The organism is Terrihabitans aquatilis, from assembly GCF_052542005.1.
In genome coordinates this window covers 446,785-503,368 of sequence record NZ_JBOCUO010000001.1, presented here as the reverse complement: position 1 = coordinate 503,368, position 56,584 = coordinate 446,785, and the positions used below count along the sequence as shown (strand labels likewise).

The window sequence follows — 56,584 nt, the reverse complement described above, 5'->3', positions numbered from 1 at the left end:
CAAGGCGGTGTCGATCACCGACGAAATGAAGAAGAGCTATCTCGATTACGCGATGAGCGTGATCGTGAGCCGCGCTCTTCCGGACGTGCGCGACGGCTTGAAGCCGGTCCATCGCCGCATTTTGTTCTCCATGAGCGAGAACGGCTACACGCCGGACAAAGCCTATCGCAAATCCGCCCGCGTGGTGGGCGATGTCATCGGTAAATACCACCCCCACGGCGACCAGTCGGTCTATGACGCGCTCGTGCGCATGGCGCAGGATTTCTCCATGCGCGTCATGCTGGTCGACGGGCAGGGCAATTTCGGCTCGGTCGATGGCGATCCGCCGGCGGCCATGCGCTACACCGAGGTTCGGCTTGCCCGTCCGTCGCTTTCGCTGCTGGCCGACATCGACGAAGACACGGTCGATTTCCAGGACAATTACGACAATTCCGAGCGTGAGCCGAAGGTTCTCCCCGCGCGCTTTCCGAACCTGCTGGTCAACGGCGCGGGCGGCATCGCGGTCGGCATGGCCACCAATATCCCGCCCCACAATATGGGCGAGATCATCGATGCCACCCTGGCGCTCATCGACAATCCGGAACTCGATGTCGAAGCGCTTAACGAGATCGTCCCCGGGCCCGATTTCCCGACCGGCGCCCTGATCCTTGGCCGCAGCGGCATCCGCTCGGCCTACACCACGGGTCGTGGCTCCATCACCATGCGCGGTCGCGCAACGGTGGAGGAGGTGCGTAAGGATCGCGAAGCGATCATCGTCACCGAAATTCCCTACCAGGTGAACAAGGCCACCCTCGTCGAGAAGATCGCGGAGCTCGTGCGCGACAAACGCGTCGAAGGCATCTCCGACATCCGCGATGAATCCGACCGCAAGGGCATGCGCATCGTGGTCGAGCTGAAGCGCGACGCGGTGGGCGAGGTGGTGCTGAACCAGCTTTATCGCTTTACCGCTTTGCAATCGACGTTCGGCGTCAACATGGTGGCCCTGAACGGCGGCCGCCCCGAGACCATGAATCTCAAGGACGTGCTGCAGGCGTTCCTGTCCTTCCGTGAGGAAGTGATCAGCCGCCGCACACGTTTCCGCCTCGGCAAGGCACGCGACCGTGCCCATGTGTTGGTGGGCTTGGCCATCGCTGTCGCCAACATCGACGAAGTCATCAAGCTGATCCGTGAAGCGCCGGACCCGGCCACCGCGCGCGAGCAATTGATGTCGCGCCATTGGCCGGCCGAGGACGTGGCCCCGCTGATCCGCCTGATCGACGATCCGCGTCATCGCGTGTCGGAGGAGGGCACCTACCGCCTGTCCGCCGAGCAGGCCCGCGCCATTCTCGATCTGCGCCTGCAGCGGCTCACCGCGCTCGGCCGTGATGAGATCGCCGACGAGCTCGACAAGCTTGGCCGCGAGATCGCGGATTATCTGGATATCCTGCGCTCACGTGCGCGCATCCTGACTATTATCACCAACGAGCTTCAGGAAGTTCGCGCCGCGCACACCACGCCGCGCAAGACCGAAATCCTAGAAGCCGACGGCGACATGGACGACGAGGACCTCATCCAGCGTGAGGATATGGTCGTCACCGTCAGCCACGGCGGCTATGTGAAACGCGTCCCGCTCGCCACCTATCGCGCGCAGCGCCGCGGCGGCAAGGGCCGCTCGGGCATGAGCACGAAGGAAGAGGATTTCGTCACCCGCCTGTTCGTGGCTTCAACGCATGCCGAGGTGCTTTTCTTCTCGTCGGCCGGTCAGGTCTACAAGATGAAGGTGTGGCGCCTGCCGCTGGCGGCTCCGCAATCGCGCGGCAAGGCGTTCGTCAACCTTCTGCCGCTCGACGCCGACGAGCGCATCACCTCGATCATCGTGCTGCCCGAGGACATGTCGTCCTGGGAGCGCAACGAGATCATGTTCGCCACCACGGGCGGCACCGTGCGCCGCAACGCGCTCGCCGATTTCCTCAACGTCAACCGCAACGGCAAGATCGCCATGAAGCTGGAAGAGGGCGAGCATATCGCCGACGTCCAGCTCTGCGGACCTCAGGACGACGTGCTGCTCACCACGCAGAACGGCAATTGCATCCGCTTCCCGGTCGAGGATGTGCGCGTTTTCAAAGGTCGCGATTCCGTCGGCGTGCGCGGCATCCGCCTGGAGAGTGACGACCGCGTCATCTCCATGGCGATCATCCTCCACATGGCCGCTACCGCCGATGAGCGTGTCGCCTTCCTCAAGGCCTCCACACAGGTCCGTCGCGGCCTGAGCGGTGAAGCTGAGGAGACGGTGATGGATGCCGAGGAAATTGGCGCGGCCGTCGAGCTGAGCCAGGAGCGTTACGCCCAGATGGGCGCGGCTGAGCAGTTCATTCTCACGGTCTCCGAGAACGGCTACGGCAAGCGATCCTCGTCGTTCGAGTACCGGATCACCGGGCGTGGCGGCAAAGGCATCGTCGCCATGGCGGTCAATGCCCGCAACGGCAAGCTCGTGGCATCCTTCCCCGTGGAGGAGGCCGACCAGCTCATGCTCATCACCAATGGCGGGCAGACCATCCGCGTGCCGGTGGATGGCATCCGCATCACCGGTCGCGGCACGCAGGGCGTGACGGTGTTCAACACAGCTGAGGGCGAGAAAGTCGTCTCGGTCGAGCGGATCAGTGAAGACGAGAGCGAAGAGAACGGCGAAGCCTGACTCCTACGTTCTCCTTGAAAAAGAAAAAAGCGCCCTTCAGGGGCGCTTTTTTTATATGTCCGAAGACGGTTCGGCGGGAACTTAATCGTTCAGCGGAACGCGGGTCAGGATCGTCTCATTTCCTGCGCCAGCCTTCGCCACCGTCAGAAACTTGGTGTTGTCGTTCTTCGACTTGGTCAGCAGATGCGCCTCGACAATGCGGTTGATCGCACCATCATTATCGACGCTCGCGGCGCTGCTGAACTTCACATCAGCCTTGAGCTGGTCGCCCTTGGCCGCAAGGTTCGAGTTCGTCGTGACCGACGTCGCGGCGGGAGTGATATCGGCAACCGGGGTCGCGCGCGCCATGCGCGTCTGGTCGGCATAGGTCCAGGAGACCAGCGTAATCGCCGAAACAATACCCAGGGTAGTCAGGAAACCGCGAAGCATCGTTCGCTCCATCATCTAAAATCTGAATGTACAATGCGGCGGTGCCAAAAAAGTTTCATCTCTGTCCCATATTGGCACTTTTCATTAAGTTTTATCGACTTCGCGCCCCTTGCCGCCACTCGACCCGCAGGCTAAAGCGGCGCATGACCATCGCGCTCTACGCCGGTTCGTTCGACCCGATCACCAATGGCCATCTCCATGTGGTGGAGGCGGCTGCCGGGATGTTCGATCAACTCGTGCTGGCGGTCGGAATTCATCATTCCAAGGCGCCGATGCTCTCGGTCGAGGAGCGCCTCGCTCTGGTTGAGAATGTGTGTGGTCCGGTTGCCTCCGAAAAGGGGTGCAGCCTCCAGGTTGTGACCTTTGACGACCTTGTGATCGATGCCGCCTGCCGCGCAGGTGCCCAGGTGCTCGTTCGCGGTCTGCGCAGCGGCACCGATTTCGACTACGAAATGCAGATGGCCGGCATGAACGCCTCGATGGCGCCAGGCGTGCAGAGCGTATTCATTCCAGCCTCGGCCGACACCCGCCCCATCACTGCCACGCTTGTGCGCCAGATCGCCTCCATGGGCGGCGACATCTCGCCGTTCGTGCCCCGGGCGGTCGCCGAGACCCTGGCCGCGCGTTTTCCCCGCTCCTCGAAAGGATAGTCCCGGTGAAGCAGATCGTTTTCGCGTTTCTGATGATGTTCGGCCTGGCGCTGCCGGCCTCCGCACAGACATCGTCCCAGAACCTCGTCCTTGAAACCACGAAGGGCCCGGTCACCATCCGGCTTCGGGCCGACCTTGCGCCCGAGCACGCCAAGCGCCTGGCGCAGCTCGCGGGCGAAGGCTTCTATAATAATGTGCCGTTCCACCGGGTGATCCCGGGCTTCATGGCCCAGACGGGCGATCCGACGGGAACCGGCACCGGCGGCTCGAATTATCCTGATCTGAAAGCAGAATTCACCAAGACGCCGTTCGTGCGTGGCACCGTCGGCATGGCTCGGGCCGCCAGCCCGAACAGCGCCAACAGCCAGTTCTTCATCTGCGTCGGCGATGCGTCCTTCCTCAACGGCCAGTACACGGTCGTCGGCGAGGTCGTGTCGGGCATGGAGAACGTCGACAAGATCAAAACCGGCGAGCCGGTCCGCAATCCCGACCGCATCGTCAAAGCCAGCGTGCAATAATCAGCACGCGCAAGGAGGAGCCTATGGCTGAAGCTGAAGACATTCTTGTGCTCGAGACGAGCAAGGGTCCCGTCGAGATCGCTTTCCGTCCGGATCTCGCGCCCGGCCACGTCGCGCGTATCAAGGAACTTGCCCGTGAGGGATTTTATGACGGCGTGCCGTTCCATCGCGTCATCGAGGGCTTCATGGCCCAGACGGGCGATCCGACCGGCACCGGCATGGGCGGCTCGGGCAAGAAGCTGAAGGCCGAGTTCAATTCCGGCAAGCACGTGCGCGGCACGGTCTCGATGGCGCGCGCCCAGCACCCGGATTCCGGCGACAGCCAGTTCTTCATCTGCTTCGAAGACGCCAGCTTCCTCAACGGTCAATACACGATCTGGGGCGAAGTGATCTCGGGCATGGAGAACGTCGACAAGATCAAGCGTGGCGAGCCCGTGCGTGAGCCCGACACCATCCTCTCGGCCAAGATCAAGGCCGACATCTGAGGATCTGACGCACGATGCTGGCCAAGGTCCTGTATTCAAGCGCAGCGCTTTTGGCCGGCATCGGCTTCGCCTTTCAAGGCGGCATCAACGCCGGGCTGGCACGCCATATCGGCTCCTCATTGCTGGCCGCCACCATCTCGTTCAGCGTCGGTCTCATCGCCCTGACGGGACTTGCGGCCTTTCTCGGCCATCTCCCCATGTCTGGTGGCAGCCTCAGATCCGTTCCGGTGTGGATGTGGATGAGCGGCGGCCTGCTCGGCGCCAGTGTCGTCTACAGCAGCGTCGTTCTGGTGCCGAAGCTCGGCGTGGCGGCCGTCGCCTCGCTCATCATTGCGGGCCAGCTGCTGGCAGCGGCCATCATCGATCATTACGGCCTGTTCGGCGTCCCGGTCCATGAGATCGGCCCCGCGCGCATTGCGGGTCTGTTTCTGCTTCTGTCCGGCGCCGTTATCGTCCGGATGACTTGACCTTCGGCGTCCGCCGGTCGCATCACCGCCCGCATGGATGTGTCTCTCTTCGATTTCGATCTGCCGGACGCGCGCATCGCCTTGCGCCCGGTGGAACCGCGTGAAGCCGCGCGCCTGCTCGTGGTGACGCCTGGCCAGGCGCCGGAATTCGACGATCGAAATGTCGGCGACCTTCCGTCCTGCCTGCGGCCCGGCGATGCGCTCGTCGTCAACGACACGCGCGTCATCCCGGCCCAGCTTGCGGGCCGCCGCACAGGGCGCGGCGAGGGCGAGCCCCGCATCGATGTCACTCTGCACAAGCGGGTCGATGCCCGCACCTGGCTGGCCTTCGCCAAACCGGGGCGCAAGCTCGCGGTCGGCGACAATGTGCTGTTCGGCGAGCACGCCCCTTTGTCGGCGCGCGTTCTCGAAAAGCGCGAGGGCGGCGATATCGCGTTCGAATTCGATGCTTCGGGACCCGCGCTCGATGCCGCCATCGCCGGGCTCGGCGCGATGCCGCTGCCGCCTTACATTGCCGGAAAGCGTCCGGCCGACGAGCAGGACAGGCGCGATTACCAGACCACGTTCGCCGAAAAGGAAGGGGCGGTCGCAGCACCCACGGCCGGCCTGCATTTCACGCCCGGCCTCCTCTCATCTTTGGAAGAACGGGGCGTCGCCCTCCATCGCCTCACGCTTCATGTCGGCGCGGGCACGTTCCTGCCCATGAAGGCCGAGGACACGCGCGACCACAAGATGCACGCCGAATGGGGCGAGATCAGTCCCGAGGCCGCGCACGCGCTGAACGAGGTCCGGGCGCGGGGAGGGCGCATCATCGCCGTCGGCACCACCGCTCTGCGCCTCCTTGAAACCGCTGCGACCGAGGATCGCGTGATCCGTCCCTTCGCGGGCGACACCGACATTTTCATCACGCCAGGATACCGCTTCCGTGCCGTGGACGGGCTGATGACCAATTTCCACCTGCCGCGTTCCACCCTGTTCATGCTGGTCTCGGCACTGGCCGGGCTCGAGCGGATGCAGCGCGCCTATGCGCATGCGATCGCGAGCGGCTATCGCTTCTATTCCTATGGCGATTCCAGCCTCCTCTTTCCGGAAACCCGATGACGCAGCCCTTTTCCTTCACGCTCCACGCCGTGGACGGCACGGCGCGCACCGGCACCATCCGCACCGCGCATGGCGAGGTTGCCACGCCGGCCTTCATGGCCGTGGGCACGGCGGGCACCGTCAAGGCCATGCAGATGCGCGACGTGCGCGCCACGGGCACCGATGTCGTTCTGGGCAACACCTATCATCTGATGCTGCGGCCGGGCGCCGAGCAGGTGGCGAAGCTGGGTGGCCTGCATGCCTTCTCAGGCTGGCCGCACACCATGCTCACCGATTCCGGCGGCTTCCAGGTCATGTCGCTGTCGAAGCTGCGCAAGGTCACGGAGCAGGGCGTGGCCTTCCAGTCCCACATCGACGGCTCCAAGCATATGCTGACGCCGGAACGCAGCATGGAGATTCAGGGTCTGCTCGGTTCGGACATCCAGATGCAGTTCGACGAATGCGTCTCGCTGCCAAACAGCCGCGACGAGATCGATCGTGCCATGCGGCTGTCGCTCCGCTGGGCCGAGCGTTCGAAGACCGCGTTTCGCGGCGGGGAGGGGCAGGCCGTTTTTGCCATCGTGCAGGGCGGAGACCAGCCCGATCTCCGCCGTGAATCGGCGACTGCACTCGTCGGCCTAGATTTTCCCGGTTACGCCGTCGGCGGCCTCGCGGTGGGCGAACCTCAGCACGTCATGCTGCGCATTCTGGAAGAGACGCTGCCCGTCCTCCCCACCGATCGGCCGCGCTATCTGATGGGCGTCGGCACACCCGACGACATTCTCCACAGCATCGCGCGCGGCATCGATATGTTCGATTGCGTCATGCCCACGCGCGCCGGCCGCCACGGTCAGGCCTATACCCGGTTCGGGCGGCTCAACCTCAAGAATGCCCGCCATGCCGACGATCCACGTCCGCTCGATCCCGAGAGCGATTGCCCAGCGGCGCGCGATCATTCCCGCGCCTATCTGCATCATCTCGTCCGCTCGGGCGAAATCCTCGGCATGACGCTGCTGACGTGGGCCAACCTCGCTTATTACCAGCAGCTCGTCGCCGGAGCCCGCACCGCTATCGGCGAAGGCCGCTTCGAGGTCTATTGCGAGGAAACGCGTGCCGGGTGGGAACGTGGCGATATCGTGAAATCCTGACGGTTTTCGCCTTGACCCCGCGCGGGCAGGTCCATAGGTTCCGCACACCGCAGGGGCCGGTAGCTCAGTGGTAGAGCACGTGACTTTTAATCATGTGGTCGCGGGTTCGACCCCCGCCCGGCTCACCAGCGGTTTCAGAACTCATTAGTCTTGCCGTTACGGCCATTGGACGTGCCCTCAACGCCGCATCCAGAATGCGCCGCCGAAAGCGGCTCTTTCCGGCACGCAATCCCTCAGGGATGAGCATTCCGATTCGAGCACACCTGCCGTCTCCAAATGGGCCACGGGCAGCACCACCTTGCCTCCGTCAGCTCCTCCCAGGAGAAACATCATCAGAAGATATTGCTCGTTGTAAAAGCGCTCTTTCCAATGCTCCGGGTAATCGGAGGGTAGGAATATGTCGTGGATACAAAAAAGCAGTCCGGGGTTCAGAGCTGGAAGGATCTCGGTGAAGAAAACCGTGACATCGGATCCCTGAAAACTCCTGTGGCTGTTGTCGATCAACAGGATGTCGTTTTCTGAGGGTTTCAGCCTCCGAAAGATCGATTGATCGACATCTTCGCAGCGCATTCGGATCACCTCGTCGCAGATTGCGTCGATTTCCGCCCGGGGGGATGGGTCGATCGAGATGATTTTGGTGCGGAGCCCGTGATCGGAAATCGCCCGCCGTGCGAATTTTGTGGAGTTTCCGGAACCCACTTCCACGTAGGTTTCGGGATTATTGGCGGCCAAAAAGCAATAGAGCGATAGAGCGTCGAAGCTTTCGAACCAGCTGTTTGCCCAAAAGGGTTCGGTCGAGGCCGGATCGCCGTCGAAAGGTATTCGCTGCAAATCTGGCTTGAAGCGCTGAAAGCCGTGCAGCAGCGAGATTTGATCTGCTCTGCCGGCATCGAGTACCGCGATCAGCTTGTCGTCCGCAGGGGTTCCGGACCATTTGCGAACGCTGGGTTCATAATCATAGTCAAAGCGCAGAACACCGGGCGGCGGAACCGCCTCAAGTTCCGGCGGGTCGATCAGAACCTCTTCCGGCTCGGGCTTTTCCGAAACCGGCGGATTCTTGACGGGGCGGCCGTGGATGAGACGGCGATAACCCCGCATCGCTTCTCGAGAAACCCGTTCCAGGATCGACCGTTCAGCCATTAGATGTGCTCTCCGGCTCTTGCTCGATGTTATCAGAGACAGAAATGGCGGTCGCTTGCGATCTTGCTTATCTTCGCATTGCTGTGTGTCCAAGCGTAAGTGAGGCGGACGTTCATCTGAGACGACGCAACTCCCGGCCTTGTCGAACGCCACGTAATCCCCTTGAATCACGGATGAATTATCGTTCGCGCGAATCGCTTCCCGTCCGTTGGGCGGGTGAAGCCGCGCCGAGAGGAAGAAGATGCCTGATCGTCACCAGAAGATCGCGAAGCGGGCCTATGAGATCTGGGAGCAGGGCATCCTGCCCAACGGTTCGGAAACCGATCATTGGATCGAGGCGGAACGCCAGATCAATGCCGAGCTCCTGTCGGGCTTGTCGCTCGAGGCCGTGAAAGTTGCCAAGCCGAAAAAGTCCGCGAAGTCGGATGTCCCGAAAGCCCGCAAGACCGCGAAAGCCGCCGGCGAGGCTGAGGTGCCCTCTGCCCCGAAGCCGCGAAAGGCTGCCAAGGCCAAGAGCTCCGACACGGGATCAGAGGAAGCCACGGCAACGAAGCCGGCGAAATCGTCGGGCCGGCGCAAGGCTGCGGCATCCAGCTCGACCTCGCTCCCTGAATGACGATGCCCGGCCGCCAACCCGGCGGGCAGCAGGATATTACGGATTACGACACGGTCATCATCGGGGCAGGGCCGGCGGGGGCATCCTGCGCGCTCTGGCTCAAGCGGCTCGGCTTGAATCCGCTTCTTCTGGAGCGATGCGATCGGCCGGGAGGTCTTCTCAACGACAGTCCGTTCCAGAACGATTGGCTTGTCACGCAGCCGGGCGTCACCGGCATCGAGCTTTCCGCCAATATCGGGCGCTCGCTGGCTGCGGCGGATGTGGCCCTTCGCTGCGATTGCGCCGTCACCGAGATCCAGCAGCGGGAAGGGGGCTTCATAATTTCCTTCGATGAGCGGGGTCGACAGGGCATAGCCCGCGCACCGCATGTCGTTCTCGCTACGGGCGTGCGTGCGATATCGGGAGGATTGACGGGCGGCGAGCGGGTCCTCATCGGGCCGGGTGCCGCCATCATGCAGCGCGACTTCACGGGCCAGCGTGTTGCCATTCTCGGCGGCGGCGACAACGCCTTGGAGAATTACGCCTTCGTCCGCGAAAAGGGCGCGGCCAGCGCCCACATCTTCGCGCGATCCCTCCGCGCCCAGCGGGCAAGAATTCGCGCGGCCGACTCGGCCGATGTCCGTGTTGGCGCCTACGCGGTAGACGACGCGGTCCCGGCCGTGAACGGGCAAGCTTATGATCTGCTGCTCGTGATGTATGGCTGGGAGCCGTCGCCGGTGCCGCTTTCCGGTCTGGCGCCGAAGCGGGACCCGAAAGGTTTCCTCCTGGTCGACCCCGGCTCCTGCGAAACCAGCGAAGCGGGCCTTTATGCCGTCGGCGAACTCACGCGGCACGGCCATCCGTGCATTCCAACCGCGATGGCGGACGGCGTCCAGGCCGCCAAATCGATCCAGAAGATCGTGGAACGCTCCTGAACCGGGCAACCAACCCCCTCCCGAGGCGTTAACAGCGCGAAGCGCGGAACGGTGCAGGCTGCGCCGGGAAAGGCGGGGGTGATGAGCCGACAGGATTTGGAAAAAGCGGATTCGATGTCTCGGCGGGGCGATGCGTCGCGTGCCTTGGGGGTGGCCCTCGGTGCCGTGATCGTGGGCTTCACGCTGTGGCGCAGCCATTCGGATGAGAACGTCGCGAAGGCACGTTCCCGGAAAGATTCGGGAGATGCGGTCGCCAATCCCTCCGAAATTCCGGACAACGATCCCAAGGGCAGGTCAGCCAACAGTCCCACCCAGATCCCGCCGCGCGGCTGGAAGGACATCCTGTTCCGCGTCTACAACGAGATCAACGAAGATCGCGTCATGGCGGTGGCGGCGGGCGTCACCTTTTATGGCCTCCTGGCCATCTTCCCGGCGCTCACGGCCTTCGTTTCCCTCTATGGCCTCGTTGCCGACCGCGCCACCTTGTCGGAGCATCTCAACATGCTCAGCGGCGTTATGCCGGGTGGCGGCATGGAAATCATTTCCGAACAATTGACCCGTCTCACTAGCCAGCCCGAGGGAGCGCTCGGCTTCGGTTTCGTCATCGGTCTGGCGGTGGCGCTGTGGAGCGCGAACGCCGGGGTGAAGGCCGTGTTCGACGCCCTCAACGTGGCCTATGGAGAGAAGGAAAAGCGGGGGTTCTTCGCGCTTAATCTCCTGTCACTGACCTTCACGGCCGGCGCCATCGTTTTCGTCATCATCGGCCTCGTGGCCATCGTCGTCGTGCCGGTCCTGCTCAACTGGTTCGGTCTGGCGGGTGCGACCGAAGGCATCATCGCTTTGCTGCGCTGGCCGCTGATGCTCGTCATTGCGATGATCGCCATCTCTTTGCTGTATCGCTACGGGCCCAGCCGTGAACGGGCGAAATGGCGCTGGGTCACGGCGGGCGGTCTTGTGGCGGCTTTGCTCTGGATCGCCGGTTCGCTCGCATTTTCGTGGTACGTTTCGAACTTCGGTTCCTATAACGAGACCTACGGTTCGCTTGGTGCCGCCATTGGTTTTATGACATGGATGTGGCTATCGACCGTCATCATGCTGGTCGGTGCGGAACTGAACGCCGAAGCGGAACATCAGACCGTGAAAGACAGCACCAGCGGGCCCGCGCGTCCCCTCGGAGAGCGGGGTGCGACAATGGCTGACGAAGTCGCCGCATGATCGACAAGTACAGGGGAAAAAGCCCGACAGCGCTCGTCATAAGCCTGTCATCGAGCGTTTCTACAAGCGCACCGACCGCTGGGGCGAGCCGCCCCGGCGCGTAAGACCTGCCGTGGAAGTCGCGGACGGGCGCAACACAAACGACAGGAGAGGCAAGATGAAGCATTTTGCCAAGAATGCGATCAAGTTCACCGTGGTTGCGGCCGCTGCCCTGGCGGCAGCCTCGACGGTGCAGGCCCAGAACATCACCGGCGCCGGCGCGTCCTTCCCGGCACCCGTTTATGCCGCTTGGGCCGATGCCTACAAGACCGAAGCCGGCGTGTCCCTGAACTACCAGTCGATCGGTTCCGGCGGTGGCGTCAAGCAGATCCAGGCCAAGACCGTCACCTTCGGCGCGTCCGATGCTCCGCTCAAGGCGGAAGACCTCGATAAGGCCGGCCTCATCCAGTTCCCGACCGTGATCGGCGGCGTCGTGCCGGTGATCAACGTCGAAGGCATCGAGAGCGGCAAGCTGACGCTCGACGGCGAGACGCTGGCCAACATCTATCTCGGTGAAGTGAAGACCTGGAACGATCCGGCCATCGCCAAGCTGAACCCCGATGCCAAGCTGCCCAGCACCGCCATCGCGGTCGTTCGCCGCTCGGACGGTTCGGGCACGAACTTCCTGTTCACCGATTACCTCTCCAAGGTGAACGCGAAGTTCAAGGAAGAAGTCGGTGCTGCCACGGCCGTTGAGTGGCCGGTTGGCCTGGGCGCCAAGGGCAATGAGGGTGTTTCCAACACCGTGAAGCAGACGCAGGGCGCCATCGGCTACGTCGAGTATGCCTATGCCAAGCAGAATAAGCTGCCCCACGCCAACATGGTGAACTCTGCCGGCAAGGCCGTGGAGCCCACCGCCGCTGCCTTCGAGGCCGCTGCTGCCAACGCCGATTGGGCCAACGCTCCCGGCAATTACCTCATCCTGACCAACCAGCCGGGCGATGCCAGCTGGCCGATCACGGGTGCGACCTTCATCCTGATGCACAAGCAGCCGCAGGATGCGAAGGCTTCGGCTGACGCGCTGAAGTTCTTCGATTGGGGCTACGGCGCCAAGGGCGACGAAATCGCCGCTGGCCTCGACTACGTCGCTCTCCCCGACCAGGTCGTGGAAGGCATCCGCACCCTGTGGAAGAACGAGATCAAGGCTGACGGCAAGTCGGTCTACGGTCAGTAATCAAGACGAGTGGGGGCCGCCCGGCGGCTCCCACTTTTCTCTTCTTGAAGCAAACGGGGATGATGATGGCGGACATCAGCATATCGGACGCCGGAAGTATCGAGGAACGGCACAAGGTCCTGCGTCGGTTCAACCTTACGGATGCTGTGTTCTACCGCTCGACCCAGTCGGCGGCGATCCTGGTGCTACTCATCCTCGGCGGCGTCATCTTCACGCTGGTCGAAGGCTCGATCCCCGTTTTCCGTGAATTCGGCCTGGGCTTCCTGACCACGCAGAGCTGGAACCCCGTTACCGAGCGTTTCGGTGCTCTGGCCCCGATCTACGGCACGGTCGTCACCTCGCTCATCGCCATGGTCATCGCCGTGCCGCTTGGCATCGGCATCGCCATCTTCTTGACGGAGCTCTGCCCTCCGTTCCTGCGCCGCCCGATCGGCATTGCCATCGAGCTTCTCGCCGGCATCCCCAGCATCATCTATGGCATCTGGGGCTTCTTCGTTTTCGCGCCTTTCCTGCAGCAGACGCTTCAGCCTTGGCTGATCTCGGTCACCGGCAACATCCCGGTGCTGTCGAACCTTTTCGCCGGTCCGCCCTATGGCATCGGCATCCTCACCGCCAGCCTGATCCTCGCCATCATGGTGCTGCCCTTCATCACCTCGATCACGCGTGACGTCTTCGAGACCGTCCCGCCGGTGTTGAAGGAAGCCGCATACGGCGTCGGCTGCACCACCTGGGAAGTCGTCCGCAACGTGGTGCTGCCCTATACGCGGGTCGGCGTCGTCGGCGGCGTCATGCTGGGCCTCGGCCGTGCGCTCGGCGAGACGATGGCCGTGACCTTCGTCATCGGCAACGCCCACCGCATCTCGTCCTCGATCCTGCAGCCCGGCACGACCATTTCGGCCACCATCGCCAACGAGTTCACCGAAGCGATGGGTGACATCTACACCGGCTCGCTGATCGCGCTTGGCCTCATCCTGTTCGTCATCACCTTCACCGTGCTTGCCATCGCGCGGCTCATGCTGATGCGGCTCGACAAGGCTTCGGGAGCTTAATCATGAACGCCTATGCTCGCCGCCGTCTGACCAACACAATCTATATGACGCTGTCCATTCTCGCGGCCGCCATCGGCCTCGGCTGGCTCGTCCTGATCCTTGGTGCGCTGCTCTGGAACGGTTTTGCCGGTCTGAACGTCGCGGTCTTCACCGAAATCACGCCTCCGCCTCCGGGCAATGGCGGCGGTCTTCTCAACGCCATCGTCGGCAGCCTGATCATGACCACCATTGCCGTGCTCGTCGGCACGCCGATCGGCATCCTGGCCGGCACCTACATGGCGGAATATGGCCGTTACTCGAAGCTGACTGTCGTTGTGCGCTTCATCAACGACATCCTGCTGTCGGCGCCATCCATCGTCATCGGACTCTTCATCTACGAGCTGATGGTCGCGCGGATGGGGCATTTCTCGGCGATTGCCGGCGCCACGGCGCTTGCGGTCATCGTGATCCCGGTCGTTGTCCGCACCACCGAGGACATGCTGCTCCTGGTGCCCAACCAGCTTCGGGAAGCCTCGTCGGCTCTTGGCGCACCGCGATGGTTCGTCATCCGCAAGGTGGCCTACAAGGCTGCCAGCGCGGGTATGGTGACCGGCATCCTGCTCGCGGTCGCCCGCGTTTCCGGCGAAACGGCCCCGCTGCTGTTCACCGCCCTGAGCAACCAGTTCTGGAGCGTCAACCTCAACGCTCCGATGGCGAGCTTGCCCGCCACCATCTTCAACTTCGCACTGAGCCCTTATGAAGGCTGGCAGCAGCTGGCCTGGACAGGCGCTCTTCTCATCACCTTCGCAGTTTTGGCGCTCAGCGTCGGCGCACGTATGCTTACTTCTCGGAGCGGGTCATGAACGAGCAGTCTGTTGCAACCCCGGCCGCGCAATCCGCACCGGTTGCGCCGCCCCCGCCATCCAGTCTGCTGTCCCAGACCGGTAGCACGATCAACCGCGCGACCGATCGTCGTGAGAAGGTCTCCATCCGCAATCTGAAGTTCTTCTATGGCGATCATCTGGCCCTGAAGACCATCAACCTGCCGCTCTACGAGAAGACCGTCACGGCCTTCATCGGTCCGTCGGGTTGCGGCAAGTCCACGCTTCTGCGCGTGCTCAACCGCATCTACGAGCTCTATCCGAACCAGCGGGCCGAGGGCGAGGTGCTGCTCGATGGCCGCAACGTGCTGGCGCCGGATCAGGATCTGAATCTCCTGCGCGCCCGCATCGGCATGGTGTTCCAGAAGCCGACCCCGTTCCCGATGACCATCTTCGAGAACATCGCCTTCGGCATCCGCCTCTATGAGAAACTCTCCAAGAGCGAGATGGAGCAGCGCGTTGTGTCTGCTCTGGAGCGCGCCGGCCTGTGGAACGAGGTCAAGGACAAGCTGCACGCCAGCGGCCTCAGCCTGTCGGGCGGCCAGCAGCAGCGTCTGTGCATCGCACGCGGCATTGCGGTTCGCCCGGACGTGATCCTGCTCGACGAGCCGGCCTCCGCGCTCGATCCGATCTCGACCGGCAAGATCGAGGAACTCATCAACGATCTGCGCAACGACTACACCATCTGCATCGTCACCCATAACATGCAGCAGGCGGCGCGCGTCTCCGAGTTCACTGCCTTCATGTATCTCGGCGAAGTGATCGAGTTCGATCGCACGGAGCGGATCTTCACCAATCCGTCCCAGGGCAAGACGCAGGATTACATCACCGGCCGCTTTGGCTGAACCAAGCGCACCGCGAATCCGGAAAGCCCGTCTTCGGACGGGCTTTTTGTTTGCGCGGTCGCACCCGTCCGGGCGGCCTGCCGGTTTGAGATCGACCGCCGTTTCGTGATATGCCGCGCCCATGAGCGAGACGGATTTTCAGCGCGAGATCTTGGATGCGCCCCACGGCGCGAAGAAGGTGCTTCTGCATTCCTGCTGCGCCCCGTGTTCGGGCGAGGTGATGGAAGCGATGCTCGCGTCGGGCATCGATTACACGATCTTCTTCTACAATCCGAACATCCATCCCGAGCGGGAATATCTCCTGCGCAAGGACGAAAACGTCCGTTTCGCCGAAAAACACAACGTGCCGTTCGTCGATGCCGATTACGACAAGGACAATTGGTACGCCCGTGCCCGGGGCATGGAATGGGAGCCCGAGCGCGGCGCCCGCTGCACCATGTGCTTCGATATGCGGTTCGAGCGCACGGCGCTTTACGCCCACGAGCACGGCTTCCCGGTCATCACGTCCTCGCTGGGCATCTCCCGCTGGAAGGACATGAACCAGATCAATGGCTGCGGCCGGCGCGCGGCCGCCCGGTACGATGGGATCACGTACTGGGAATACAATTGGCGCAAGAAGGGCGGCTCTTCGCGCATGATCGAGATCTCGAAGCGCGAGAATTTCTACCAGCAGGAATATTGCGGCTGCGTCTATTCCCTGCGCGACACCAACGTGTCCCGTCGGGAACGCGGCCGCGACCCGATCAAGCTCGGCGTCCTTTATTACGGTAAGGACGATCCGGAGGGCGATGCCGTCTGAGCGGCACCGCCTCCCTTCAGCGAACGATCAGCCCAAAAATTCCAGCACCGTCTTCGTAAAGGCGTCCGGCTGCTCGACATTGATGATGTGCGAGCCCTTGAGGATCACGCCGCGCGCGTCCGGCACCCGGCTCACGATGAACGCGCCCTCGGCCGGGCTGGTGCCCTGATCGTCCGAACCGGCGATCACCAATGTCGGCGCGGAGATGTTCCGCGCGCTCTCGCGCTGGTCCATGTCGCGCATCGCGGCGCAGCTTCCGGCAAAACCATCGACGCTCGTCTGCAGGAACTGGCCACGGATCGCGCCCACCGCGTCCGCGTTCTCTTTGAGGAATTCGGGCGTGAACCAGCGCTGCATGGTCGGTGCGGCTAGGGGTTCCACGCCGCGGTTCTGCGCCGTCTTGATGCGGCCGTTCCACAGTTCCGGCGGGCCCATGAACGTCGCCGCGCTCGAGACGACCAGCTTTTCGACCCGCTCGGGCGCGTTCGCCGCAATCCAGAGACCGATCATGCCGCCCATGGAAAGCCCGAGCCAATGCGCTTTCGTCACACCGGCGGCATCCATCACGGCCAGCGAATCCGCCGCCAATTCCTCGATCGTGTAGGGCGCTTCGGGTGAATCGGATTGCCCGTGGCCGCGCCGGTCGTAGCGCACCACGCGGAAGCGCTGCGCAAAGGCCGCCAGCTGCGGTTGCCACATCTCGTGCGTGGTGCCCATGGAATTGGACAGCACCAGAGGGGGCGCGCCTTCCGGCCCGTCCACGGTGTAAAACAGCTTGATTCCGTTGCGTTCTGCGAAAGCCATCGGGCGCTCCTCAGCGAATATCGGCGGCGTAGGTGTCGAGCGCCGGCACGTTCTTGATCAGGCCGCGCTCCTTCAGGAAGGCGGCGAAGGCTTCGTAGCGACCCTTGTCCAGCATGGCCGGCTGCTTGGAGAAGCGAGTGAGGGTGGCGGCCCAGGCCTCGCGGTTCAGCTCGTCGTCCAGGCTGGGATAGGCCTTGATGAAAGCCTGCCAGCTGTCGTCCGGATGGTTCAGCAGGAAGATCGTCGCGTCCTGCACAGCCGCGAGAAAGCGCTTCAGCCGGGCATCGCCGAGATTGTCCTTGTGCGCGGCGTAGATCAGCTCGTCATAGAGGGGCACGCCGTGCTCCTCAGGGAAGAAGGCCAGGCCTTTGCCGCCGGCCAGCCGGATCTGCGTCAGTTCGAAATTGCGGAACGCGCCCACCACGCCGTCCACCTGGCCGGCCATCAGGGCTTGCGTCAGCGCGAAATTGACGTTCACCATCTCGACGTCGTTCGCCGCAAGTCCGGTCTCCTTCAGCATGGCGCTGAGCAGGGCGTCCTCGAAGCCGGATACCGAATAGCCCACCTTCTTGCCCTTGAGGTCGGCGAGAGTCTTCACCGGCCCGTCCGCCAGAACGACGAGGGAGTTCAAGGGCGTGTCCACCAGCGTGCCGAAGCGCACGATGGGCAGTCCGGCCTCGACCTTCAGATAGAGGCTCGGCTGGTAGGTCACCGCGATGTCGGCCTTCTTCGCGCCCACCAGAAGCGGCGGGGTGTTCGGATCGGCCGGCTCCACCAGATCGACGTCCAGCCCATGCTTCTCGAAGAAGCCGTTCGTCTTGGCGATCACCATCGGCGCATGGTCCGGATTGACGAACCAGTCCAGCAGCACGGTCAGCTTGTCGGCCGCGGCGGCGGGGCTCAAGGTCAAAGCGAGCGCAACGAGCGCTCCGGCAAGACGCTTCATCGGGATATCTCCATCGCGGCCTCAGGCGAGGCGGCGTTCGTCGGACCAGGGCACGAGGCGGGCAAGCGCCGCATCGAGGGTGAACCAGAGAAGGGCCGCGACGAGCCCCAGAATCAGCAGCGCCGCGAACAGCACGTCCGTCTGCGCGCGGGCGTTGGCATTCAGCATCACATAGCCAAGCCCCGCCGATGCGCCAACCCATTCGCCCACCACAGCGCCGATCGGGGCGGCGGCGATCGCAACGCGCAGGCCGGAGACGAGCGCGGGCAGCGCATGCGGCACCTTGATGAGCCACAGCGTGCGCCAGCGCGGCGCACCGGCCAGCCGCGCCAGATCGAGCAGACCGGGATCGGTCCGCCGCAACCCGTCCTGAAACGCCGACGTGATGGGAAAGAAGATGATGATCGTCGTCATCACGATCTTGGATGCGAGGCCGTAACCGAACCACACGACGAGCAGTGGCGCGATGGCGAACACCGGCAGCACCTGCGACAGCACCAGCATGGGCAGCAGCCAGCGCCGGACGGTGCTGGACGAGGCCATGAGAAGCGCCGTCGCGATCCCGAGCACGGTTCCCGCCAGAAGGCCGATCACGATTTCCTTCATCGTCACCAGAGCGTTGGCGACCAGATAATCGTGCTGCCGCACCAGTGCCGAGAACACGCGCTCGGGCCCGGGCAGGATGAACGGAGCCGGCGCGAACACGCGCACCGCGAGCCACCACAGGCCGAGCAGCACCGAAACGGTCACGAGAATGCGGAAGGCCGCACCGCCAATGATCTGAACGCGATCTTTCAATTCGCCGCCCGGCTCAGCGCCTCACCCGCACATCGCACCTCATTAGTGCGGGCTCACCTTCGCCGCAACGTTTGCCCTGTCGATGCTTTCGGCATGACCCAGGGGCGAAAATTTTCTACAGAGGTCCGCCGGCCGAAGAACGCGCCGGGGAAGAAGGTCGTCACATGGCTCAGAGAACCTGCCTCACCCTCGTTCTCGCGGCGGGCGAGGGCACCCGCATGCGTTCCAGCCTGCCCAAGGTGCTGCACAAAGCGGCCGGGCGCTCGCTGCTCGGCCATGCCTTGGCCTCCGCCCGTGGCGCGGGTGCCGAGCGGCTCGCCGTCGTCGTCGGGCCGGGTCGTGATGACGTTGCCGCCGAGGCTCGCGGATGTCATCCCGACGCGGCCATCTTCGTCCAGACCGAGCGCAAAGGCACGGCCCATGCCGTTCTCGCCGCCCGCGACACACTGGCGGAACCGGCCGACGACGTGCTGATCCTTTTTGCCGACACTCCGCTCGTGCGTTCGGAAACCCTGGCGGAGATGCGCAAGGCCCTGGCCGATGGCGCGGACATCGCCGTCCTCGGCTTCCGCGCCGCCGATCCCACAGGCTATGGCCGCCTCCTCGTGCAAGAGGGCGTGCTCACCGCCATCCGCGAGGAAAAGGACGCCAGCGCGGAGGAGCGTCGGGTCGATCTGTGCAATGCCGGCCTCATGGCTCTTTCGGGCCGCCAGGCGCTGGCCTTGCTCGACGCCGTCCGCAACGACAACGCCAAGGGCGAGTTCTACCTCACCGACGTGGTCGAGATCGCCCGCGCCCAGGGGCTCACCTCCGTTGTGCTCGAAGCGGACGAGGCCGACGTGCAGGGCGTCAACACGCGCGCCCAGCTCGCTTCTGTCGAGGCCGTGCTCCAGCAGCGCCTGCGCGCCGCCGCGCTCGAGGCCGGTGTCACCCTCATCGCACCGGAGACCGTCTTCTTCTCGGCCGACACGCGCATCGAGCCGGACGTGCTGGTCGAGCCAAACGTGGTCTTCGGTCCCGGCGTCACCATCGAGTCAGGTGCCGTCATTCATGCCTTCAGCCATCTGGAAGGAGCCCATGTCGGCCCCGGCGCCTCCATCGGTCCGTTCGGCCGCCTGCGCCCCGGCGCCTCTTTGGCCAAGGGCGCGCGCATCGGCAATTTCGTCGAGATCAAGAACGCCGTCCTTGAGGAGGGCGTGAAGGTCAACCACCTCGCTTATGTCGGCGACAGCCATGTCGGCGCGGATGCCAATATCGGCGCGGGCGCCATCACCTGCAATTACGACGGCACGCGCAAGCACCGCACCGAGATCGGGGCAGGGGCCTTCATCGGCGTCAATTCCGCCCTCGTCGCACCTGTCAGCGTCGGCGCCGGAGCGTATGTCGCCACCGGCAGCATCATCACGGACGACGTGCCCGCCGACGCGCTGGCCGTCGCGCGCAGCCGCCAGACGGTCAAGGAGGGTTGGGCCGAGCAGCGCCGCCGCACGCATCCCAAGCCCCGGAAGGATTAGGCAAAGCCGCGATAGGGCCGATTCTCGTCGGTCACATTCGGAGAAACTTTGTTATTTGGTGCAAGGCTGCGCGCGCTTTAGACCCTGCGCAACAGCCGGAGATTGCAGTTCATGTGCGGTATTGTCGGAATTCTGGGCACGAAGCCTGTCGCGCCCCAGATCGTGGATGCGCTGAAGCGGCTCGAATATCGCGGCTATGATTCCGCGGGCGTCGCCACGCTCGATCACGGCGAGCTCGGCCGCCGCCGTGCACCCGGCAAATTGCGCTATCTCGAGGAGAAGCTGGAGAGCGAGCCGCTGGCAGGTTCATCGGGCATCGGCCACACCCGCTGGGCCACGCATGGCGGTCCGAGCGAGAGCAATGCCCATCCCCATGCCACCGATCGCGTGGCCGTGGTCCACAACGGCATCATCGAGAACTACAAGGAATTGAAGGCCGAGCTCGCCGCGCAGGGCATCACCTTCTCCAGCGAGACCGACACCGAGGTCATCGCCCATCTCGTCAATGAGCAGCTCGAAGCCGGCAAGTCTCCGGAAGAGGCTGTTCCCGCCGTGCTGTCACGCCTGCGCGGCGCGTTCGCGCTCGCTTTCCTGTTCCGGGGCGAGGACGATCTGATGATCGGCGCCCGTCGCGGCAGCCCGCTCGCCATCGGCTATGGCAAGGGCGAGATGTTCCTCGGCTCCGACGCCATCGCGCTCGCCCCCTTCACCGACCAGATCTCCTATCTGGACGACGGCGATTGCGCGATCCTGACAAGGCGTGGCGTCATCGTGCGCGATTGCGACGGCTCCGGCGCCGCCGTCACCCGCGCCGTTCAGCGTTCGCTCGCCAGCGCCTCCCAGATCGACAAGGGCAATTACCGGCACTTCATGGCCAAGGAGATCGCCGAGCAGCCGGAGGTCGTCGGCCACACCCTGTCGCATCATCTCGACATGAGCACGATGCGGGCCCGCGTGCCGGAAGGCATCGACTTCGCCAAGACGGAGCGTCTCGCCATCTCGGCCTGCGGCACCGCCTATTACGCCGGTCTCGTGGCCCGCTACTGGTTCGAGAAGTTCGCCCGTATGCCGGTGGACATCGACATCGCCTCCGAGTTCCGCTACCGCGAGCCTCCGCTGAAGGAAGGCGGCCTCGCCATCCTCATCTCGCAATCGGGCGAAACGGCCGACACCCTGGCCACGCTCCGCCATTGCCGCGAGCAGGGCATGCAGATCGCCTCGGTGGTCAACGTCCCGACGTCCACCATCGCCCGCGAATCCGACGCCGTCCTGCCGACGCTCGCCGGGCCCGAGATCGGCGTGGCCTCCACCAAGGCGTTCACCTGCCAGCTCGCAACGCTCGCCAGCCTCGCCATCGCGGCGGGGCGCGCACGCGGCGTTCTGCAGGCCGATGACGAGGCGGAACTCGTCGGCGCGCTGGTCGAGTTGCCGCGCCTCATGGCCGAGGCCCTGAAGTTGGAGCCCCAGATCGAGGAACTCGCCAAGACCTTCTCGAAGGTGCAGGACGCGCTCTATCTCGGTCGCGGCACGTCCTATCCCATCGCCATGGAAGGCGCGCTCAAGCTCAAGGAAATCTCCTACATCCACGCCGAGGGATATGCCGCCGGCGAGCTCAAGCACGGCCCTATCGCGCTGGTCGACGACAAGGTCCCCGTCGTGGTGCTCGCACCCTTCGACGGCCTGTTCGAGAAGACCGTCTCCAACATGCAGGAGGTCGAGGCGCGGGGCGGGCAGGTCATCCTCGTCACCGACAGCGCCGGGGCCGAGCACTTCGCGGACACGCTGAAGACGCTCGTCCTGCCTTCGGCGCATCCCTTCGTCACGCCTATCATCTACGCGCTGCCCATGCAGCTGCTCGCCTATCACACCGCGGTTTTCATGGGCACGGACGTGGATCAGCCGCGCAACCTGGCGAAATCCGTCACCGTGGAGTGATCGGTGGCGAGGGGCGCGTGCCCACGTAGAGGGCCGACAGGCCGATCGCGATGGCCGTGATGAAGAACGCATAGCGCGGCGCGCCCGAATACCAGGTGATGACGAGCGACAGCGCCATGCCGGACAGGGCAAACGTCTTGCCCTTCCGCGAGATCGCGCCGTCGCGCCGCCAATTGACCACGGCCGGTCCGAATCTCGGATGGTTCAGCAGCCAACGCTCGAATCGGGGCGACGAACGGGAAAAACAGGCGGCGGCGAGAATCAGGAAAATCGTTCCCGGCAGAAGCGGCAGGAACACGCCGGCGATGCCCACGCCGAGGAAAACCCATCCAGCCACGAGCAGAAGCAGGCGGAGCGGTTGCGCGCCGCGCGGTATTTGAGGTTCGGACATGGCGCATCATCCGCATTGCGTTGATCCGCCACAAGAGATTGTGGGTTGTTCACTGCAATTTGGGTCTGTCCTGAAGGGGAGGCTCGGTTAGGATAATGCCCATGAACGACGAGCATCCCGGTACCCCACCTCTTCTGTCGGCCGAGCAGGAACCCCACCGGGGCACCCTCGGCGCGCGGCTGCGGGCTTATTTCTTCACGGGCCTGCTGGTGGCCGGGCCGCTCGCGATCACCAGCTACATCACGTGGTGGCTGATCGCGCTGATCGACGGCTGGATGCGTCCGCTGATTCCCACCGCCTACAATCCCGAGACCTATCTCCGGTTTTCGGTGCCGGGCGTCGGCCTGGTCGCGGCCTTCATCATGCTGACTTTGCTGGGCTTCCTCACCGCCAACCTCGTCGGCCGCTCGCTGATCGCCTTCGGCGAACGGCTGCTGGATCGCATGCCGTTCGTGCGCTCGCTCTACAAGGGCGTGAAGCAGATCTTCGAGACGGTGTTCAAGCAGGACGGCACCAGCTTCCGCCGTGTCGGCCTCATCGAATGGCCGGGCGAGGGGTTGTGGTCCATCTGCCTTGTGGCCGACGAAACGCGCGGCCGCCTTGCCGATGCGCTGCCGGGCGAGGGCTATCTCAACGTCTTCGTGCCGTGCACGCCGAACCCGACGACCGGCTATTTCGTCGTCATGCACGAGAGCCGCATCCGCGATCTCGATGTCAGCACCGACGAGGCGTTCAAGATCATCATGTCCATGGGCATCATTCAGCCGGATGCGCGGCCCGTGAACAACCTTCCTCCGCTCGCCAATGGCCAGCCGGCCACGATCAACCAGCCCTGAGAAGCTTGGCCGCGTCGTCGCGCTCGAAGAGATAGAGCAGTGCGCGAAGCGCCTCGCTGCGCGGGCCTTTCAATGACGGGTCCTTGTCGAGGATCAGGATCGCGTCCTTGCGGGCGGCCTCTAGCAATTCGCCGTGGATCTCCACATTGGCGAGCCGCGTCGCCGCCAGCCCGCTCTGCCGCGTGCCCAGCACCTCGCCCTCGCCACGCAATCGCAGATCCTCCTCGGCGATGCGGAAGCCGTCCTCCGTCTCGCGCAGGATCTTCAGCCGCGCTTCGGCGATCTCGCCCAAAGGCGCCTTGTAGATCAGCAGGCACGATGACTTTGCGGAGCCGCGCCCGACACGCCCGCGCAATTGGTGAAGCTGCGACAGCCCGAACCGTTCGGCGTGCTCGATGATCATGATGCTGGCCTCGGGCACGTCGACGCCCACTTCGATCACCGTCGTCGCCACGAGGATCTTGGTCTCGCCGGTCTTGAAGCGGGCCATGGCCTCGTCCTTCTCGGCGCCGCGCATCTTGCCGTGCACGAGCGTCACGAGGCCCGGGAAATGATGGTCGAGGTCGCGGAAGCGCTCTTCCGCCGCCGCGGCATCCACCAGCTCCGATTCCGAAACAAGCGGGCACACCCAATAGACCCGCGCGCCTCCCTCGATCGCCCGGTGCAGGCCGCCCACGACCTCGTCCAGCCGTTCGTTCGAGATCAGCCGCGTGTCGATCGGCTGGCGGCCGGCCGGTTTCTCGTAGAGCGCCGAAATCTCCATGTCGCCGAAATAGGTCAGCACCAGTGTTCGCGGAATGGGCGTTGCCGTCATCACCAGCACGTCGACGGCCTCGCCCTTGGCGGCCAGCGCCAGCCTCTGGTGCACGCCAAAACGATGCTGCTCGTCCACCACGGCGAACGCCAGATCCTTGAACACCACATGATCCTGGAACAGCGCATGTGTGCCGACGAGGATGTCGATCCGCCCCTCCGCCGCATCCGCGAGCAGCGCCTCGCGCTCGCGGCCCTTTTCGCGGCCGGTCAGCAGCGCGATGCGCAGGCCCGAACCATCCGCCAGCCCGCTGATCGTTTTGTGGTGCTGTCGTGCCAGGATTTCCGTCGGCGCCATCAGCGCGCATTGCCGTCCGGCCTCGACCACGGAGGCCATGGCCAGCAAGGCCACCACGGTCTTGCCCGAGCCGACATCGCCCTGCAGCAGGCGCAGCATGCGTTCCGGCTCGGCCAGATCGCCCCGTATCTCCTGCACGGCGCGTGCCTGCGACGGTGTCAGCTCGAACGGCAAAGCAGCTTCCAGCTTGCGCGCCAGATGCCCGTCGCCCGCGGTCGAGCGGCCGTGCTCGCGGCGCATATGCATGCGCACCAGCCCCAGCGCGAGCTGCCCCGACAGAAGCTCGTCATAGGCCAGCCTGTGGCGTGCCGGGCTTTCCGGCGCCGCATCCTCCGGCTGCCGTGGCAGGTGCAGCAGCCGTAGCGCCTCATGGAAGCTCGGCCAGCCGCGCGCGGACACCATGTTCGCGTCGGCCCATTCCGGTAATGACGGCGCATTTGTCATCGCCGCCCGCGCCGCACGTGAAATCAGGCTCTGCGTCACGCCCTCGACCAGCGGATAGACCGGCTCCACCGCAGGCAGCTTCTCCAGTCCCGCTTCGTCGACGATCTTGTCGGGATGCACCATTTGCAGCATCCCGTCATAACTCTCCAGCCGGCCCGAGACCCAGCGCTTCGCGCCCAATGGCAATTGCCGCTCGACGTACACGCGGTTGGAGCTGAAGAAGATCAGCGTCAGCCAGCCGGTCCCGTCGGTCGTCACCACGCGATGCGGCGCCTTCGGCCGGTTGCGGGGCGGGGCCTGATGCTCCTCCACAACGATCTCGACCGTCACCACCTGTCCCGGCTCGGCCTCGCTGAGCTTGGGCCGTAGCCGCCGGTCCACCAGTCCGGACGGCAGGTGGAACAGCACGTCCAGCACGCGCGGCTGCGGGCCGAGCAGGCGGCGAAGCGGAAGCGCGCTTTTCTCGCCGAAGCCCGAAAGGCTCTCGACGGGCGCGAACAGGGGGTTGAGGAGGGCCGGGCGCATGTGAGGGGGCGACGGTGCCCGCAATGTGCCCGCGCATCAAGAGGCAGGGCGCCTTCTCATGCGATGTGAGTGTTGCAGCTTGTGTCTCAACCTCATAAGCGTTGCTGCGTGACCGGAACCACAGCCAACCATCCCGAATTAGACCCCCGCCGCCGCCGCGCATTGTTTCGTGCGTGGCATCGCGGCACGCGGGAAATGGACTTTATCCTGGGCCGCTTCGCAGACGCCAAAATCCACGGCATGAGCGATGCCGATCTCGATAGATTCGAACATCTTCTCGAAGCGCTCGATGCGGATTTGCTCGGCTGGATCTCGGGCGGTCGGGAGGTTCCGGCCGAATACCGCAGCGCTTTGTTCGAGCGGATTCTCGCGTTCCACGGCCTGCCGCGCGGTTGATCTGACGGGTGTGACTTAATGCTGAAGCATGCAGACGTGCTGGCCCGCGGCGGCCAGCTCATTTTCGCCCACACCCCCGATGGCATGGACGCGCTGGTCACCGCCGATCTCGCGAGGGCGCTGGCGCGCGGCAATCGCGATGCACCCGCGGCCATCCTTCACGTCAGCCGCGAGCGCGCCCGCATGGCCGCCATGGAGCGGGCGCTTGCCTTCTTCGCGCCGGACATCGACGTGCTCGGCTTCCCGTCCTGGGATGTTCTGCCTTATGACCGCACCTCACCGAACGCGGCCATCTCCGCCGAGCGCATGACCACTCTGGCCCGCCTCGCCCGCACAAAGCAGGGCGACAGGCCGCGCATCGTGCTCACCACGTCGAACGCCCTCGTTCAGCGCGTCACCAGCCGCGCCGTCATCTCCGCCCAGAGCCTGTCGGTCGCGCCCGGAAACGCGGTCGATTCGAACGGCCTCATCGCCTGGCTGGAAACCAACGGCTTCCTGCGCGCCTCCACGGTGCGCGACACCGGCGAATACGCCGTGCGCGGCGGCATCATCGATCTGTTCCCGCCGGGCCATCCCGCGCCCGTTCGCCTCGATTTCTTCGGCGACACACTGGAATCGATCCGCCCGTTCGATCCCGAGACGCAGCGCTCGACCAGCCAGATGCGCGCGCTCGATCTGGTCCCGGTCAGCGAGGTCCTGCTGACGCAGGATACGATGCGCCGTTTCCGGCAATCCTACGTGGCCGAATTCGGCGCGCCCCAGCGGGGGGATGCGCTTTACGAAGCCATCAGCGAGGGCCGCCGCTATCCGGGCGTCGAGCATTGGCTGCCGCTGTTCAACGACGGCATGGAGACGCTGCTCGACCATCTTCCCGGCGCGGCCGTCGTGCTCGATCACCTGGCCGAGGATGCGATCAACCAGCGGCTCAATCAGGTCGCGGATTATTACGAATCGCGGCAGCACGGCCTGGAGGAGAAAAGCGGCGGCTCGCTCTATCGCCCGCTCAAGCCCGAGCGGCTCTACCTCGCCTCGGACGAGCTGAAAAACCGCCTGTCGGAAGCGGGCGTGGCGCGGCTGTTTCCGTTCGAGGCGGAAGCCCCGAAAGGGGCGAAGCTCATCGACGCCGGCGGCCGTCCCGCGCGTTCCTTCGCGCCGGAACGTGCGGATGAAAACGCCAACGTGTTCGAAGCCGCCACTCGCCATATCCGCGAGCTTCAGGACAGCGGCAAGAAGGTCGTCGTCGCCGCGTGGTCGGACGGTGCGCGCGAGCGTCTTTCCCACGTTCTGGGCGATCACGGCCTCGAAGACATCCGCGACGTGTCACGCTGGCCCGATGTGCAGGCGCTCAAGGGCAAGACGGCCGGCATGGCCATATTGGGCCTTGAGGCCGGGTTCGAGACGCCGGACACGGCCATCGTCGCCGAGCAGGACATTCTGGGCGACCGGCTGGTGCGCGGCCGCAAGAAGCCGCGCCGCGCGCAGGATTTCCTCACCGAGGTCACCGGCCTGTCGGCGGGCGATCTCGTGGTCCATGTCGATCACGGCATCGGCCGCTTCGTCGATCTCAAGGCCATCGAGGCGCTGGGCGCGCCGCACGATTGCCTCGAGATCGTCTATGCCGGCGAGACCAAGCTCTACCTCCCGGTCGAGAACATCGAGCTCCTGTCGCGCTACGGCTCGGAGGACACCGAGGTCCAGCTCGACCGTCTCGGCGGCGCCGGCTGGCAGACCCGCAAGGCCAAGCTCAAGCAGCGCATCCGCGAAATGGCGGGCGAGCTCATCAAGGTCGCGGCCCAGCGTCAGACCCGCGAGGCCACACGGCTCCTGCTGGCCGATACGATGTACGAGGAATTCGCCGCCAAGTTCCCGTACGATGAGACGGAAGACCAGCTCAACGCCATTAACGCCGTGCTGGATGATCTGGCCGCCGGGCGTCCCATGGACCGTCTCGTCTGCGGCGATGTCGGCTTCGGCAAGACCGAGGTCGCGCTTCGGGCCGCCTTCGTCACGGCCATGAACGGCAAGCAGGTGGCGGTCGTCGTGCCCACCACGCTGCTCGCACGCCAGCATTATCGCGGCTTCGCCGAGCGCTTCCACGGCTTCCCGCTGAAGGTGGCGCAGGCCTCCCGCTTCGTCACCCAGGCCGACATGAAGAAGACGAAGGAGGGGCTGGCCTCGGGCGAGGTCGATGTCGTCATCGGCACCCATGCGCTGCTCAGCAAGGGCGTGACGTTCAAGGATCTCGGTCTCGTCATCGTCGACGAGGAGCAGCATTTCGGCGTCGCCCACAAGGAGCGGCTAAAGCAGCTCCGCGCCGACGTCCACGTCCTCACGCTTACCGCAACGCCCATTCCGCGCACGCTGCAATTGGCGCTGACCGGCGTTCGCGAACTCTCGATCATCGCAACCCCGCCGGTCGATCGTCTGGCCGTGCGCACCTACGTCTCGCCCTTCGATCCGCTGACCGTGCGTGAGGCCCTGCTGCGCGAGCGCTACCGCGGCGGACAGAGCTTCTACGTGGTGCCGCGCATCGAAGACCTGAAGACGGTCACGGACTTTCTGGCCAATCAGGTGCCCGAGGTGAAGTTCATCGTCGGCCACGGCCAGATGGCGGCCAGCGAGCTCGAGGACGTGATGAGCGCGTTCTACGACGGCAAGTTCGATGTGCTGGTCTCCACCACCATCGTGGAATCAGGCCTCGACATCCCGAACGCCAACACCCTCATCGTGCACCGGGCCGATATGTTCGGCCTGGCCCAGCTCTATCAGCTGCGCGGCCGCGTCGGCCGCGCCAAGACGCGCGCCTACGCCATCCTCACCACGCCTGAGAACAAGACGCTGACGGCCAATGCCGAGAAGCGCCTGAAGGTGCTGCAATCGCTCGACAGCCTGGGCGCGGGCTTCCAGCTCGCAACCCACGATCTCGACATTCGCGGCGCCGGCAATCTCTTGGGCGACGAGCAGTCCGGCCACATCCGCGAGGTCGGCTATGAGCTTTACCAGCAGATGCTCGAAGAGGCCGTTGAAGCCCTGAAGGAGGGCGGTGAGGCGCAGGTCGAGGAGCAATGGTCGCCGCAGATCGCCATCGGCACCCCGGTCCTCATTCCGGAGACCTATATCGAGGATCTGGAGCTCAGGCTCGGGCTCTACCGTCGTCTGTCGTCCCTGTCGGAAGACGACGAGATCAACGGCTTCGGCGCCGAGATGAAGGACCGCTTCGGCCCGCGCCCGCCGGAGGTCGACCATCTCCTCAAGATCGTCCACATCAAGGCTCTGTGCCGCCGCGCCAATGTCGAGAAGATCGATGCCGGCCCGAAGGGCCTCGTTCTGTCCTTCCGCGACAACATGTTCTCAAATCCCGACGGGCTCATCACCTGGCTGGGCAAGGAGAAGGACGTGAAGCTTCGCCCGGATTTCAAGCTCGTCTTCAAACGGGAATGGACATCTCCTGAGCAGCGCCTGAAGGGCACCACAGCTCTGATGCGTGCGCTGGTGAAGATCGCTGATGCGGGAAAAAAAGTAGCGGCCTGAGCTGCTATCGGCCGAGTTCGCGCCACCACGTCTCGGGGATCGGTCCATAGAGCGGTGCTTCCGCCGGATGGCCGATATGGTCCCAGCGTGCGATCCATTTCTTCGGCAGGTGATAGAGCGGCACCACGTAGAAGCCTGAGATGAGCAGCCGGTCGAGCGCGCGCGCCGCCTCCACCAGATCCTCGCGTGACCGGGCCTGCACAATGGCATCGATCATGGCGTCGATCGCCGGCTCGCGAGCCCCCATGTAATTGCGCGTGCCCGGCGCGTCCGCCGCCGACGATCCCCAATAGAAGGTCTGTTCGTTGCCGGGCGAAAGCGAATTGTCCCAGATATAGGCCGTCGCGTCGAAATCGTAGGAGAGCAGGCGGCTCTCGAAGGCGATGTTGTCGGCGATCCGCACATCGGCCTGCACGCCGGCCCGCGCCAGATCGCGCGCATAGGCGAGGGCGATGCGTTCCTGATCGCGGCTGCGCACCAGAAGCTCGAAACGGAAAGGCTCGCCGTCCGCGTTGCGCAGCTTGCCATCGCGCAGCTGCCAGCCCGCTTTCTCGAACAGCCCGAGCGCCGCGCGCAGCTGGCCGCGGTCGCGCCCGCTCCCGTCTGTCTTCATGGGCTGCCACGAGCCGTCGAGCACATCATCGCGCACCCGTTCGGGAAACGCGGCCAGCAGCGCGCGTTCCTTCGCGCTCGCCGGGCGATCGAGGGCCGACAATTCGGAGCCCTCGAAGAAGGAGCCGGTCCGTGCATAGGCCGCGTGGAAAAGATTGGCATTGGCCCATTCGAAGTCGAACAGAACGGAGAGCGCCTCCCGCACCCCGGCATCCCGAAACAGCGGGCGCCGCGTGTTTAAGACGAAGGCGTTCATCGGCTTCGGCGCGCCGCTGTCGAACTCTTCCTTCCTGATGCGCCCATCCCGCAAAGCGGGTCCGTCATAGCCGGAGGCCCAGCGGGCCGGGTCGGTCTCGGGGCGGATATCGATCAATCCCTTGCGAAAGGCGTCGAACAGGGTGTTGGCGTCGCGGTAGAAATCGAACCGCATCTCGCCGAAATTCCCCACGCCGCGCATCGCCGGAACGTTGGTGCCCCAGTAATTCGGATTGCGCACAAGCGTGAAGCTGCGTCCGGCCTGAACGTTCGAGATCACATAGCGCCCGGAGCCGATCAGCGGCTTCAGTCCCTGCAATTCGAAGGCGTTGGGATCGATCGTGTGCCGCGCCAGTACCGGCAGCAGTCCGAGGATCAGCGGCAATTCCCTGTCGGCTTCCGCGGCCAGGTCGAACCGCACCGTGCGCTCGTCGCGGATCTCCGCCTTCGCCACCTTGCTGTAATAGGTGCGGTGATTCGGCCGTCCGTGGTCACGCAGCAATTGCCACGAGAACACCACGTCCTCGGCCGTCACCGGCCGGCCATCCGAAAATCGCGCGGCAGGGTTCAGCCGGAATTCGACGAAGCTCCGGTCCTCGGGCACCGCCACGCTTTCCGCGAGCAGGCCATAGAGCGTGAAGGGCTCGTCGTAGGATCGCGCCATCAGGGGCTCGATCACGTTATTGTTGATGCCGGCCGGCGCTGCGCCCTGCACCACGAACGGGTTCAGGCTGTCGAACGTGCCGAGCACGCCCTGAACCAGCCGTCCGCCCACGGGCGCATCCGGGTTCACATAGGGGAAATGCGCAAATCCGGCGGCCAGGGCGGGCTCGCCGTGCATGGCGATGGCGGGCCTGTGGATGACGTCGGTTTCCGCACGCACGAGGGCCGGTATCGCCGTCAGCCACGCCAACGCGAGCAGGGCGGCCGCCAAGGCAGCTCCCGGCCAAAATCCATCCTGGCGGCACACGAATCGCATCACGATGAGATCAAGCTTATCACGCCCGTTCCGAAGACGATCCGCAGGCGATTATCTGAGGGCGGCTTGTGCCATGTCACGCTGATGCCGTATTTAACCTTGAAACAGCGCACGACTTTGTAGACGCCTTTCGCGACATTTTGCAGGGCCGCGTCTGATCGCACACGGGTTGGGAATATTTTAGACATGAAGCATCTTGGCTCAATGACCTCACGTCTCGTGATGGCGGCAGCGGCAGCTGCATTTGTCCTTCCCGCGTCGCTGGCGTCGGCCCAGGCCCCTTCGCTCGTTCAGCCGCAGGCCCCCAAGCCCGCGCCCGAGCGCCCGGCGGCTCAGCCGCGTCCCGCCGCTCCGAAGCCGGCGGCTCCCAAGCCTGCGGCACAGGCCCCCAAGCCCGCCGCGCCGAACCTGCCGAAGACCACGCCCGCCGCGGCTCCCGCCAATGGCGGCCCGGCGCCGGAATGGCTGAAGGTGTGCGGCAAGGACGAGAAGGCCAAGACCGAGCTTTGCACCGTCACCAGCTACATCACGGCGGATGCCGGCAATGTGGTCGGTGAAATCCGCGTGCTCGACGTCAAGCGCGAGAAGGAAAGCCGCCGCATCATCGAGGCGCTGGTTCCCCCGGGCTTCCTCATCCAGCCGGGCGTGAACCTCGTGATCGACGACGCGAAGACACCGATTCCCGGCCGCTACCGCGTCTGCTTCCCCAATGTCTGCCTTGCCGAAGTGCAGGTCAGCGACGAAAATCTCGCCAGCCTCCGCAAGGGCGCCACGCTCACCTTCTTCGCGGCCAATCCGCAGGGCCAGTGGGTTGGCGCCAAGACCTCGCTCGCCGGCTTTAGCGCGGCTTATGACGGTGCGGCCCTGACGCCGGAAGTCTACCAGGAGCGCCGCAAGGCCTTCGAGACCAGCCAGAACCAGCTCCAGAGCGCGCTCATCAAGCGGGCGCAGGAGCAGCGCGGCAAGATCGACGGCGACGCAGCCCCAGCCGGTCAGCCCGCTCCCGCAGCGGCCCCGGCGGCTCCCGCCGGCCAGTAATCGAGCGCAGCACATTCGAAATAAAAAACGCGCGGTCTTGGCCGCGCGTTTTTTTATCGCCGTTCGTTTGGCGTGAAGGCCAGCCCCTCCCGAACGAGGGCACCGCGCAGCGGCCCGATGCGTGATAGCGCGAACAATCCCGCCGCCCGCGCCAGCTGCATAGGCGCAAGGCCGGGCAGGAGGGAGCGGTTGAGCAGATCCACCGCCAGCGAACGCGGCCCGATATCGCGCCGCCGCAGACTATCGTAACGGCCGAGCAGATCGGCGGACCCGACATCCTCGCGCCTTTTGTGTGCTGTCGCCACGAGGTCCGCGAGCGTTTCGGCATCACGAAGCCCCAGATTGAGCCCCTGCGCGCCGATCGGCGGCAGGATGTGTCCCGATTCGCCGACAAGGGCCACGCGGGCCGCCGCGAAGCGCGAGGCGGTCAGGCTCGCCAGCGGCCTAGAGGCCGGTCGTGCCTCGGGCTCGATGCGGCCCAGCAATCCCTCCGAACGGCGCTCCAGAAAGGCGCCCAGTTCGTCCAGCTCCAACGCAGCCGTTCGCGCCGCTTCGTCCGGCCTCATCACCAGCACCACGCTCGACCGATCGCCGGGCAGCGGCACCAGTGTGAACGGCCCGCCGCGATAATGGAATTCGGTGGAGGTATCGAGGTGAGGGCGGGTGTGGCGAATGTTGAAGGTCAGGGCGGCCTGCGGGAATTCGCGCACCCGCACCGTTAAGCCGGCCGCCTTCCGGCAGATGGAGTTCCGACCGTCCGCACCGACGACCAGCGGTGCCCGCAGGCTCTGCCCGTCTGCCAGGTTCACGGCCACGCCTTCGCTCCCGGGCTCGACGGTCACCGCCGGCGCATCGTGGATGCGAATGTTCGGCCGCGCCTCGGCCATCTCCCGCAGCGCACCGACGAGAGCGCGGTTCTCGATGTTGTGGCCGAACGCGTTCAGCCCGATCTCCTCGGACCGGAACAGGGCTTCCGGCGCGCGAATCAAAGCACCGGAGGCATCCACGATCCGAAGCTGCCTCAGCGCGCCGGTGTGCGGCATCAGGCGCGGCCACAGCCCGATCCGGACGAGGATCTGGAGGGAGCCGTGCATCAGGGCGGTCGTGCGGTTGTCCGGCGGGGGCTGCGGCGCGATCAGCGCCACGCGCACATCGCCAAGGGCCAGAAGGTGCGCCGCAACAAGGCCGGCAGGTCCGCCACCCGCCACGATCACATCGGCTGAAAACGCCTCACCCACATCATTCTCCCTGACTGCACCCTGATGAATAGGCCCTTCGCCATTATTCAACAATGTAGGGCATCCCCGCCGCCGGGCTGGCATTCGCTCACGGAGCGGCTAGTCTTTCGGGGTCCTGTCGGGAAACCTCACATGCTGGATCTGCTCGCATCGCCGGAAGCCTGGGCCGCGCTCGTCACGCTCATCGCCATGGAGATCGTGCTCGGCATCGACAACATCGTCTTCCTCGGCGTCATCGTTTCCCGGCTGCCCGAGCCGCAGGCCACGCGTGCCCGCCAGATCGGCCTCGGTCTGGCGCTCTTCTTCCGCGTCGCTCTGCTCCTCGCGCTCACCTGGCTGATGGCGCTGGACGAGCCCGTCTTCACGCTGTTCGACCACGGCTTTTCGTGGCGCGACGTCATTCTCATCGCGGGCGGCGGCTTCCTCCTGGTCAAGGGCACGCTCGAAATCCATTCCAACATGGAAGACGAGGAAGATGAGCCCGGCCTTGCACGCACGGCAAAGGCCTCGCTCGGTGCGATCGTCGCTCAGATCGTGGCGGTCGATCTCGTCTTCTCTGTGGATTCCATCATCACCGCCATCGGCATGGCGCGCGATGTCGAGATCATGATCGCGGCCGTCATGGTGGCCATCGCCGTGATGTATTTCGCCTCCGGTCCCGTCACGCATTTCATCGGCCGCCACCCCACGACGAAGATGCTGGCGCTGGCCTTCCTGATGCTGATCGGGCTCGCCTTGATCGCGGACGGTTTCGGCGTGCACATTCCGCGCGGCTACATCTATTCGGCCATGGCGTTCTCGGCGCTGGTCGAGTTTCTCAACGTGTCGGCCCGCGCGCGGCGAAAGCGCCGCCGGGCCACAGAAGTCCCGCTCCAGCGCTAGAGGAAATCCCATGCCCAAAGCCATTCGCATCGCAAGCCATGGCGGCCCCGAGGTTCTCCGCTTCGAGGACGTGGAAAGCCGTGCGCCCGGCAAGGGTGAGATCCGGGTCCGGACCACCGCCATCGGAGTCAATTTCATTGACGTCTATTTCCGTACGGGCCTCTACCAGCAGCCGTTGCCCTTCACCGCCGGCAAGGAAGCCGCCGGCATCGTCGAGGAGGTCGGTGAGGATGTGGCGTGGTTCCAGCCGGGCGATCGCGTGGCTTCTGCCTCTCTCAACGGCGCCTATGCCACCGAGATCACCGCGCCGGCCGCCATCTTCGTAAAGATCCCGGACACGATTTCCGACGAGACGGCCGCCGCAATGATGCTGAAGGGCATGACGGCGCGTTATCTGCTGCGCCGCACGTTTCACGTCGAAGCCGGCCACACAATCCTCATTCATGCCGCATCGGGCGGCGTCGGCAGCATCGCCACGCAATGGGCGCGCGAACTCGGCGCCAACGTCATCGGTACGGTCGGGTCAGAGGCCAAGGCGGAAGAGGCGCGGGCGCGGGGCTGCGACCACACCATCCTCTATCGCACGGAAGATTTCGTGGCGCGCGTCGACGAGATCACCGGTGGACGCAAATGCGAGGTGGTCTACGATTCCGTGGGTCAGTCGACCTTCGCCGGCTCGCTCGATTGTCTCAAGCCGCTCGGGATGTACGTGCTGTTCGGCCAGTCCTCAGGGCCGGTGAAGGCCTTCGACCCCATCGTTCTTTCGCAGAAGGGGTCGCTGTTCATGACGCGGCCGACCCTCTTCACCTACACGTCGACGCGCGAAACGCTGGAGGAAACGGCCATCGATCTGTTCGACGTCGTCGCCCGGGGCGCCGTCAACATCGAGATCGGTCAGCGTTTTCCGCTCGCCGATGCAGCGGATGCGCACATGGCTCTGGAAGGCCGTGGCACGACCGGGTCCACGGTGCTCATTCCCTGAGAAGCCGCGCTCCGGCTTCGGCCGGAGCAGCACCCTCAGGCCGCGACACCCCACAGATCGTGCGCGTCCGCGCGCTCGATCTTCACGGTGACGATTTCGCCGACGCGCAAGGGCCGCCGGCTCTGGATGTGGACGTTGCCGTCGATCTCGGGAGCGTCGCCCTTGGTGCGGCCTCGGCCCATGCCGCCCTCGGCGTGGTCGATTAGCACCTGGAAGCGCTTGCCCACCTTGTTCTTCAGCTTGCGCGCGCTGATCTTTTCCTGCCGCTCCATGAAACGGCGATGGCGGGCCTTCTTCACCTCGTCCGGAATCGCCACGCCGAGATCGTTGGCCGGCGCACCCTCCACGGGCTCGTAGGGGAAGCAGCCCACCCGGTCGAGCTGCGCCTCGTCCAGCCAGTCGAGCATGAATTCGTGGTCCTCGTCCGTCTCGCCGGGGAAGCCGGCGATGAAGGTCGAGCGGATCGTGATGTCCGGGCAGATCTCGCGCCAGCGGCGGATGCGCTCCAGCGTCTTTTCCTGATGCGCGGGCCGACGCATGGCCTTGAGCACGTTCGGGCTCGCATGCTGCAGCGGGATGTCGAGGTAAGGCAGCACCAGCCCCTCCGCCATCAGCGGAATGACCTCGTCGACATGGGGGTAGGGGTACACATAGTGCAGCCGCGTCCACGCTCCGAGCGACCCCAGTTCCCGGCACAGATCGAGGAACTTGGTCCGCACCTGCCGGTCGCCCCACAGGCTTTCCTGGAACTTGGTGTCGATGCCGTAGGCGCTGGTGTCCTGCGAGATCACCAGCAATTCCTTCACGCCGGCCTTCACCAGCTTCTCGGCCTCGCGCAGAACATCCCCGGCCGGCCGGCTGACGAGATCGCCGCGCAGCTGCGGGATGATGCAGAAGGTGCAGCGATTGTTGCAGCCCTCGGAAATCTTCAGATAGGCGTAGTGCCGCGGCGTCAGCTTGAAGCCCTGCGGCGGCACGAGGTCCATGAACGGATCGTGCTTGGGCGGTGCCGCACGGTGCACGGCGCCCACCACCGATTCGTATTGTTGCGGGCCGGTCACCGCAAACACGTTAGGATACGCCTGATGTATCGCGTCCGGCTGCGCACCCATGCAGCCGGTCACGACCACCTTGCCGTTCTCGGCCATCGCCTCGCCGATGGCTTGGAGGGATTCCGCCTTCGCCGAATCCAGGAAGCCGCAGGTGTTGACGATGACGACATCCGCGCCGCGATATGTCCGCGACAGCTCATAGCCCTCTGCGCGGAGCTGGGTCATGATCCGTTCGCTGTCCACCAGGTTTTTGGGGCAGCCGAGACTCACGAGCCCGATGCGCGGGGCGGCTCTGTCGTCCATTGATGTCATCCGATTGGGTGCGGCGGGGCCGTCGTTGCGGCGGCATATAGCACCGGGCGCGCCAATCCGGAAGTTTTCCAGGGTAGCGACGAAAAAGGGCCCGCCGAAGCGGGCCCCGATATTGCGCCAGCCATCTGGCCCGGCGTTCCCGTCAGCTCACTTGGCTTTGGATTTGGCTTTCGTGTTGACGTCGCCGAGAGCGAGCTGGGTCAGCAGTTCGTCGGTCTTCTTCTCTTCCTGCAAGGTCTGCTGCAGCAGCGCCGAAGCCTCGGTCATGCCGAGCTTGTCGGCCCAGGCGATCATCGTGCCGTAGCGGGCGATCTCGTAATGCTCGACCGCCTGGGCATCGGAGAGAAGAGCGGCGTCGAGCACATCCGGCTCCTCGATCTCCTCCATGGCTTCCTTGCTCTCTTCGACAAGGCCTTCCATGGCTGCGCAGGGCTTGCCCTGGGCGCGCTTGCCGAGCAGCTCGAACACCTGCTCAAGGCGCTCCACCTGGCCTTCGGTCTCGGTGCGGTGCGTTTCGAACGCTGCCTTCAATTCGGGCGAAGTCGTCTTCTTCGCCATCTTCGGCAGGGCTTTCAGCACCTGCTTCTCGGCGTGATAGACGTCCTTCAGCGTGTTCAGGAAGAGGTCTTCCATCGACTTGACGGCCATGTTTCGTTGCTCCGGTGTTGTGGTCCCGCCGCAAGAACGCAGCCCCCCGGAAGCGGTTCCTGATTCCTGACCCTTCGGAGGAAGAAACTTCCGTTCAGCCGCCGGTCACGGACATATGCCGGCCGAGCGTCGGGCGCTTGTCCCGCCGGTCGATCACGAAATCATGGCCTTTCGGCTTGTGGGCGATGGCGTTCTCGATCGCGCGATGCAGCGCCTCGTCGCCCTCGGAGGCCCGCAGAGGCCCGCGCAGATCGGCGGCGTCTTCCTGGCCCAGGCACATGAACAGCGTGCCCGTGCAGGTCACCCGCACCCGGTTGCAGCTTTCGCAGAAATTGTGGGTGAGGGGGGTGATGAAGCCCAGCCGCCCGCCGGTCTCCGCCACGCGCACATAGCGAGCCGGGCCGCCGGTGCGGTCGGGCAAATCCTGCAATGTGAAGCGCTGCGCCAGCCGTGTCCGCACAAGTGAGAGCGGCAAATATTGGTCGGTGCGGTCCTCGTCGATCTCGCCGAGAGGCATGGTTTCGATGAGGGTGAGGTCCATGCCGTGGGCATGCGCCCATTCGACCATGGTCTCGATCTCATCCTCGTTCTGATCTTTCAGCGCTACGGCGTTGATTTTAACATGAAGTCCAGCCGCGCGTGCAGCCGCAATCCCGTCCAGAACGCGCCCCAGGTCGCCGCGGCGGGTGATCTTGCGGAAGAGATCGGCCTTCAGCGTGTCGAGCGACACATTGATCCGCCGCACCCCAGCGTGGGCCAGTTCGCCGGCATAGCGATGCAGCTGCGTGCCGTTCGTGGTCAGCGTCAGTTCTTCGAGCGCGCCGGAATCCAGATGCCGCGACAGTCCCCGGATCAACGTCATCAGATCGCGCCGCACCAGCGGCTCGCCGCCCGTCAGGCGCAGCTTGCGCACGCCGCGCGCGATGAAGGCGGAACACAGCCGGTCCAGTTCCTCCAGCGTCAGCAGATCCCGCTTCGGCAGGAATGTCATGTCCTCGGACATGCAATAGACGCAGCGCAGATCGCAGCGATCCGTCACTGACACACGCAGATAGGTGATCGCCCGCTGAAACGGATCGATCAGAGGCGCGTAGGAAGAGGCGGCCGCAGTCTGGAGGCTTTCCATATCGTCAGCATGTAAGCCCGAAGCAGCGCTTCCGCAAATGCCCATTCTCTATGAGGGGATCGGCTTTTCTGATCGCTCTCGCCTCAACGTGAACCCATTCCCGGAACAAGCTCACAAAGGTCGCGTTCGCCTTTGGAAGGTTTCGAGGAAACGGCATGAGCAGCAAGATCGACACGACACCCTATCAGGGACCGGCCGGCGGCTGGGGTTCGCTGAAATCGGTGTCGGAAATCATCGCCCGCGAAGGCACGGCGGAGGCGGCGGCTCTTCTGGTGAAACAGAACAAGCCCGACGGCTTCCAGTGCATCAGCTGCGCCTGGGCCAAGCCGGAGGAACCTCATCCGGCGGAATTCTGCGAGAACGGCGCGAAGGCCACGATCTGGGATCTCACGCCGAAGACCGTCGGCCCGGATTTCTTCGCGGAACACACCGTGACCGAACTCCAGCAATGGCCAGATCACGACCTCGAAGCGCAGGGGCGTCTCACCCATCCGCTGAAATACGATTCCGCATCCGACCAATACCGGCCGATTACCTGGGACGCGGCTTACCGCGAGATCGGCGAGAATCTGCGCCGTCAGAACCCTCGAGAGGTGGTCTGCTACGCCTCCGGCCGCCCGGCACTCGAACAATCCTATATGTACGCGCTGTTCGCCCGCATGCTCGGCACCAACAATCTGCCGGACAGCTCGAACATGTGCCACGAGACCACGTCCGTGGCCGTGCCCGAGAGCATCGGCGTGCCGGTCGGCACCGTTCTGCTCGACGATTTCGAGAAGACCGATTGCATCCTGTCCTTCGGCCAGAATGTCGGCACCAATGCGCCGCGCATGCTGCATCAGCTTCAGGAAGCGCGGCAGCGTGGCTGCGAGGTGCTGGTCTTCAACCCCCTGCGCGAGCGCGGCTGGGAGCGCTTCACCAATCCTCAGAGCCCGGTCGAAATGGCCACGGGCCAGGAAACGCAGATCGCCACGCAATATCATCAGGTGAAGGCCGGCGGCGACATCGCAGCCCTCATGGGCATCGCCAAATACCTCGTGGAATGGGACGACGACGCCCGCAAGGCCGGCGGCCTGCCGGTGCTCGATCATGCCTTCATCGCCGAGCACACGCATGGCTTCGGCGAGCTCATCGATTGCGTGCGCGATCAGGACTGGGAGCGGCTCGAGCGCAGCTCAGGCCTCACCCGCGAGGCCATGCGCCACGCCGCCGAGGTCTACGCTCGCTCGAAGGCTGCCATTCTTGTCTACGGCATGGGGCTCACGCAGCATGTGCGCGGCGGCGAGAGCATCCAGATGGCCATCAACCTCCTGCTTCTGCGCGGCAATATCGGGCGCGATGGGGCGGGGCTGTGCCCGGTGCGCGGCCATTCCAACGTTCAGGGCCAGCGCACGGTCGGCATCACCGAGAAGCCGGAGCTTGTCCCGCTCGATCGGTTGGCCGAGCAATACGGCTTCGAGCCACCGCGCTGGGAGGGCCTGAACACCGTCGACACCTGCGAGGCCATGATCGGCGGCCGCGTGAAGGCCATCCTCAGCCTGGGCGGAAATTTCCTGCGCGCTGCCCCGGAAACCGAACTTCTCGAGCGTGCCTGGCGGAAGGTGGATCTGTCCGTGCAGATCGCGACGCGGCTCAATCGCAGCCAGCTCGTCCCTGCCAGAAACAGCTACATCCTGCCATGCCTCGGCCGCATCGAGGTCGACGAGCAGGAAAGCGGCGCCCAGTCCGTCTCGATGGAGGACAGCACCACCTGCATTCACGGCTCACGCGGCTTTGCGAAGCCCGCTGCCGAGGACCTGCCATCCGAGGTGCGCATTGTCGCCGAACTCGCGAAGGCCGCGCTCGATCCAAATCCGAAGATCGATTGGGATGGCTGGGTCGCCGATTATTCCCGCATCCGCGATGCCATCGAGGAAACCTATCCGGAGCCGTTCAAGGATTTCAATGACAGGCTGTTCCAGCCCGGCGGGTTTCCGAGGCCGCTCCCGGCACGCGAGCGCAAATGGGAAACCGAGACGGGCAAGGCCAATTTCATCCTGCCCGAAAGCCTCACCGCCGAGGACATTCCGCAGGATCCGGACATTCTCAACCTCATCACGCTGCGCAGCAACGACCAGTTCAACACGACGATCTACGGCTACAGCGACCGTTTTCGGGGTGTCGAGGGCACGCGCAAGGTCGTGTTCATCAGCCCCAACGATATGGAGCGCTTCGGCCTGAAGCAGGACGATATGGTGACGCTGGAAACGCATGCCGGGGATCAGGTCCGGCGTGAGGTCGGCGGCCTGCGGGTCGTCCCCTACAACATCCCGGAAGGCTGCATCGCCTCCTATTATCCGGAGTGCAACCCGCTCGTTCCGCTCTGGCATCACGAGAAGAAGAGCAAGACGCCGGCTGCCAAATCGGTCCCGGTCATCATCCATAGGGAAGGCCATCTCGCGGCGGCCGAATGATCGCGAAAGGAACGTTGCGAAGGATAAAGACCGGCGTCGGTACACGATGCCGGTTTCTTCGACTACAGGCTTTTGCCGGCCTCAGATGGGCATGTCCGCCTCGAAGGGCGCATGCGCTCGAGCAGGTTACCGGGGGCGGAAGGTGAGGCGGAAGCCGGCCTGGGTCGACGGATCGCCCTCGGCCGGAAGGTTGTAGGTCACGTTCGCGCTCAGCGTCGCCGAAAGGTTGGTGTCGGCCACCTGGTCGAAGCTCGCCGACGTGATGATCTTCGGCGCGATGGCCATGCTCGTCACGGCCTCGTCGGAAATGCTCAGGCTCGGTGCGATCTCGGAGCCGACACGCACGCCCCGCACCGGCTGCACGTAGCGCCGCACCCCTGCGGCCGCGCTGACGCTTTCCGAACCGCCGTGAGATTCGTAATTGCCGTTTGCGGCGGCGGTCATGAATGTGCCGGACATTCCGTCCGCCGCTCCCTGGACGGTCCGCAATTCCCAGTTCAGCCGGTCCGCTGCACCCGGATCCCCCGGCTGGACCATCTGCGTCGAGAATTGCAGCGGCAGGGAACTGGCGTTGATGCGCACGCCCACGGCGCGGTCCGGATCGACGGAGAACGGATCGCGCTGGTCACGCTTGTCGTTCATACCGTTTGCGATCAGTGCGGACGAAAAGGGCGCCGCCATCGCTGCCTTTCGCGGCGAATGGGCCTTGAGAACGGGGATGCCGACGCGTCCGGCCATGACCTCGTGCAGGCTGTCCGCCAGACCGTCGCAGACATGGCGCAATTCGTCCGCAAGGTCGGGGGCGTCGCAGCTCACAACTGCCTCCGATTCCGAATCAACGAGGCTTATATCCTGGGCCTGCGCATACGCTGCGCCGCTCAAAACCATCACCAATGCCGTGCACGCAGCTTTTTGCGCATAAGCCATGGATGGCCTCCATTTCTCGTTGCAGCATCCGAAACGGCTGCAAAAGGGGGCAGATCCACGCACCGGCAAAGGCCGGGCGCTACTCATTTCAGGGTACCGGATTTTCGATATGGCTCAACCGGATGAGCCGAATAACAGCCCTGCGCTGAGGGGCCATCACAGGCTTGTGAGTCGCCCGGTTCGTTAACCGTTCGGAAACCATCTGGGCGCAACGCTCGCGCATGATCGTCCGCACCCGAATCCGCGCCATTGTCTTCAATGTCTGCCTCTGGCTCTTCGCCACGCTGGCGATCGCCTATTTCGGCTACCACAGCATTCACGGCGAGCGCGGGCTGCGGGCGCACCGCTCGTTCGAGGTCGAAATCGCCGGCCTGAAAGACGACCTTTCCAAGCTCGTCGCCGAGCGAGAGGCGCTGGAATTGCGCGTCGAGCAGTTCGAGCCCGCCGCCGTGGACCGCGATCTTCTCGACGAGGAAGCCCGCCGCAGCCTCGGCTGGCTGTCGCCGGACGACCGCATCCTCATGCTGCCGGCGTCGCACTGAGCCGCTCAGGCTAACATTTGCCGCAATTCAGCCATGCGTATGACGCATGCATAAATGTCGCACGCTCTCTGATAGAGAAGCCGCCGTCTGCGGTTTTGCCGTCGATTCCTCTGGACGGCACGGCCTCGCTTTTGCACAAGCCTTGCGCTAACGTCCGGTCAAAATAGAGGCGGTTCCCTCGTGCGGCCGCCTTGTTCCAACCTCTAGGGAGCTACCCTTGGCAGCATCCGCCGCTCAGGCAAAAAAGGGCTCGGCGTCCGCGAACGAAGCAGTCGCCGTGGCCGATTTCTCCAAGGAGCAGGAGCTTCGGGCACTGCGCGACATGCTGGCGATCCGGCGTTTCGAGGAAAAGTCGGGGCAATTGTACGGCATGGGCCTGATCGGTGGCTTCTGCCACCTCTACATCGGTCAGGAAGCGGTCGTCACCGGCATGCAGCTCGCGCTCATCGAGGGCGATCAGGTCATCACCGGCTATCGCGACCACGGCCACATGCTGGCCACCGGCATGGACCCGAAGGGCGTGATGGCGGAGCTCACGGGCCGGCGCGGCGGTTATTCGCGCGGCAAGGGCGGCTCCATGCACATGTTCAGCCGCGAGAAGCACTTCTACGGCGGCCACGGCATCGTCGGCGGCCAGGTGTCGCTCGGAACCGGCCTCGCCTTCGCCAACAAATACCGTGAGAACGGCAACGTCTCGATCGTCTATTTCGGCGACGGCGCGGCCAATCAGGGCCAGGTCTACGAGAGCTTCAACATGGCGAAGCTCTGGAAGCTCCCGGTCGTCTACGTGGTCGAGAACAATCGCTACGGCATGGGCACGGCGGCCAGCCGCGCGTCCTCGACCACCGATTTCTCCCAGCGCGGCCGCTCGTTCGACATTCCGGGCGAGAAGGTCGATGGCATGGACGTGCGTGCGGTCTTCGCCGCCGGCCAGCGCGCCGTCGAATATGCGCGTTCGGGGCAGGGCCCCTACATCCTCGAAATGGAAACCTACCGCTATCGCGGCCATTCCATGTCGGACCCGGCGAAGTACCGCTCCAAGGAAGAAGTGCAGAAGATGCGCGAGGAGCACGATCCCATCGAGCAGGTGCGCAAGCGTCTGATCGAGAAGGGGTGGGCCGCCGAGGATGAGCTGAACGCCATCGACAAGGAAATTCGCGCCACGGTCAACGCCGCCGCCGAGTTCGCCAGCAACGATCCGGAGCCCGATCCGTCGGAGCTCTGGACCGACGTCCTGCACTGAACGCACGCTCCGCACGCCGGCGCCTCATTCTTTAGGAAAAGCTGTTCGATGCCGATCGAAGTTCTTATGCCTGCGCTTTCCCCGACCATGGAATCGGGCAAGCTCACGAAATGGCTGAAAGCCGAAGGCGATCAGGTCAAGGCGGGTGACGTCCTCGCCGAGATCGAGACCGACAAGGCCACCATGGAAGTCGAAGCGGTCGATGAAGGCACGCTCGGCAAGATCCTGGTCCAGGACGGCACCGACGATGTCGCCGTCAACACGCCCATCGCGGTGATCCTGGAAGAGGGCGAGGACGTATCCGCCGCCAGCGCCGCGGCCGAGCCTGCCGCCAGCCAGAAGGCGGCCGAAAGCGCGCCTCCGGTCGAGGCCGCGCCCGAGACGCCGGCTCCCAACCTCAATCTCACGCCGGCCGCCTCGTCGGCGGAATCGGCGGTGTCCAACCCGCCCAGGCCCGAAGTGCAGCCGGATCCGGAAGTGCCGGAAGGCACCGAGATGGTCCGCCAGACGGTGCGTGAGGCATTGCGCGACGCCATGGCCGAAGAGATGCGGCGTGATGGCGACGTGTTCCTGATGGGCGAGGAAGTCGCCGAATATCAGGGCGCGTACAAGATCAGCCAGGGCCTGCTCGATGAGTTCGGCGCACGCCGCGTCATCGACACGCCCATCACCGAGCACGGCTTCACCGGCATCGGCGTCGGCGCGGCGCTCACGGGCCTCAAGCCCATCGTCGAATTCATGACGTGGAACTTCGCCATGCAGGCGATGGACCAGATCATCAATTCCGCCGCCAAGACGCTTTATATGTCCGGCGGCCAGATGGGCTGTCCCATCGTGTTCCGCGGCCCCAACGGCGCCGCCGCTCGCGTCGCCGCCCAGCACAGTCAGGACTACACCGCCTGGTACAGCCAGATCCCGGGCCTCAAGGTCGTCGCGCCCTACACGGCGGCCGACTTCAAGGGCCTGATGAAGGCCGCGATCCGCGACCCGAACCCGGTCATCTTCCTCGAGAACGAAATCCTCTACGGCCAGAGCTTCGATGTGCCGAAGCTCGATGATTTCGTCCTGCCCATCGGCAAGGCGCGCATCGCCCGGCCTGGCAAGGACGTCACGCTCGTTTCCTTCTCGATCGGCATGACCTACGCCCTCAAGGCGGCGGAAGAGCTGGCCGGGCAGGGGATCGAGGCCGAGGTCATCGATCTGCGCACCATCCGCCCGATGGACATCGAGACGGTCATCGAATCGGTGAAGAAGACCGGCCGCTGCGTCACCGTCGAGGAAGGCTGGCCGCAATCCGGTGTCGGCGCCGAGATCGTCGCCCAGCTCATGGAGAAGGCGTTCGATTATCTCGACGCTCCGGTCCTGCGCGTCACCGGCAAGGACGTTCCGATGCCCTACGCCGCCAATCTCGAAAAGCTGGCGCTGCCCTCGGTCGCCGAAGTCATCGAGGCGGCGAAAGCCGTTTCCTATCGCTGAGGCAGACCCATGCCCATCAACATCCTGATGCCCGCTCTGTCTCCCACCATGGAGCAGGGCAACCTCGTCAAATGGCTCAAGGCCGAGGGTGAGCAGGTCAAGGCCGGCGACGTGCTGGCCGAGATCGAGACCGACAAGGCCACCATGGAGGTCGAAGCGGTCGACGAGGGCACGCTCGGCAAGATCCTCGTCAAGGAAGGCACCAACGATGTGGCGGTGAACACGCCCATCGCGGTGATCCTGGAAGAGGGCGAGGATTCCAGCGCCATCGGCGATGCCGCTACGAACACCCAGCCGGCGACCAAGCCTGCCGACGATACGTCGGAAAAGGCCACCGAAGAGCAGGTCGAGAAGCAGAGCGCCGCATCGGAAGCCCCAGCTCAGAAGAAAGACGAAGCGGAGGCTCCCGCCGCGAAGCCCGCACCGGCGCCTCAGCCCGCCGCGTCCGCAAACAATTCCGGTGGCCGCGTGTTCGCCTCGCCGCTTGCCCGTCGCCTCGCCAAGGAGCGCGGCATCGATCTCGGTTCGCTCAAGGGCTCCGGCCCGCGCGGCCGCATCGTCAAGGCGGACATCGAAAACGCGCCCGCTGGCGGCGCGGCAGCGTCCGCTCCGGCAGCGCAGGGGCAGGCCGGCGGCAGCTTCGGCTTCCCGCTCACGCCCGACGACCAGATCCGCGCGCTGTTCGAGCCCGGCTCCTACGATGTCGTGCCGCACACCGGCATGCGCAAAACCATCGCCACCCGGATGCAGCAATCCAAGGTGGTGGTGCCGCATTATTATCTCGCGGTCGATATCGATCTCGACGCGCTGCTGAAGATGCGCGAGGAGATGAACGCCTCGGCTCCGGTCGAGAACGACAAGCCGCTGTGGCGCCTGTCGGTCAACGATTTCATCATCAAGGCGCTGGCCATCACCCTCAAGCGGCATCCCGAGGCGAACGCCTCGTGGACCGAGGGCGGCATGCTGGTGCACAAGAACGTCGATATCGGCGTCGCTGTCGCCATTCCGGACGGGCTCATCACGCCCATCGTCCGCAACGCTCATGAGAAATCTCTGTCGGCCATCTCGAAGGAAATGGCCGAGCTTGCCCGCCGCGCACGCGACAAGAAGCTGAAGCCGCAGGAATATCAGGGCGGCACGACAGCGATCTCGAATCTGGGCATGTACGGCGTGAAGAACTTCACCGCCGTTGTGAACCCCCCGCATTCCACCATCCTTGCCGTCGCCGCCGGCGAGAAGCGGGCGGTGGTTCGCAACGATCAGATCGTCATCACCACGCAGATGACCGTGACCATCTCGTGCGACCATCGCGTGCTCGATGGCGCGCAATCGGCCCAGCTGATGCAGACCTTCAAGGGCCTGGTCGAGAAGCCGCTCGGGCTCGTGGTCTGAGAGCGTTCGTCATGCCCGGGCCTTGCCGGTCCGGGCATTCAACCGCATTCATGATGTCGCGCATCCCGGCTGGAGCGCCGTGTGAAGCCCGGCATGGACGAGGCAGCAATGGCCGATAATCAGTTCGACATCATCATCATCGGTGGCGGTCCGGGCGGCTATGTGGCCGCGATCCGCGCGGCGCAGCTCGGTTTCAAGACCGCCGTTGTGGAGCGCGAGCATCTCGGCGGCATCTGCCTGAACTGGGGCTGCATTCCCACCAAGGCGCTGCTCCGCTCGTCCGAGATCTTCCATTATTTCAATCACGCGAAGGATTACGGCCTCAGCGCCACCAATATCGGCTTCGATATCAAGGCGGTAGTGGAGCGTTCGCGGGGCGTGTCCCGCCAGCTGAATGGCGGCGTCGGCGGCCTCCTGAAGAAGAACAAGGTCCAGGTGATCTGGGGCGAGGCCAAGCTCACGAAGCCCGGCGAGCTGCAGGTCTCCGCGCCCACGAAGAGCGTGAAGGGCCCGCCCGTCGAGGCGCCGAAAGGCGCGCTGGGCGCAGGCACCTACAAGGCCGCCCACATCATCATCTCGACCGGTGCGCGGCCGCGCGTGCTGCCGGGCCTTGAGCCCGACCAGAAGCAGGTCTGGACCTATTTCGACGCCATGGTGCCCGAGACCTTCCCGAAATCGCTGCTCGTCGTCGGTTCCGGTGCAATCGGCGTCGAATTCGCCAGCTTCTACCGCACGATGGGCGCCGAAGTGACCATCGTCGAGGTGCTGCCGCAGATCCTGCCGGTCGAGGACGAGGAGATCGCCAAGATCGCCCGCAAGCAATTCGAGAAGCAGGGCATCAAGATCCTGACCGGCGCCAAGGTCACGAAACTCGACAAGAAACCTGATTCTGTCACCGCCTCCATCGAGATCGCCGGCAAGACCGAGACCATCGCTGTCGAGAAGGTCATCTCCGCGGTAGGCGTTGTCGGCAACATCGAGAACATCGGCCTTGAAGCCGTCGGCGTGAAGACCGAGCGCGGCATCATCGTCACCGACGATTTCGGTGCGACGAACGTCAAGGGCATCTACGCCATCGGCGACGTGGCCGGCCCCCCGATGCTGGCCCACAAGGCCGAGCACGAGGGCGTCATCTGCGTCGAGGCGATCAAGGGCCTGCATCCCCACGCCATGGACAAGGCCAAGATCCCGGGCTGCACCTATTGCCACCCGCAGATTGCCTCCGTAGGCCTCACCGAGGCCGGGGCCAAGAAAGCGGGTCGCGAGGTGAAAATCGGCCGCTTCCCGTTCATTGGAAACGGCAAGGCCATCGCGCTGGGTGAGCCGGACGGTCTCGTGAAGACGATCTTCGATGCCAAGACGGGAGAGCTCCTTGGCGCCCATATGGTGGGCGCGGAAGTCACCGAACTCATCCAGGGTTTCGTCGTCGCCATGAATCTCGAGACGACCGAGGAAGACCTCATCCACGCCGTGTTCCCGCATCCGACCATTTCGGAAACGATGCACGAGAGCGTTATGGACGCCTACGGCCGCGTCATCCACATGTGAAGCCGGCCGGTGCGATCGGCATCGGCACAGGCGCACACCGGCACATATCGGCACTCCACCAGCACACGCATCGGCATACGCCGATGCGCTTTTTCTTCCCCGCGTCATGCATCCGTTTTGGACGTCGTGCGTTAATCTCGCGACAGACGTTCCATTGAGCAGGAGGCATTCATGGAAGGCGTGGGTTGGATCGCAACGATCATCATCGGAATTCTGGCCGGCTGGATCGCGGAAAAGGTCATGAGCCGCGACCATGGGTTGTTCACCAATCTCCTCGTGGGCCTGATCGGCGCCGTGGTCGGTCGCTTCATCGCCATGAGCATCTTCGGCGTCACCTATTCGGGGTGGATCGAGAGCCTCATCGTTTCCACCATCGGTGCCATCGTCCTGCTGTTCCTGTGGGGCATGATCCGCGGCCGCAAAACCACCTGAAAAGGCAGCACAGCCATTCCCTTACAGCGGCGCATCCAGCCATGCGCCGCTGTTAATCTGCGTCGCGGCTTCCTATAGTACGGCAATGCTGAGCATGCCGAGGCCCGATGACCGTCGTTCTTGATCTCGTCCGAAACCCACGCCCTGTCCGGCATCCGGAAAAGGCGCATCGGCCGGACAATGAAGTTCTGAAAAAGCCCGATTGGATTCGCGTTCGCGCCCCCGGATCGCCGGTTTATCGCGAAACGCAGGACATCGTCCGCACCAACAAGCTCGTCACCGTGTGCGAGGAAGCCGGCTGCCCGAACATCGGCGAGTGCTGGTCGAAGAAGCACGCCACCTTCATGATCCTGGGCGACACGTGCACGCGCGCCTGCGCCTTCTGCAACGTCCGCACCGGACTACCGACCCCCGGCGTCGATTCCGACGAGCCACGTCGGGTGGCCGAGGCGGTCGCCAAGCTGGCCTTGCATCACGTCGTCATCACCTCCGTAGACCGTGACGACCTCCCGGACGGGGGTGCCCGGCACTTTGCAGACGTCATCGCCGCGATCCGAGAGGCAAGTCCCACCACAACGATCGAAGTCCTCACGCCGGATTTCCTGCGCAAGGAAGGGGCACTGGAAGTCGTCGTCGCCGCCAAGCCGGATGTTTTCAATCACAATCTTGAAACGGTGCCGTCGCTCTATCTGACAGTAAGGCCGGGAGCGCGCTATTTCCATTCGATCCGGCTTCTTCAGCGCGTAAAAGAACTGGATCCGACGATTTTCACAAAGTCCGGCATCATGGTTGGACTTGGCGAAGATCGAAATCAGGTCATGCAGCTTATGGATGACCTTCGTACGGCAGAGGTTGATTTCATCACGATAGGCCAATATCTGCAGCCCACTCGGAAGCATCATGTCGTTGCGCGCTTTGTGACGCCGGATGAGTTCAAGTCGTATGAGACGATCGCTTACAGCAAGGGCTTCCTCATGGTGTCCGCTAGCCCGCTCACACGGTCTTCTCATCACGCGGGCGAAGATTTTGCTCGTCTGAGAGCTGCGCGCGCTGCCTTGGTCGCCGCAGAATAATTTCGTTCTCCGGTGTCAGTCAGAAAAAGTTTCTATGCCTCAGCATCAGACCACCCGCACCGTGTCGCATTCGGCGCAGCAAATGTTCGAGCTGGTCTCGGATGTCGAGAAATATCCGCAATTCGTTCCCCTGTGCGAAAGCCTCCGTGTCCGAGAGCGCACCGCGAAGGATGACGGGCAAACAATCCTCCTCGCGGATATGACCGTGGCCTATTCGTTTTTCAGGGAGACGTTCACCAGTAGGGTGACGCTGGATCCCGCCAATCTCACCATTCTTGTCGAATACATCACCGGTCCGTTTTCCTCGCTACAGAACCGCTGGAAGTTCGTTCCGCTGGATGAGCACAAGAGCGAGGTCGACTTTTTCATTCGCTGGGAAATGAGGAGCCGCACCATTGGCCTCGTGGTGGGCGCTGTCTTCGAGCGCGCCTTCCGACGCTTTGCCTCTGCGTTCGAGGCCCGGGCCAATAGGGTGTACGGGCGGACCAATCTTGGCGGCGTGGCGACCTGATCAGGTCTTCTGGCGGGCTGCTTTGGCCAGCAGGTCGATAGCCTCCATCGCCGAATTCCTGCGCACCAACCCGCGGCCGACATCGCCGAACATCTTTCGCCGATGCAAAACCGCGCCGTTCCGGCGGGCAACGGCGAAGTGGACGAGGCCGACAGGCTTTTCGCTGTCATCGCTTTTCGGCCCCGCGATCCCCGTGATCGCCACCGCAAGATCGGCGGAAGAGGCACGAAGAGCACCTTCCGCCATAGCGCGTGCCACGGCCTCGCTCACGGCTCCATGCTCATCTATGAGCTCTTTCGGAACGCCAATGAACTCCTCTTTGGCCTCATTTGCATAAGTGACGAAGCCTCCAACCACGCATCTGGATGCGCCAGGGGCGTCTGTAAGAGCTGCAGCCACAAGTCCGCCAGTGCAGGATTCCGCCGTCACGATCGTCAGTCTGTTGCGGCAGCAAAGATCGAGAAGGGCTGCCGCCGCCTCGATCAAGGCTTTATCGATCCGCGTGAACTCCAATTCGTGGGACATCGGCACTACTCTTATAAAGTCTAAAGAGGCAGCCGGATCGTTGCGCTTGCGATGGCCGCAAGCCCTTCCTGGCGCCCGACGAATCCTAAGCGTTCAGTCGTCGTCGCCTTTACACCGACGCGGTCAGTGGGAAGGCCAAGAATCTCTCCGATTCTGGCCTGAATAGCTGCTCGGTAAGGGCCGACCTTCGGCGTTTCTCCCATAACGCAGACGTCTACGTGAGCGACGAGGCCGCCCCGATCTTTTACGCGATCTCCAGCGTAAGCAAGGAATTTAGCCGAGTCGGCACCTTTCCATTGGGGATCCGAGGGAGGAAAGTGAGATCCGATATCCCCATCCGCCAAAGCACCGAAAATGGCATCCGTAATCGCATGCAAGGCCACATCTGCATCGGAATGTCCGGCGAGGCCCTTATCGTGCGGAATCTTAACGCCCCCAAGAATTACGTGGTCGCCCGGACAGAAAGCATGAACGTCGAACCCGCTTCCGGTACGGATATCCGGCAATGACGAAAGAAGCCTTTCTTCTTCCCGCACGAAGTCCGCTTGCGTTGTAATCTTCATGTTGAGGACATCCCCTGGAAAAGTTGCGATGGCCAGGCCGCTATGCGCACCAACGGCGCCGTCATCAGTAAAATCCGTCCGGCCTTCGTGAAACGCTTTCAGGTGGGCGTCACGGATGTCGGAAAAGCGGAAAGATTGTGGCGTTTGAACCGCTCCTAACCGCGAGCGATCAAGAGTGTCGGTTCGCTTTCCGTCATGAACGTTCGCGATGGTATCGATGACCGGCAAAATCGGAACAGCGCAACCATACTCTGCTGCAGCCTGGATGGCACGACTGATCAGGGCATGGCTGACAAAAGGCCGCGCCGCGTCATGTATCAACACCAGATCCGGGAACGAATCCTGGAGAGCCAAGAGCCCATTACGAACAGAATCCTGACGAGTCGTGCCGCCAATAACGGGTTCTCTGAGCTTGTCCGTAGCTTCGATTGCAGCGTTATAAAGATCCCGATCATCGGGATGAATGACAACCAGGATCTGGGTAATGGAATCGTGGTTGGCGAATGCTTCCAGGGTTCTCGCTAAAACTGTGCGACCACCGACCCTGCGATATTGCTTGGCCAGCCCATCGTCCGATGCAGCGCGGGTACCGCGACCGGCAGCGACAATCACCACCGCGATATCAAGGTCGGCTGTAAAAGGGTTGGTCACCGGGATCTCCAATCAGGGAACTCCGGAGGTTCTACCGACCATTGTTCATGGTGTCCTCATTCCTTTTACGCTTGTCGCTCGACATGAGTTCTGCTTATGTCGTGGGCATGAGCGTGAGTGCCTAAGTTTTGTTCAAGCAATCAAGCAGCTTCGACGTTTCGGCCTTTAAAGTAGGAAACGTCGCCGTCGACAATCCAGTCATTGTGGCGCCGATGTCCGGCATTACCGACATCGTTTTTCGGCGGATAGCTGTTCGGATGGGGGCGGGGCTGGCGGTCTCTGAAATGGTCGCCAGCAATGAACTGGCATCCGGCAGTCAGGAATCGCGGATTCGGGCGGAAGGCTTGGGAATGCCGATTCATGTCGTCCAATTGGCGGGAAGAGAAGCAAAGTGGATGGCGGAAGGAGCTCGTGTCGCGGAGGCGTCCGGCGCTCACATCGTCGACATCAATATGGGATGCCCGGTTAAAAAGGTGACAGGCGGACATTCAGGGTCCGCATTGCTGAGAGATATCGATCACGCGCTTACTCTTATTGAAGCGGTGGTCGAGGCTGTAGACGTTCCAGTCACTCTCAAAATGCGTCTTGGATGGGACGACACGTCCATCGTGGCACCGGACCTTGCGCGTCGGGCTGAGCAGGCGGGGATATGTTTGGTGACGGTGCATGGTCGCACGCGTCAGCAGTTCTTTTCAGGGCGCGCCGACTGGAAGGCCATTCGTGCCGTGAAAGATGCCGTTTCGATTCCCGTCGTAGCTAACGGGGATCTCCAGGACGGCGAGGGTGCTGCGACTATGCTTGAGCAGTCGAACGCGGACGGTGTGATGATTGGCCGTGGAATCCAGGGCCGCCCTTGGCACGCCGGCCAGATCGCCGCCTTCCTGGCCGAAGGTGAAAACCCTTCTGATCCTGATCTATCGCAGCAATATTCTGTGGCATGTGAGCATTACGATGGGCTTCTGGCTCTCTACGGAAACGAAGTGGGGGTCCGTCATGCCCGCAAGCATCTGGGCTGGTATCTCGATGAAGCCGTGCGGACCTCGGGGGCAAATCTCGGATCCGAAGAGCGCATGGAGGTTCTTATCGCATCGACACCAAAGGACGCCCAAAGGGCTTTGGCGGTTGCTTATGATCGTCTAGGCGCGCGAGCGGCATAACTCGGTGAAGGAGGCGTCTTTGCAAGAAAGTGGCTTCTTCGGTTCGGATGCGGTGGTCAACGCGCTGCCGCATTCGATTCTCGTCATAGACGAGCATGGATATGTCATCGAGGCTAACGCTGCGGCAGAGAACTTCTTCCAGATGAGCGCCGCTCTGCTTCGGCGTCAGCCGTTCAAGGCGCTCGTTCCGTTCGGCTCACCGATCTTGTTGCAATTGGATCAGGTGCGCGAGCGCAATGCGCCAATCAACGAGTATCGGGTCGATTTGGGCACGCCGCGGATCGGCAATGCGCGGTTGATGGACATCTACATCGCGCCCTATGCGGATCGACCAAACGCGCTTGTCGTCATGCTTCAAGAGCGCACCATTGCCGACAAGATGAACCAGCAGCTAACCCATCGCGGTGCCGCACGTTCCGTGTCCGCCATGGCATCAATGCTTGCGCATGAGATCAAAAATCCATTGTCAGGCATTCGGGGCGCAGCTCAGCTTCTCGAGCAATCCGCAGATGATGACGATCGCGCTCTAACCCGGCTCATCTGCGATGAAACCGATCGTATCGTGAAGCTGGTTGATCGCATGGAGGTATTCTCTGACGAACGCCCCATCGAACGCGAGGCGGTCAACATCCACGTCGTGTTGGAGCATGTAAAAAGGCTGGCGCAATCAGGCTTTGCCCGCGGAATAAGAATTGTCGAAGAGTACGACCCTTCGCTTCCACCGCTGTTTGCAAATCGGGACCAGCTGATCCAGATCTTTCTCAATCTGGTGAAAAATGCTGCCGAGGCGTCAGGCGGCGCCACGGATCCCGAAATCACCCTCACCACCGCTTTCCGACCAGGCGTCCGCCTGAGCGTTCCAGGATCTCAGGCAAGAGTAAGCCTCCCGCTTGAAATCTGCGTTCGGGACAATGGCCGTGGTGTGAGCGACGAATTGTTGCCTCATCTCTTCGACCCTTTCGTCACGACGAAGCCATCAGGTTCGGGCCTCGGCCTCGCACTTGTCGCTAAGATCGTGGGCGATCATGGTGGCATTATCGAATGTCAGTCCCAGCCACGTCGGACGACATTCCGCATTCTGATGCCGATCTATTCCGGCACCCCGCTACCCGACCAGGAGATCTGATGCCAATGCCGCAAGGTAGTATCCTCGTTGTCGATGATGATGCGGCGATCCGGACCGTTCTCAACCAGGCCCTTTCACGAGCGGGCTATGAAGTACGCACAGCTTCCAACGCGGCTACGCTCTGGCGTTGGGTAACGCAGGGAGAGGGGAATCTCGTCATCACCGATGTGGTGATGCCGGACGAGAGTGCGTTCGATCTGCTTCCACGCATTAAGAGATTTCGGCCGGATCTGCCGGTCATCGTTATGAGTGCGCAGAACACGTTCATGACAGCGATCCGTGCCTCGGAACTTGGGGCCTATGAATATCTGCCGAAGCCCTTCGATCTGAAGGAACTGATCGGGATTGTCGGCCGCGCTTTGATGGAGCCGAAATCCAAGCCGGCCAATGGCCTGCCGCAGGAGGAGCCGGACAATATCCCCTTGGTCGGTCGGTCTCCCGCGATGCAGGACACGTATCGCGTTCTCGCTCGCCTTATGCAGACCGACCTCACCGTAATGATCGCGGGTGAATCCGGAACGGGCAAAGAATTGGTCGCTCGCGCGCTTCACGATTACGGCAAGAGGCGTGGAGGCCCATTCGTGGCCATCAACATGGCTGCCATCCCGCGTGATCTTATCGAGTCGGAGCTGTTCGGGCACGAGAAAGGCTCATTCACCGGAGCTCAGGTGCGCTCGACAGGCCGTTTCGAGCAAGCGGAAGGTGGGACTCTGTTTCTCGATGAAATCGGGGATATGCCGATGGAGGCACAGACACGGCTCCTCAGGGTCCTGCAGCAGGGAGAATATACGACGGTCGGCGGGCGCACGCCGATAAAAACGAATGTCCGTATCGTAGCCGCATCGAATAAGGACCTTAAGCTGCTGATCCAGCAGGGTCTTTTCCGGGAAGATCTCTTTTTCCGTCTCAACGTGGTGCCTATTCGGCTTCCTCCTTTGAGAGAACGCGCGGAAGATGTTCCGGATCTTGTCCGCCATTTCTTTGCGCTGGCGGAACGCGAGGGCCTGCCTCACAAACAGATCGATGCCGCTGCAATCGAGTGCATGAAGCGGTATCGCTGGCCTGGGAACGTCCGTGAACTGGAGAATCTCATTCGCAGGCTGGCAGCGCTTTATCCCCAAGAGCTGATCACCGCACACATCGTTGAAAATGAGCTGTCTGATCCTGCGGCCAACTTGCCAGCTAGCGATACGCCCGGAGCGCCTGACGAGATCTCGGCATCGGTAGAACGGTTCCTGGCCAATTATTTTGGCCAGTTCGGTGACGCACTTCCGCCCCCCGGCCTGTACCACCGCGTACTTCGTGAAATCGAGCAGCCTCTGCTGGGTGCGGCCTTGGTCGCCACCCGGGGAAATCAGATCAGGGCTGCCGAGCTGCTGGGTCTGAATCGAAACACGCTTCGGAAAAAAATCAGAGATCTGGATCTTCGCATTATGCGAAGCGGGCGTTGATATCCTGCCCCGATGTTGTCGTATTTTGACAACACTGTCACGCTGTTGCATCAGTAGTTAAGGATGCGCCGTTGGGGCAGGGGGAAGGGTTGACCGCTGAAACGCTAGCGCCGGAAACGCTGGATCATAAAAGCGTGCAAACTTCGGCACGAGGCGGACCCAGCCGTTTTGGGTCGGTCGTACTGGTCCTTACGCTCTTATCAACACTCGCCACGTTTCTGATCTTGGCGAACCTCACGCCGATTCAGCCGACCCATAACGTGGTGGTCACCACGCTGTGCGTAAACGCGGCGCTCGGTATCGTCCTGCTGATCCTGATCATCTGGCAGGGATGGGCCCTGATGCTAGCCCGCAAGAGGCGGCTGGCCGGCGCCCAATTGCATCAGCGCGTGATCTTGCTGTTTGCCATAGTCGCCGTCACTCCGGCTTTGCTATTGGCTGCGGTGGCGGTGATCACATTGGATCGCGGACTGGATCAATGGTTCTCAGTCCGTGCACGTGCCATCGTCGATAATGCGCTGGTCGTTTCACGCGCCTATCTCGAGGAGCAGGCTCGCACCATTCGGGCCGAAACACTCGCGATGGCGAGCGATTTAAACCGCGCGCGTCCATTATTCGATTCAGAGCGAGAGCGGTTTAAAGAGCTCGTCACTGTGCAATCCACCATTCGTGGAATGCAGGCGGTGTATCTCCTTCAGCAGGATATGACAGTCGTCGAGCGCGCCGCGAATGACGGCGGCCGTCCAGTACCGATGCCACCCCCGAGCGCATTCACGCAAGCCACGGAAACTGAGCCGGCTCTCCTGTCGCCCGGCAGCAAAAATCTTATCGGGTCCGTTTTTCGCCTCGCTGGCTATGACGATCTGTGGATCTTCGCGGTTCGCGCGGTCGATCCGCGGGCGACCCAATATCTTCGTCAGACTGAAGCTGCCGCAGCTGAATACACGGCGCTTGAGCGCCGCCGTTTCGGGGTGCAGGTCGCATTCGGCCTGATGTATCTGATCGTCGGCCTTACGCTTTTGCTGGCTGCAATCTGGCTGGGCATGGCATTCGCCAA

General features: G+C 63.6%; 51 protein-coding genes and 1 tRNA gene (2 of these 52 running past the window's edge). 37 read left to right on the top strand and 15 right to left on the bottom strand.

All coding sequences use genetic code 11. From position 1 onward, the window contains the following. Positions 1–2,674, top strand: partial view of a DNA gyrase subunit A gene (gyrA, locus tag ACQ6S1_RS02540; protein ID WP_445039587.1) — the 3' portion only. The gene continues 47 nt to the left of window position 1, outside the view; 2,674 of the gene's 2,721 nt are visible here — the last part of the coding sequence; its start codon lies off the left edge, out of view; it ends in the stop codon at positions 2,672–2,674. An 81-nt stretch (positions 2,675–2,755) separates the two neighbouring features. On the opposite strand, the gene ACQ6S1_RS02535 is transcribed toward gyrA, so the two are convergent. Further along, positions 2,756–3,103 carry a hypothetical protein gene (locus tag ACQ6S1_RS02535; RefSeq protein WP_445039586.1) on the bottom strand — a complete coding sequence of 116 codons (348 nt, stop codon included), beginning with the start codon at positions 3,101–3,103 and terminating at the stop codon, positions 2,756–2,758. A 143-nt stretch (positions 3,104–3,246) separates the two neighbouring features. On the opposite strand from ACQ6S1_RS02535, the gene coaD reads away from it, so the two are divergent. The 7 genes from coaD to ACQ6S1_RS02500 all read left to right on the top strand — a co-directional run bounded on the left by coaD (position 3,247) and on the right by ACQ6S1_RS02500 (position 7,579). Beyond that, the gene (gene coaD / locus ACQ6S1_RS02530; RefSeq protein WP_445039585.1) at positions 3,247–3,753 is read left to right on the top strand and encodes a pantetheine-phosphate adenylyltransferase; all 507 of its coding nucleotides are present in this window, start codon (positions 3,247–3,249) and stop codon (positions 3,751–3,753) included. Between the two features lie 32 nt (positions 3,754–3,785). Next, positions 3,786–4,271: a peptidylprolyl isomerase gene (locus ACQ6S1_RS02525; RefSeq protein WP_445040243.1), complete on the top strand. Its 486-nt coding sequence runs from the start codon at positions 3,786–3,788 to the stop codon at positions 4,269–4,271. Between the two features lie 23 nt (positions 4,272–4,294). Beyond that, positions 4,295–4,756: a peptidylprolyl isomerase gene (locus ACQ6S1_RS02520; RefSeq protein ID WP_445039584.1), complete on the top strand. Its 462-nt coding sequence runs from the start codon at positions 4,295–4,297 to the stop codon at positions 4,754–4,756. A 14-nt stretch (positions 4,757–4,770) separates the two neighbouring features. Beyond that, a complete protein-coding gene (locus ACQ6S1_RS02515) occupies positions 4,771–5,223 on the top strand; it encodes a DMT family transporter (protein ID WP_445039583.1) in 453 nt (150 codons plus the stop codon). Positions 5,224–5,256: 33 nt separating this feature from the next. Then, positions 5,257–6,324 (top strand): tRNA preQ1(34) S-adenosylmethionine ribosyltransferase-isomerase QueA, encoded by a 1,068-nt coding sequence (gene queA, locus ACQ6S1_RS02510; RefSeq protein WP_445039582.1) that lies wholly within the window; start codon positions 5,257–5,259, stop codon positions 6,322–6,324. After that, positions 6,321–7,451 (top strand): tRNA guanosine(34) transglycosylase Tgt, encoded by a 1,131-nt coding sequence (gene tgt / locus ACQ6S1_RS02505; RefSeq protein WP_445039581.1) that lies wholly within the window; start codon positions 6,321–6,323, stop codon positions 7,449–7,451. The genes queA and tgt overlap by 4 nt, the downstream gene beginning before the upstream one ends. 53 nt (positions 7,452–7,504) lie before the next feature. After that, positions 7,505–7,579 (top strand) — tRNA-Lys (locus tag ACQ6S1_RS02500). 49 nt (positions 7,580–7,628) lie between these two features. Here the strand turns inward: ACQ6S1_RS02500 and ACQ6S1_RS02495 are convergent. Then, positions 7,629–8,744, bottom strand: coding sequence for a class I SAM-dependent methyltransferase (locus ACQ6S1_RS02495; protein ID WP_445039580.1), 1,116 nt, complete (start codon positions 8,742–8,744; stop codon positions 7,629–7,631). 88 nt (positions 8,745–8,832) lie between these two features. On the opposite strand from ACQ6S1_RS02495, the gene ACQ6S1_RS02490 reads away from it, so the two are divergent. From ACQ6S1_RS02490 to ACQ6S1_RS02455, 8 genes are all read left to right on the top strand, one after another. Then, positions 8,833–9,207, top strand: a complete 375-nt coding sequence (locus ACQ6S1_RS02490) for a DUF2934 domain-containing protein (protein ID WP_445039579.1) — start codon at positions 8,833–8,835, stop codon at positions 9,205–9,207. Positions 9,208–9,209: 2 nt separating this feature from the next. Beyond that, a complete protein-coding gene (locus ACQ6S1_RS02485; protein WP_445039578.1) occupies positions 9,210–10,121 on the top strand; it encodes an NAD(P)/FAD-dependent oxidoreductase in 912 nt (303 codons plus the stop codon). A gap of 81 nt (positions 10,122–10,202) precedes the next feature. Further along, positions 10,203–11,336 carry a YihY/virulence factor BrkB family protein gene (locus ACQ6S1_RS02480; protein WP_445039577.1) on the top strand — a complete coding sequence of 378 codons (1,134 nt, stop codon included), beginning with the start codon at positions 10,203–10,205 and terminating at the stop codon, positions 11,334–11,336. A gap of 157 nt (positions 11,337–11,493) precedes the next feature. Then, positions 11,494–12,549 carry a phosphate ABC transporter substrate-binding protein PstS gene (pstS, locus tag ACQ6S1_RS02475; RefSeq protein ID WP_445039576.1) on the top strand — a complete coding sequence of 352 codons (1,056 nt, stop codon included), beginning with the start codon at positions 11,494–11,496 and terminating at the stop codon, positions 12,547–12,549. 65 nt (positions 12,550–12,614) lie between these two features. Continuing rightward, complete coding sequence (gene pstC, locus ACQ6S1_RS02470) at positions 12,615–13,598, top strand: phosphate ABC transporter permease subunit PstC (protein ID WP_445040242.1); 984 nt, start codon at positions 12,615–12,617, stop codon at positions 13,596–13,598. Between the two features lie 2 nt (positions 13,599–13,600). Next, the gene (gene pstA / locus ACQ6S1_RS02465; RefSeq protein ID WP_445039575.1) at positions 13,601–14,440 is read left to right on the top strand and encodes a phosphate ABC transporter permease PstA; all 840 of its coding nucleotides are present in this window, start codon (positions 13,601–13,603) and stop codon (positions 14,438–14,440) included. Further along, positions 14,437–15,303, top strand: coding sequence for a phosphate ABC transporter ATP-binding protein PstB (gene pstB, locus ACQ6S1_RS02460; protein ID WP_445039574.1), 867 nt, complete (start codon positions 14,437–14,439; stop codon positions 15,301–15,303). The genes pstA and pstB overlap by 4 nt, the downstream gene beginning before the upstream one ends. Positions 15,304–15,424: 121 nt before the next feature. Next, the gene (locus ACQ6S1_RS02455; RefSeq protein ID WP_445039573.1) at positions 15,425–16,102 is read left to right on the top strand and encodes an epoxyqueuosine reductase QueH; all 678 of its coding nucleotides are present in this window, start codon (positions 15,425–15,427) and stop codon (positions 16,100–16,102) included. 27 nt (positions 16,103–16,129) lie between these two features. Here ACQ6S1_RS02455 and pcaD read toward each other — a convergent pair whose 3' ends face one another. From pcaD to ACQ6S1_RS02440, 3 genes are read right to left on the bottom strand one after another with little or no spacing between them, the layout of a single operon-like run. After that, the gene (gene pcaD, locus ACQ6S1_RS02450) at positions 16,130–16,906 is read right to left on the bottom strand and encodes a 3-oxoadipate enol-lactonase (RefSeq protein ID WP_445039572.1); all 777 of its coding nucleotides are present in this window, start codon (positions 16,904–16,906) and stop codon (positions 16,130–16,132) included. Positions 16,907–16,916: 10 nt separating this feature from the next. Beyond that, a complete protein-coding gene (locus ACQ6S1_RS02445; protein WP_445039571.1) occupies positions 16,917–17,852 on the bottom strand; it encodes an ABC transporter substrate-binding protein in 936 nt (311 codons plus the stop codon). A gap of 21 nt (positions 17,853–17,873) precedes the next feature. Continuing rightward, a complete protein-coding gene (locus ACQ6S1_RS02440) occupies positions 17,874–18,650 on the bottom strand; it encodes an ABC transporter permease (RefSeq protein ID WP_445039570.1) in 777 nt (258 codons plus the stop codon). 164 nt (positions 18,651–18,814) lie between these two features. Between ACQ6S1_RS02440 and glmU the strand changes: the two genes are divergently transcribed. Further along, positions 18,815–20,164: a bifunctional UDP-N-acetylglucosamine diphosphorylase/glucosamine-1-phosphate N-acetyltransferase GlmU gene (gene glmU / locus ACQ6S1_RS02435; protein WP_445039569.1), complete on the top strand. Its 1,350-nt coding sequence runs from the start codon at positions 18,815–18,817 to the stop codon at positions 20,162–20,164. 111 nt (positions 20,165–20,275) lie between these two features. Then, positions 20,276–22,099 (top strand): glutamine--fructose-6-phosphate transaminase (isomerizing), encoded by a 1,824-nt coding sequence (gene glmS, locus ACQ6S1_RS02430; protein ID WP_445039568.1) that lies wholly within the window; start codon positions 20,276–20,278, stop codon positions 22,097–22,099. On the opposite strand, the gene ACQ6S1_RS02425 is transcribed toward glmS, so the two are convergent. Continuing rightward, entirely contained in the window at positions 22,086–22,490 is a 405-nt protein-coding gene (locus ACQ6S1_RS02425; RefSeq protein ID WP_445039567.1) for a YbaN family protein, read from the bottom strand. The genes glmS and ACQ6S1_RS02425 overlap by 14 nt on opposite strands. Positions 22,491–22,591: 101 nt before the next feature. Here ACQ6S1_RS02425 and ACQ6S1_RS02420 point away from each other — a divergent pair, with 101 nt between their 5' ends. Next, positions 22,592–23,326, top strand: a complete 735-nt coding sequence (locus tag ACQ6S1_RS02420) for a DUF502 domain-containing protein (protein ID WP_445039566.1) — start codon at positions 22,592–22,594, stop codon at positions 23,324–23,326. On the opposite strand, the gene recG is transcribed toward ACQ6S1_RS02420, so the two are convergent. Then, positions 23,313–25,406 carry an ATP-dependent DNA helicase RecG gene (gene recG, locus ACQ6S1_RS02415; RefSeq protein WP_445039565.1) on the bottom strand — a complete coding sequence of 698 codons (2,094 nt, stop codon included), beginning with the start codon at positions 25,404–25,406 and terminating at the stop codon, positions 23,313–23,315. The genes ACQ6S1_RS02420 and recG overlap by 14 nt on opposite strands. Before the next feature lie 108 nt (positions 25,407–25,514). Between recG and ACQ6S1_RS02410 the strand changes: the two genes are divergently transcribed. After that, positions 25,515–25,802, top strand: a complete 288-nt coding sequence (locus ACQ6S1_RS02410; protein WP_445039564.1) for an FAD assembly factor SdhE — start codon at positions 25,515–25,517, stop codon at positions 25,800–25,802. Positions 25,803–25,820: 18 nt separating this feature from the next. Continuing rightward, entirely contained in the window at positions 25,821–29,333 is a 3,513-nt protein-coding gene (gene mfd, locus ACQ6S1_RS02405) for a transcription-repair coupling factor (RefSeq protein ID WP_445039563.1), read from the top strand. Between the two features lie 4 nt (positions 29,334–29,337). On the opposite strand, the gene ACQ6S1_RS02400 is transcribed toward mfd, so the two are convergent. Beyond that, the gene (locus tag ACQ6S1_RS02400) at positions 29,338–31,179 is read right to left on the bottom strand and encodes an extracellular solute-binding protein (RefSeq protein WP_445040241.1); all 1,842 of its coding nucleotides are present in this window, start codon (positions 31,177–31,179) and stop codon (positions 29,338–29,340) included. Positions 31,180–31,365: 186 nt separating this feature from the next. Here ACQ6S1_RS02400 and ACQ6S1_RS02395 point away from each other — a divergent pair, with 186 nt between their 5' ends. Further along, positions 31,366–32,217, top strand: a complete 852-nt coding sequence (locus tag ACQ6S1_RS02395) for an invasion associated locus B family protein (RefSeq protein WP_445039562.1) — start codon at positions 31,366–31,368, stop codon at positions 32,215–32,217. Between the two features lie 53 nt (positions 32,218–32,270). Here ACQ6S1_RS02395 and ACQ6S1_RS02390 read toward each other — a convergent pair whose 3' ends face one another. After that, positions 32,271–33,455 carry a UbiH/UbiF family hydroxylase gene (locus tag ACQ6S1_RS02390; protein ID WP_445039561.1) on the bottom strand — a complete coding sequence of 395 codons (1,185 nt, stop codon included), beginning with the start codon at positions 33,453–33,455 and terminating at the stop codon, positions 32,271–32,273. Positions 33,456–33,587: 132 nt separating this feature from the next. Here ACQ6S1_RS02390 and ACQ6S1_RS02385 point away from each other — a divergent pair, with 132 nt between their 5' ends. Together ACQ6S1_RS02385 and ACQ6S1_RS02380 are read left to right on the top strand one after the other, a co-directional pair. Next, positions 33,588–34,337: a TerC family protein gene (locus ACQ6S1_RS02385; protein WP_445039560.1), complete on the top strand. Its 750-nt coding sequence runs from the start codon at positions 33,588–33,590 to the stop codon at positions 34,335–34,337. 10 nt (positions 34,338–34,347) lie between these two features. Next, positions 34,348–35,319, top strand: coding sequence for a quinone oxidoreductase family protein (locus ACQ6S1_RS02380; RefSeq protein WP_445039559.1), 972 nt, complete (start codon positions 34,348–34,350; stop codon positions 35,317–35,319). Positions 35,320–35,354: 35 nt separating this feature from the next. Here ACQ6S1_RS02380 and rimO read toward each other — a convergent pair whose 3' ends face one another. The 3 genes from rimO to moaA form a co-directional block, all read right to left on the bottom strand. Further along, positions 35,355–36,674, bottom strand: a complete 1,320-nt coding sequence (gene rimO / locus ACQ6S1_RS02375) for a 30S ribosomal protein S12 methylthiotransferase RimO (protein ID WP_445039558.1) — start codon at positions 36,672–36,674, stop codon at positions 35,355–35,357. A 156-nt stretch (positions 36,675–36,830) separates the two neighbouring features. After that, positions 36,831–37,331 carry a YciE/YciF ferroxidase family protein gene (locus ACQ6S1_RS02370; protein ID WP_445039557.1) on the bottom strand — a complete coding sequence of 167 codons (501 nt, stop codon included), beginning with the start codon at positions 37,329–37,331 and terminating at the stop codon, positions 36,831–36,833. Positions 37,332–37,425: 94 nt separating this feature from the next. Continuing rightward, the gene (gene moaA, locus ACQ6S1_RS02365; protein WP_445039556.1) at positions 37,426–38,457 is read right to left on the bottom strand and encodes a GTP 3',8-cyclase MoaA; all 1,032 of its coding nucleotides are present in this window, start codon (positions 38,455–38,457) and stop codon (positions 37,426–37,428) included. A 155-nt stretch (positions 38,458–38,612) separates the two neighbouring features. Between moaA and ACQ6S1_RS02360 the strand changes: the two genes are divergently transcribed. After that, a complete protein-coding gene (locus tag ACQ6S1_RS02360) occupies positions 38,613–40,910 on the top strand; it encodes an FdhF/YdeP family oxidoreductase (RefSeq protein ID WP_445039555.1) in 2,298 nt (765 codons plus the stop codon). Between the two features lie 126 nt (positions 40,911–41,036). Here ACQ6S1_RS02360 and ACQ6S1_RS02355 read toward each other — a convergent pair whose 3' ends face one another. Next, positions 41,037–41,726: a hypothetical protein gene (locus tag ACQ6S1_RS02355; RefSeq protein ID WP_445039554.1), complete on the bottom strand. Its 690-nt coding sequence runs from the start codon at positions 41,724–41,726 to the stop codon at positions 41,037–41,039. Between the two features lie 332 nt (positions 41,727–42,058). Between ACQ6S1_RS02355 and ACQ6S1_RS02350 the strand changes: the two genes are divergently transcribed. The 8 genes from ACQ6S1_RS02350 (at position 42,059) to ACQ6S1_RS02315 (ending at position 50,054) form a co-directional block, all read left to right on the top strand. Next, entirely contained in the window at positions 42,059–42,379 is a 321-nt protein-coding gene (locus ACQ6S1_RS02350; protein ID WP_445039553.1) for an FtsB family cell division protein, read from the top strand. A gap of 217 nt (positions 42,380–42,596) precedes the next feature. Beyond that, a complete protein-coding gene (gene pdhA, locus ACQ6S1_RS02345) occupies positions 42,597–43,622 on the top strand; it encodes a pyruvate dehydrogenase (acetyl-transferring) E1 component subunit alpha (RefSeq protein ID WP_445039552.1) in 1,026 nt (341 codons plus the stop codon). A 48-nt stretch (positions 43,623–43,670) separates the two neighbouring features. Continuing rightward, entirely contained in the window at positions 43,671–45,098 is a 1,428-nt protein-coding gene (locus ACQ6S1_RS02340) for a pyruvate dehydrogenase complex E1 component subunit beta (RefSeq protein ID WP_445039551.1), read from the top strand. Between the two features lie 9 nt (positions 45,099–45,107). Further along, on the top strand, positions 45,108–46,490 hold the full coding sequence (locus ACQ6S1_RS02335; RefSeq protein ID WP_445039550.1) for a pyruvate dehydrogenase complex dihydrolipoamide acetyltransferase: 1,383 nt from the start codon (positions 45,108–45,110) through the stop codon (positions 46,488–46,490). Positions 46,491–46,598: 108 nt separating this feature from the next. Next, positions 46,599–48,038 (top strand): dihydrolipoyl dehydrogenase, encoded by a 1,440-nt coding sequence (gene lpdA, locus ACQ6S1_RS02330; RefSeq protein ID WP_445040240.1) that lies wholly within the window; start codon positions 46,599–46,601, stop codon positions 48,036–48,038. Positions 48,039–48,209: 171 nt separating this feature from the next. After that, positions 48,210–48,470, top strand: coding sequence for a GlsB/YeaQ/YmgE family stress response membrane protein (locus tag ACQ6S1_RS02325; protein WP_445039549.1), 261 nt, complete (start codon positions 48,210–48,212; stop codon positions 48,468–48,470). Positions 48,471–48,577: 107 nt separating this feature from the next. Next, the gene (gene lipA, locus ACQ6S1_RS02320; RefSeq protein ID WP_445039548.1) at positions 48,578–49,543 is read left to right on the top strand and encodes a lipoyl synthase; all 966 of its coding nucleotides are present in this window, start codon (positions 48,578–48,580) and stop codon (positions 49,541–49,543) included. Positions 49,544–49,577: 34 nt separating this feature from the next. Further along, entirely contained in the window at positions 49,578–50,054 is a 477-nt protein-coding gene (locus tag ACQ6S1_RS02315; protein WP_445039547.1) for a type II toxin-antitoxin system RatA family toxin, read from the top strand. Here the strand turns inward: ACQ6S1_RS02315 and ACQ6S1_RS02310 are convergent, their stop codons facing one another. Both ACQ6S1_RS02310 and ACQ6S1_RS02305 read right to left on the bottom strand, forming a co-directional pair. Next, complete coding sequence (locus ACQ6S1_RS02310; RefSeq protein WP_445039546.1) at positions 50,055–50,579, bottom strand: CinA family protein; 525 nt, start codon at positions 50,577–50,579, stop codon at positions 50,055–50,057. A gap of 20 nt (positions 50,580–50,599) precedes the next feature. Continuing rightward, positions 50,600–51,793: a bifunctional 2-C-methyl-D-erythritol 4-phosphate cytidylyltransferase/2-C-methyl-D-erythritol 2,4-cyclodiphosphate synthase gene (locus tag ACQ6S1_RS02305; protein WP_445039545.1), complete on the bottom strand. Its 1,194-nt coding sequence runs from the start codon at positions 51,791–51,793 to the stop codon at positions 50,600–50,602. A gap of 128 nt (positions 51,794–51,921) precedes the next feature. Here ACQ6S1_RS02305 and dusB point away from each other — a divergent pair, with 128 nt between their 5' ends. From dusB to ACQ6S1_RS02285, 4 genes are all read left to right on the top strand, one after another. After that, entirely contained in the window at positions 51,922–52,950 is a 1,029-nt protein-coding gene (gene dusB, locus ACQ6S1_RS02300) for a tRNA dihydrouridine synthase DusB (protein ID WP_445039544.1), read from the top strand. A 4-nt stretch (positions 52,951–52,954) separates the two neighbouring features. Beyond that, the gene (locus tag ACQ6S1_RS02295) at positions 52,955–54,076 is read left to right on the top strand and encodes a two-component system sensor histidine kinase NtrB (protein WP_445039543.1); all 1,122 of its coding nucleotides are present in this window, start codon (positions 52,955–52,957) and stop codon (positions 54,074–54,076) included. Between the two features lie 5 nt (positions 54,077–54,081). Beyond that, on the top strand, positions 54,082–55,527 hold the full coding sequence (gene ntrC, locus ACQ6S1_RS02290; protein WP_445040239.1) for a nitrogen regulation protein NR(I): 1,446 nt from the start codon (positions 54,082–54,084) through the stop codon (positions 55,525–55,527). 89 nt (positions 55,528–55,616) lie between these two features. Then, positions 55,617–56,584, top strand: the 5' portion of a protein-coding gene (locus ACQ6S1_RS02285; protein ID WP_445039542.1) for a sensor histidine kinase NtrY-like. It continues 1,279 nt past the right edge of the window; the window shows 968 of its 2,247 coding nt (coding positions 1–968); it begins with the start codon at positions 55,617–55,619; the stop codon falls past the right edge of the window.

What these genes read in the sequence shown, in the direction of transcription:
- ACQ6S1_RS02535 (WP_445039586.1), bottom strand. Translation starts at nt 3,103, where the DNA reads ATGCTTCGCGGTTTCCTGACTACCCTGGGTATTGTTTCGGCGATTACG.
- coaD (WP_445039585.1), top strand. Translation starts at nt 3,247, where the DNA reads ATGACCATCGCGCTCTACGCCGGTTCGTTCGACCCGATCACCAATGGC.
- ACQ6S1_RS02525 (WP_445040243.1), top strand. Translation starts at nt 3,786, where the DNA reads ATGATGTTCGGCCTGGCGCTGCCGGCCTCCGCACAGACATCGTCCCAG.
- ACQ6S1_RS02520 (WP_445039584.1), top strand. Translation starts at nt 4,295, where the DNA reads ATGGCTGAAGCTGAAGACATTCTTGTGCTCGAGACGAGCAAGGGTCCC.
- ACQ6S1_RS02515 (WP_445039583.1), top strand. Translation starts at nt 4,771, where the DNA reads ATGCTGGCCAAGGTCCTGTATTCAAGCGCAGCGCTTTTGGCCGGCATC.
- queA (WP_445039582.1), top strand. Translation starts at nt 5,257, where the DNA reads ATGGATGTGTCTCTCTTCGATTTCGATCTGCCGGACGCGCGCATCGCC.
- tgt (WP_445039581.1), top strand. Translation starts at nt 6,321, where the DNA reads ATGACGCAGCCCTTTTCCTTCACGCTCCACGCCGTGGACGGCACGGCG.
- ACQ6S1_RS02490 (WP_445039579.1), top strand. Translation starts at nt 8,833, where the DNA reads ATGCCTGATCGTCACCAGAAGATCGCGAAGCGGGCCTATGAGATCTGG.
- ACQ6S1_RS02485 (WP_445039578.1), top strand. Translation starts at nt 9,210, where the DNA reads ATGCCCGGCCGCCAACCCGGCGGGCAGCAGGATATTACGGATTACGAC.
- ACQ6S1_RS02480 (WP_445039577.1), top strand. Translation starts at nt 10,203, where the DNA reads ATGAGCCGACAGGATTTGGAAAAAGCGGATTCGATGTCTCGGCGGGGC.
- pstS (WP_445039576.1), top strand. Translation starts at nt 11,494, where the DNA reads ATGAAGCATTTTGCCAAGAATGCGATCAAGTTCACCGTGGTTGCGGCC.
- pstC (WP_445040242.1), top strand. Translation starts at nt 12,615, where the DNA reads ATGGCGGACATCAGCATATCGGACGCCGGAAGTATCGAGGAACGGCAC.
- pstA (WP_445039575.1), top strand. Translation starts at nt 13,601, where the DNA reads ATGAACGCCTATGCTCGCCGCCGTCTGACCAACACAATCTATATGACG.
- pstB (WP_445039574.1), top strand. Translation starts at nt 14,437, where the DNA reads ATGAACGAGCAGTCTGTTGCAACCCCGGCCGCGCAATCCGCACCGGTT.
- ACQ6S1_RS02455 (WP_445039573.1), top strand. Translation starts at nt 15,425, where the DNA reads ATGAGCGAGACGGATTTTCAGCGCGAGATCTTGGATGCGCCCCACGGC.
- pcaD (WP_445039572.1), bottom strand. Translation starts at nt 16,906, where the DNA reads ATGGCTTTCGCAGAACGCAACGGAATCAAGCTGTTTTACACCGTGGAC.
- ACQ6S1_RS02445 (WP_445039571.1), bottom strand. Translation starts at nt 17,852, where the DNA reads ATGAAGCGTCTTGCCGGAGCGCTCGTTGCGCTCGCTTTGACCTTGAGC.
- glmU (WP_445039569.1), top strand. Translation starts at nt 18,815, where the DNA reads ATGGCTCAGAGAACCTGCCTCACCCTCGTTCTCGCGGCGGGCGAGGGC.
- glmS (WP_445039568.1), top strand. Translation starts at nt 20,276, where the DNA reads ATGTGCGGTATTGTCGGAATTCTGGGCACGAAGCCTGTCGCGCCCCAG.
- ACQ6S1_RS02425 (WP_445039567.1), bottom strand. Translation starts at nt 22,490, where the DNA reads ATGTCCGAACCTCAAATACCGCGCGGCGCGCAACCGCTCCGCCTGCTT.
- ACQ6S1_RS02420 (WP_445039566.1), top strand. Translation starts at nt 22,592, where the DNA reads ATGAACGACGAGCATCCCGGTACCCCACCTCTTCTGTCGGCCGAGCAG.
- recG (WP_445039565.1), bottom strand. Translation starts at nt 25,406, where the DNA reads ATGCGCCCGGCCCTCCTCAACCCCCTGTTCGCGCCCGTCGAGAGCCTT.
- mfd (WP_445039563.1), top strand. Translation starts at nt 25,821, where the DNA reads ATGCTGAAGCATGCAGACGTGCTGGCCCGCGGCGGCCAGCTCATTTTC.
- ACQ6S1_RS02400 (WP_445040241.1), bottom strand. Translation starts at nt 31,179, where the DNA reads ATGCGATTCGTGTGCCGCCAGGATGGATTTTGGCCGGGAGCTGCCTTG.
- ACQ6S1_RS02395 (WP_445039562.1), top strand. Translation starts at nt 31,366, where the DNA reads ATGAAGCATCTTGGCTCAATGACCTCACGTCTCGTGATGGCGGCAGCG.
- ACQ6S1_RS02385 (WP_445039560.1), top strand. Translation starts at nt 33,588, where the DNA reads ATGCTGGATCTGCTCGCATCGCCGGAAGCCTGGGCCGCGCTCGTCACG.
- ACQ6S1_RS02380 (WP_445039559.1), top strand. Translation starts at nt 34,348, where the DNA reads ATGCCCAAAGCCATTCGCATCGCAAGCCATGGCGGCCCCGAGGTTCTC.
- rimO (WP_445039558.1), bottom strand. Translation starts at nt 36,674, where the DNA reads ATGGACGACAGAGCCGCCCCGCGCATCGGGCTCGTGAGTCTCGGCTGC.
- ACQ6S1_RS02370 (WP_445039557.1), bottom strand. Translation starts at nt 37,331, where the DNA reads ATGGCCGTCAAGTCGATGGAAGACCTCTTCCTGAACACGCTGAAGGAC.
- moaA (WP_445039556.1), bottom strand. Translation starts at nt 38,457, where the DNA reads ATGGAAAGCCTCCAGACTGCGGCCGCCTCTTCCTACGCGCCTCTGATC.
- ACQ6S1_RS02360 (WP_445039555.1), top strand. Translation starts at nt 38,613, where the DNA reads ATGAGCAGCAAGATCGACACGACACCCTATCAGGGACCGGCCGGCGGC.
- ACQ6S1_RS02350 (WP_445039553.1), top strand. Translation starts at nt 42,059, where the DNA reads ATGATCGTCCGCACCCGAATCCGCGCCATTGTCTTCAATGTCTGCCTC.
- ACQ6S1_RS02340 (WP_445039551.1), top strand. Translation starts at nt 43,671, where the DNA reads ATGCCGATCGAAGTTCTTATGCCTGCGCTTTCCCCGACCATGGAATCG.
- ACQ6S1_RS02335 (WP_445039550.1), top strand. Translation starts at nt 45,108, where the DNA reads ATGCCCATCAACATCCTGATGCCCGCTCTGTCTCCCACCATGGAGCAG.
- lpdA (WP_445040240.1), top strand. Translation starts at nt 46,599, where the DNA reads ATGGCCGATAATCAGTTCGACATCATCATCATCGGTGGCGGTCCGGGC.
- ACQ6S1_RS02325 (WP_445039549.1), top strand. Translation starts at nt 48,210, where the DNA reads ATGGAAGGCGTGGGTTGGATCGCAACGATCATCATCGGAATTCTGGCC.
- lipA (WP_445039548.1), top strand. Translation starts at nt 48,578, where the DNA reads ATGACCGTCGTTCTTGATCTCGTCCGAAACCCACGCCCTGTCCGGCAT.
- ACQ6S1_RS02315 (WP_445039547.1), top strand. Translation starts at nt 49,578, where the DNA reads ATGCCTCAGCATCAGACCACCCGCACCGTGTCGCATTCGGCGCAGCAA.
- ACQ6S1_RS02310 (WP_445039546.1), bottom strand. Translation starts at nt 50,579, where the DNA reads ATGTCCCACGAATTGGAGTTCACGCGGATCGATAAAGCCTTGATCGAG.
- ntrC (WP_445040239.1), top strand. Translation starts at nt 54,082, where the DNA reads ATGCCGCAAGGTAGTATCCTCGTTGTCGATGATGATGCGGCGATCCGG.